52 protein-coding genes, 1 tRNA gene and 1 riboswitch (1 of these 54 running past the window's edge) are annotated in these 57,671 nt (G+C 53.9%); of the genes, 27 read left to right on the forward strand and 26 right to left on the reverse strand.

What is annotated here, in order from left to right; all coding sequences use genetic code 11:
- A partial coding sequence (locus IV433_RS19270; protein ID WP_195815656.1) for an RHS repeat-associated core domain-containing protein occupies positions 1-676 on the forward strand: 676 nt, incomplete at its 5' end.
- A gap of 386 nt (positions 677-1,062) precedes the next feature.
- The gene (locus IV433_RS26195; protein WP_229893554.1) at positions 1,063-1,461 is read left to right on the forward strand and encodes a type IV secretion protein Rhs; all 399 of its coding nucleotides are present in this window, start codon (positions 1,063-1,065) and stop codon (positions 1,459-1,461) included.
- 150 nt (positions 1,462-1,611) lie between these two features.
- On the opposite strand, the gene exbD is transcribed toward IV433_RS26195, so the two are convergent.
- Together exbD and exbB are read right to left on the reverse strand one after the other, a co-directional pair.
- Positions 1,612-2,043 carry a TonB system transport protein ExbD gene (gene exbD / locus IV433_RS19280; protein WP_104924428.1) on the reverse strand — a complete coding sequence of 144 codons (432 nt, stop codon included), beginning with the start codon at positions 2,041-2,043 and terminating at the stop codon, positions 1,612-1,614.
- A 9-nt stretch (positions 2,044-2,052) separates the two neighbouring features.
- Positions 2,053-2,979, reverse strand: coding sequence for a tol-pal system-associated acyl-CoA thioesterase (gene exbB / locus IV433_RS19285; RefSeq protein WP_229893571.1), 927 nt, complete (start codon positions 2,977-2,979; stop codon positions 2,053-2,055).
- Between the two features lie 524 nt (positions 2,980-3,503).
- Here exbB and IV433_RS19290 point away from each other — a divergent pair.
- The 5 genes from IV433_RS19290 (at position 3,504) to IV433_RS19310 (ending at position 8,592) form a co-directional block, all read left to right on the forward strand.
- Positions 3,504-4,481 (forward strand): TRAP transporter substrate-binding protein, encoded by a 978-nt coding sequence (locus IV433_RS19290; RefSeq protein WP_195815654.1) that lies wholly within the window; start codon positions 3,504-3,506, stop codon positions 4,479-4,481.
- Between the two features lie 57 nt (positions 4,482-4,538).
- Positions 4,539-5,051 carry a TRAP transporter small permease gene (locus tag IV433_RS19295; protein ID WP_195815653.1) on the forward strand — a complete coding sequence of 171 codons (513 nt, stop codon included), beginning with the start codon at positions 4,539-4,541 and terminating at the stop codon, positions 5,049-5,051.
- 13 nt (positions 5,052-5,064) lie between these two features.
- Positions 5,065-6,357 carry a TRAP transporter large permease gene (locus IV433_RS19300; protein ID WP_195815652.1) on the forward strand — a complete coding sequence of 431 codons (1,293 nt, stop codon included), beginning with the start codon at positions 5,065-5,067 and terminating at the stop codon, positions 6,355-6,357.
- A gap of 166 nt (positions 6,358-6,523) precedes the next feature.
- A complete protein-coding gene (gene metC / locus IV433_RS19305) occupies positions 6,524-7,717 on the forward strand; it encodes a cystathionine beta-lyase (protein ID WP_195815651.1) in 1,194 nt (397 codons plus the stop codon).
- 215 nt (positions 7,718-7,932) lie between these two features.
- Positions 7,933-8,592 carry a DedA family protein gene (locus IV433_RS19310; RefSeq protein WP_195815650.1) on the forward strand — a complete coding sequence of 220 codons (660 nt, stop codon included), beginning with the start codon at positions 7,933-7,935 and terminating at the stop codon, positions 8,590-8,592.
- 9 nt (positions 8,593-8,601) lie between these two features.
- On the opposite strand, the gene IV433_RS19315 is transcribed toward IV433_RS19310, so the two are convergent.
- Positions 8,602-9,537 carry an AraC family transcriptional regulator gene (locus IV433_RS19315; protein WP_152324040.1) on the reverse strand — a complete coding sequence of 312 codons (936 nt, stop codon included), beginning with the start codon at positions 9,535-9,537 and terminating at the stop codon, positions 8,602-8,604.
- A 294-nt stretch (positions 9,538-9,831) separates the two neighbouring features.
- Here IV433_RS19315 and ahr point away from each other — a divergent pair, with 294 nt between their 5' ends.
- Together ahr and dkgA are read left to right on the forward strand one after the other, a co-directional pair.
- Entirely contained in the window at positions 9,832-10,872 is a 1,041-nt protein-coding gene (gene ahr, locus IV433_RS19320; RefSeq protein ID WP_195815649.1) for an NADPH-dependent aldehyde reductase Ahr, read from the forward strand.
- A gap of 135 nt (positions 10,873-11,007) precedes the next feature.
- Positions 11,008-11,832, forward strand: coding sequence for a 2,5-didehydrogluconate reductase DkgA (gene dkgA, locus IV433_RS19325; protein ID WP_195815648.1), 825 nt, complete (start codon positions 11,008-11,010; stop codon positions 11,830-11,832).
- A gap of 69 nt (positions 11,833-11,901) precedes the next feature.
- Here the strand turns inward: dkgA and ftsP are convergent, their stop codons facing one another.
- From ftsP to parC, 3 genes are all read right to left on the reverse strand, one after another.
- A complete protein-coding gene (ftsP, locus tag IV433_RS19330; protein WP_152324043.1) occupies positions 11,902-13,317 on the reverse strand; it encodes a cell division protein FtsP in 1,416 nt (471 codons plus the stop codon).
- A gap of 145 nt (positions 13,318-13,462) precedes the next feature.
- The gene (locus IV433_RS19335; protein WP_195815647.1) at positions 13,463-14,200 is read right to left on the reverse strand and encodes a 1-acylglycerol-3-phosphate O-acyltransferase; all 738 of its coding nucleotides are present in this window, start codon (positions 14,198-14,200) and stop codon (positions 13,463-13,465) included.
- 218 nt (positions 14,201-14,418) lie between these two features.
- Positions 14,419-16,692, reverse strand: a complete 2,274-nt coding sequence (gene parC, locus IV433_RS19340) for a DNA topoisomerase IV subunit A (RefSeq protein ID WP_195815646.1) — start codon at positions 16,690-16,692, stop codon at positions 14,419-14,421.
- Between the two features lie 324 nt (positions 16,693-17,016).
- On the opposite strand from parC, the gene IV433_RS19345 reads away from it, so the two are divergent.
- Positions 17,017-17,604, forward strand: a complete 588-nt coding sequence (locus IV433_RS19345) for an NAD(P)H-dependent oxidoreductase (RefSeq protein WP_195815645.1) — start codon at positions 17,017-17,019, stop codon at positions 17,602-17,604.
- A gap of 30 nt (positions 17,605-17,634) precedes the next feature.
- Entirely contained in the window at positions 17,635-17,940 is a 306-nt protein-coding gene (locus IV433_RS19350) for a putative quinol monooxygenase (protein ID WP_101078426.1), read from the forward strand.
- Positions 17,941-18,016: 76 nt separating this feature from the next.
- Here the strand turns inward: IV433_RS19350 and parE are convergent, their stop codons facing one another.
- From parE to nudF, 5 genes are all read right to left on the reverse strand, one after another.
- Complete coding sequence (parE, locus tag IV433_RS19355) at positions 18,017-19,912, reverse strand: DNA topoisomerase IV subunit B (protein ID WP_195815644.1); 1,896 nt, start codon at positions 19,910-19,912, stop codon at positions 18,017-18,019.
- Positions 19,913-20,027: 115 nt separating this feature from the next.
- Positions 20,028-20,609 (reverse strand): esterase YqiA, encoded by a 582-nt coding sequence (yqiA, locus tag IV433_RS19360; RefSeq protein WP_195815643.1) that lies wholly within the window; start codon positions 20,607-20,609, stop codon positions 20,028-20,030.
- The gene (gene cpdA / locus IV433_RS19365; protein WP_195815642.1) at positions 20,606-21,436 is read right to left on the reverse strand and encodes a 3',5'-cyclic-AMP phosphodiesterase; all 831 of its coding nucleotides are present in this window, start codon (positions 21,434-21,436) and stop codon (positions 20,606-20,608) included. Before cpdA ends, yqiA begins: the two co-directional genes overlap by 4 nt.
- 27 nt (positions 21,437-21,463) lie before the next feature.
- Positions 21,464-21,889 (reverse strand): DUF1249 family protein, encoded by a 426-nt coding sequence (locus IV433_RS19370; RefSeq protein ID WP_095923552.1) that lies wholly within the window; start codon positions 21,887-21,889, stop codon positions 21,464-21,466.
- Complete coding sequence (gene nudF, locus IV433_RS19375; RefSeq protein WP_101078422.1) at positions 21,886-22,521, reverse strand: ADP-ribose diphosphatase; 636 nt, start codon at positions 22,519-22,521, stop codon at positions 21,886-21,888. The genes IV433_RS19370 and nudF overlap by 4 nt, the downstream gene beginning before the upstream one ends.
- A gap of 231 nt (positions 22,522-22,752) precedes the next feature.
- On the opposite strand from nudF, the gene tolC reads away from it, so the two are divergent.
- The 3 genes from tolC to IV433_RS19390 all read left to right on the forward strand — a co-directional run bounded on the left by tolC (position 22,753) and on the right by IV433_RS19390 (position 26,268).
- Positions 22,753-24,240 (forward strand): outer membrane channel protein TolC, encoded by a 1,488-nt coding sequence (gene tolC / locus IV433_RS19380; protein ID WP_195815641.1) that lies wholly within the window; start codon positions 22,753-22,755, stop codon positions 24,238-24,240.
- Positions 24,241-24,430: 190 nt separating this feature from the next.
- On the forward strand, positions 24,431-25,099 hold the full coding sequence (locus tag IV433_RS19385) for a DUF1190 family protein (RefSeq protein WP_165061489.1): 669 nt from the start codon (positions 24,431-24,433) through the stop codon (positions 25,097-25,099).
- An 8-nt stretch (positions 25,100-25,107) separates the two neighbouring features.
- Positions 25,108-26,268 carry a glutathionylspermidine synthase family protein gene (locus tag IV433_RS19390; protein WP_195815640.1) on the forward strand — a complete coding sequence of 387 codons (1,161 nt, stop codon included), beginning with the start codon at positions 25,108-25,110 and terminating at the stop codon, positions 26,266-26,268.
- 52 nt (positions 26,269-26,320) lie between these two features.
- On the opposite strand, the gene ygiD is transcribed toward IV433_RS19390, so the two are convergent.
- Together ygiD and ribB are read right to left on the reverse strand one after the other, a co-directional pair.
- Positions 26,321-27,109 carry a 4,5-DOPA-extradiol-dioxygenase gene (gene ygiD / locus IV433_RS19395; protein WP_195815639.1) on the reverse strand — a complete coding sequence of 263 codons (789 nt, stop codon included), beginning with the start codon at positions 27,107-27,109 and terminating at the stop codon, positions 26,321-26,323.
- Positions 27,110-27,348: 239 nt separating this feature from the next.
- On the reverse strand, positions 27,349-28,002 hold the full coding sequence (ribB, locus tag IV433_RS19400) for a 3,4-dihydroxy-2-butanone-4-phosphate synthase (protein ID WP_152324055.1): 654 nt from the start codon (positions 28,000-28,002) through the stop codon (positions 27,349-27,351).
- A 134-nt stretch (positions 28,003-28,136) separates the two neighbouring features.
- A riboswitch (FMN riboswitch) is annotated at positions 28,137-28,314 on the reverse strand.
- A 132-nt stretch (positions 28,315-28,446) separates the two neighbouring features.
- On the opposite strand from ribB, the gene ubiK reads away from it, so the two are divergent.
- Positions 28,447-28,719, forward strand: a complete 273-nt coding sequence (gene ubiK / locus IV433_RS19405; protein WP_015695854.1) for a ubiquinone biosynthesis accessory factor UbiK — start codon at positions 28,447-28,449, stop codon at positions 28,717-28,719.
- A gap of 76 nt (positions 28,720-28,795) precedes the next feature.
- Here ubiK and yjeH read toward each other — a convergent pair whose 3' ends face one another.
- The 4 genes from yjeH to IV433_RS19425 all read right to left on the reverse strand — a co-directional run bounded on the left by yjeH (position 28,796) and on the right by IV433_RS19425 (position 35,866).
- On the reverse strand, positions 28,796-30,046 hold the full coding sequence (gene yjeH, locus IV433_RS19410; RefSeq protein ID WP_195815638.1) for an L-methionine/branched-chain amino acid transporter: 1,251 nt from the start codon (positions 30,044-30,046) through the stop codon (positions 28,796-28,798).
- Between the two features lie 104 nt (positions 30,047-30,150).
- The gene (hldE, locus tag IV433_RS19415) at positions 30,151-31,578 is read right to left on the reverse strand and encodes a bifunctional D-glycero-beta-D-manno-heptose-7-phosphate kinase/D-glycero-beta-D-manno-heptose 1-phosphate adenylyltransferase HldE (RefSeq protein WP_195815637.1); all 1,428 of its coding nucleotides are present in this window, start codon (positions 31,576-31,578) and stop codon (positions 30,151-30,153) included.
- Between the two features lie 85 nt (positions 31,579-31,663).
- Positions 31,664-34,501, reverse strand: coding sequence for a bifunctional [glutamate--ammonia ligase]-adenylyl-L-tyrosine phosphorylase/[glutamate--ammonia-ligase] adenylyltransferase (gene glnE, locus IV433_RS19420; RefSeq protein ID WP_195815636.1), 2,838 nt, complete (start codon positions 34,499-34,501; stop codon positions 31,664-31,666).
- Between the two features lie 57 nt (positions 34,502-34,558).
- Positions 34,559-35,866 carry a CYTH domain-containing protein gene (locus IV433_RS19425; RefSeq protein WP_195815635.1) on the reverse strand — a complete coding sequence of 436 codons (1,308 nt, stop codon included), beginning with the start codon at positions 35,864-35,866 and terminating at the stop codon, positions 34,559-34,561.
- Positions 35,867-36,173: 307 nt separating this feature from the next.
- Between IV433_RS19425 and IV433_RS19430 the strand changes: the two genes are divergently transcribed.
- Complete coding sequence (locus IV433_RS19430; protein WP_152324061.1) at positions 36,174-36,794, forward strand: TIGR04211 family SH3 domain-containing protein; 621 nt, start codon at positions 36,174-36,176, stop codon at positions 36,792-36,794.
- 171 nt (positions 36,795-36,965) lie between these two features.
- Positions 36,966-38,201: a multifunctional CCA addition/repair protein gene (locus tag IV433_RS19435; RefSeq protein ID WP_195815634.1), complete on the forward strand. Its 1,236-nt coding sequence runs from the start codon at positions 36,966-36,968 to the stop codon at positions 38,199-38,201.
- Between the two features lie 92 nt (positions 38,202-38,293).
- On the opposite strand, the gene bacA is transcribed toward IV433_RS19435, so the two are convergent.
- Positions 38,294-39,118: an undecaprenyl-diphosphate phosphatase gene (gene bacA, locus IV433_RS19440; protein WP_195815662.1), complete on the reverse strand. Its 825-nt coding sequence runs from the start codon at positions 39,116-39,118 to the stop codon at positions 38,294-38,296.
- 185 nt (positions 39,119-39,303) lie between these two features.
- Positions 39,304-39,660: a bifunctional dihydroneopterin aldolase/7,8-dihydroneopterin epimerase gene (gene folB, locus IV433_RS19445; RefSeq protein ID WP_195815633.1), complete on the reverse strand. Its 357-nt coding sequence runs from the start codon at positions 39,658-39,660 to the stop codon at positions 39,304-39,306.
- A gap of 107 nt (positions 39,661-39,767) precedes the next feature.
- Here folB and plsY point away from each other — a divergent pair, with 107 nt between their 5' ends.
- Entirely contained in the window at positions 39,768-40,397 is a 630-nt protein-coding gene (gene plsY / locus IV433_RS19450; protein WP_195815632.1) for a glycerol-3-phosphate 1-O-acyltransferase PlsY, read from the forward strand.
- Positions 40,398-40,473: 76 nt separating this feature from the next.
- Here the strand turns inward: plsY and tsaD are convergent, their stop codons facing one another.
- Positions 40,474-41,487, reverse strand: a complete 1,014-nt coding sequence (gene tsaD / locus IV433_RS19455) for a tRNA (adenosine(37)-N6)-threonylcarbamoyltransferase complex transferase subunit TsaD (protein WP_195815631.1) — start codon at positions 41,485-41,487, stop codon at positions 40,474-40,476.
- A gap of 315 nt (positions 41,488-41,802) precedes the next feature.
- On the opposite strand from tsaD, the gene rpsU reads away from it, so the two are divergent.
- From rpsU to rpoD, 3 genes are all read left to right on the forward strand, one after another.
- Positions 41,803-42,018, forward strand: coding sequence for a 30S ribosomal protein S21 (rpsU, locus tag IV433_RS19460; protein ID WP_001144069.1), 216 nt, complete (start codon positions 41,803-41,805; stop codon positions 42,016-42,018).
- 135 nt (positions 42,019-42,153) lie between these two features.
- A complete protein-coding gene (dnaG, locus tag IV433_RS19465; RefSeq protein ID WP_195815630.1) occupies positions 42,154-43,902 on the forward strand; it encodes a DNA primase in 1,749 nt (582 codons plus the stop codon).
- Positions 43,903-44,097: 195 nt separating this feature from the next.
- Entirely contained in the window at positions 44,098-45,936 is a 1,839-nt protein-coding gene (gene rpoD / locus IV433_RS19470) for an RNA polymerase sigma factor RpoD (protein ID WP_095923569.1), read from the forward strand.
- 83 nt (positions 45,937-46,019) lie between these two features.
- Here rpoD and mug read toward each other — a convergent pair whose 3' ends face one another.
- Positions 46,020-46,517: a G/U mismatch-specific DNA glycosylase gene (gene mug, locus IV433_RS19475; protein ID WP_195815629.1), complete on the reverse strand. Its 498-nt coding sequence runs from the start codon at positions 46,515-46,517 to the stop codon at positions 46,020-46,022.
- 142 nt (positions 46,518-46,659) lie between these two features.
- Here mug and IV433_RS19480 point away from each other — a divergent pair.
- The 5 genes from IV433_RS19480 to IV433_RS19500 all read left to right on the forward strand — a co-directional run bounded on the left by IV433_RS19480 (position 46,660) and on the right by IV433_RS19500 (position 50,758).
- Positions 46,660-46,736, forward strand: a tRNA-Ile gene (locus tag IV433_RS19480).
- Between the two features lie 176 nt (positions 46,737-46,912).
- Entirely contained in the window at positions 46,913-47,881 is a 969-nt protein-coding gene (fepB, locus tag IV433_RS19485; RefSeq protein WP_195815661.1) for a Fe2+-enterobactin ABC transporter substrate-binding protein, read from the forward strand.
- A gap of 11 nt (positions 47,882-47,892) precedes the next feature.
- Positions 47,893-48,927 (forward strand): Fe(3+)-siderophore ABC transporter permease, encoded by a 1,035-nt coding sequence (gene fepD / locus IV433_RS19490; RefSeq protein ID WP_195815628.1) that lies wholly within the window; start codon positions 47,893-47,895, stop codon positions 48,925-48,927.
- A gap of 2 nt (positions 48,928-48,929) precedes the next feature.
- Entirely contained in the window at positions 48,930-49,958 is a 1,029-nt protein-coding gene (fepG, locus tag IV433_RS19495) for an iron-enterobactin ABC transporter permease (protein WP_195815627.1), read from the forward strand.
- Positions 49,955-50,758, forward strand: a complete 804-nt coding sequence (locus IV433_RS19500) for an ATP-binding cassette domain-containing protein (protein WP_195815626.1) — start codon at positions 49,955-49,957, stop codon at positions 50,756-50,758. The genes fepG and IV433_RS19500 overlap by 4 nt, the downstream gene beginning before the upstream one ends.
- On the opposite strand, the gene fes is transcribed toward IV433_RS19500, so the two are convergent.
- Positions 50,747-52,078: an enterochelin esterase gene (gene fes / locus IV433_RS19505; RefSeq protein ID WP_407692581.1), complete on the reverse strand. Its 1,332-nt coding sequence runs from the start codon at positions 52,076-52,078 to the stop codon at positions 50,747-50,749. The genes IV433_RS19500 and fes overlap by 12 nt on opposite strands.
- Before the next feature lie 233 nt (positions 52,079-52,311).
- Between fes and IV433_RS19510 the strand changes: the two genes are divergently transcribed.
- Positions 52,312-54,582, forward strand: coding sequence for a TonB-dependent siderophore receptor (locus IV433_RS19510; protein ID WP_195815624.1), 2,271 nt, complete (start codon positions 52,312-52,314; stop codon positions 54,580-54,582).
- 70 nt (positions 54,583-54,652) lie between these two features.
- Here IV433_RS19510 and gdhA read toward each other — a convergent pair whose 3' ends face one another.
- From gdhA to IV433_RS19530, 4 genes are all read right to left on the reverse strand, one after another.
- On the reverse strand, positions 54,653-55,996 hold the full coding sequence (gene gdhA / locus IV433_RS19515; protein WP_195815623.1) for an NADP-specific glutamate dehydrogenase: 1,344 nt from the start codon (positions 55,994-55,996) through the stop codon (positions 54,653-54,655).
- A 150-nt stretch (positions 55,997-56,146) separates the two neighbouring features.
- Positions 56,147-56,632, reverse strand: a complete 486-nt coding sequence (locus tag IV433_RS19520; RefSeq protein ID WP_195815622.1) for a methylated-DNA--[protein]-cysteine S-methyltransferase — start codon at positions 56,630-56,632, stop codon at positions 56,147-56,149.
- A gap of 175 nt (positions 56,633-56,807) precedes the next feature.
- Positions 56,808-57,506, reverse strand: coding sequence for an acid phosphatase (locus IV433_RS19525; RefSeq protein WP_152327267.1), 699 nt, complete (start codon positions 57,504-57,506; stop codon positions 56,808-56,810).
- Positions 57,507-57,573: 67 nt separating this feature from the next.
- A protein-coding gene (locus tag IV433_RS19530) for a DUF2000 domain-containing protein (RefSeq protein WP_195815621.1) crosses the window boundary here: on the reverse strand, positions 57,574-57,671 show its final stretch. The gene runs 340 nt beyond the window's last position; the window shows 98 of its 438 coding nt (coding positions 341-438); its start codon lies off the right edge, out of view; it ends in the stop codon at positions 57,574-57,576.

A 57,671-nucleotide genomic window follows, 5' to 3' on the forward strand; every position in this document is an offset into this window, starting at 1 on the left:
CAACCCGTATAAACTGCGCCAGCCCATAAGAATGCAGGGCCAGCATGTCGACGAAGAATCGGGGCTGCATTATAACCGCCACCGTTATTATGACCCGGCGCTGGGGCGGTATATTACGCAGGATCCAATTGGGTTGAGAGGGGGGTGGAATTTATACGCGTATGTTTATAGCAAGCCAGGGCGATACATCGACCCTCGAGGGCTGAATGGTGTGGGCTCGATGGTAAATATGCCAGGAATTAGCGAAAAGGGTTCGTTAGGTATATCAATGACACAAAATGGCGCATCTTCAGAAGATGTTACTACTGCGATGGCACCAGCTCCAACCAGCCCAATTGCAACTGGAGAATGTCGAGTTACTGGAACTGTTGCAGTGGGTACAGGTTTGTCAGCTACTGCGTCACTTAATGAAAAATCAGGTGCCTCTGCTTTATGGAGTGTACCAATAGCAGCTGTTGGCCTAAGAGCATCGGCAACATGTGGATTAAAGTTTAGAGACCCTGACGCTAAGGACTTAAAAGTAGGCGCTGGGTTTGCGCTGGGGTTGGGGGAATTTAGTATTGAAGCAGTGCAAACATCAACGTGGCCAGAAATATACATTGGTTTTGGTGCTGGCGCTGGCCCTGAAATAAATATCCCATATACACCAAGTGTATCGGGACCGATAAATTATTGAGGTTTATATGTGCGAAGGTATAAAGATACTCAGAATTTCTTTTTTCTTTTTTGCAGTGGCAATTATCTCGATAGCCATTTTTTCAGGATGGAGATTTTGCAAAAAAAACAACATAAATTTCAATTCTGTAGATGGTATGTTTGAAATGTATGGATATGTATTTTCTTTTAAAGATAAAGCATTTTCCATCTTAATGCTACTTTGCATATATGGGGGCGCGTTGTTGGGGCTTATTGTTATTGGTATTAGCTTCTGGGCTGAAAGCAAAGGGTGCACATTCCCCAAAAGGTATATTTAACAGTGAGAGAAACTAGAATAAATCTCTTTGGAGACACACTAATATGCGGTACTGCACAAATATATGTTGTTAACTAACTGGCGAATTTATGCGTTTTATTTATATTGTAATAGTTGCAATGATACTCTGCGCCTGCAGTCCGATTGATATAGATGCAGCACAAAATAATGTTGATACTTTTCATCAGATGTATCAAGAAAACAAATACTCAAATATATACGTAGACTCATCAGAAATTCTGAGGAAGTCTATTTCAGAAGAAGGATTTATTAAATTATTAACAGAGGCTAAGGATAAAGACTTAGGTGTTTTCAAAAAAAACACACTCATCTCTAAAAAGAAAATTTATCATCTAATAGCTGATAACGAAGTGCTATTGATTTATACCTCTGAGTTTTCGAAGAGAAACGTAAATGAAACATTTTTGTTCATTATAGTAGATGGTGAATTGAAACTAAAAGGATATAACTACACCTCCATCAATTAGGCTAATTTTCAGATGATGCTGGGGCTACAGCGACTCTTGCCCTTGCCGTATTCAACCCGGCACCGGTGACCTGAGTTTTAGGGTTTCGGGAAAGCAAAAGGCCAGCATATGCTGGCCTTTTCTGTTTTCGTGCGTCTGCTGCGTCAGGATTTATTTCGCCGCAGCACCGGTCTGTTCTGCACCGACCAGACCGACTTTCAGGTAACCGGCTTTACGCAGGTTATCCATTACGCTCATCAGTGTTTCATAATCCACCGTCTTATCCGCACGGAAGAAAATCGTACTCTGCTTGTTGCCCTGCGTGCGCTGGTCGAGCATCGCCGTCAGGTTGTCGCTGTTTACCGGGTTATCACCGAGGAACAGCTGCTTGTCAGATTTCACCGTCAGGAAGATCGGCTTCTCAGGGCGCGGCTGCGCTTTTGCCGTCGAGGCCGGTAAGTCTACCCGCACATCGACGGTGGCCAGCGGCGCTGCCACCATGAAGATAATCAGTAACACCAGCATGACGTCGATAAAAGGCGTGACGTTGATGTCATGCATTTCACCGCTTTCGTCGATATCGTCGTTTAACCGAATAGCCATAATCTGTTCTTACCCTACGCGTAACTGACCCGTCTGACCGCGTGGCGCATCGCCTTCGCTGGCAGCCAGGTCCAGATCACGGCCCTGTAACAGGATAATCTGCGCCGCCACATCGCCTACCTGATGACGGTAAGAGGTAATGGTACGGGCGAAAATGTTGTAGATAACCACGGCGGGGATCGCAGCAATCAGGCCGACAGCCGTTGCCAGCAAGGCTTCAGCGATACCCGGTGCGACGACTGCAAGGTTGGTGGTCTGCGTCTGCGCGATGCCGATGAAACTGTTCATGATGCCCCAGACAGTCCCGAACAGGCCGACGAACGGGGAGATGGCCCCGATGGTCGCGAGTATGCCGTTGCCACGGCCCATATAACGGCCAGCGGCACCGACGCGGCGCTCAAGGCGGAAACCGGTACGTTCTTTGATGCCGTTGTTGTCAGCTGAACCGGCGGAAAGCTCGAGTTCGTTCTGCGCATCGCGGATCATCTGCGCGCTGATGCTGCTGGCGGCAAAGCTTTCAGCCTGCTCAGCGGCTTCATCCAGCGTACGCACGGAAGACAGCGCATCAAATTCGCGACGCATGCGGCGTTTACCGCTGAAGACTTCAGCGCCTTTGCTAAACAACAGCGCCCAGGTGACGACGGAAGCCAGCAGCAGGCCAATCATCACAGTTTTCACCACCACGTCAGCGTGGTGATACATGCCTAATACAGACAAATCGGTAGGAATGACGGGCGCCGCTTCGGTCGGTGCAGGCTGCATTACCGGGGCAGGCGTCGCATCAGCCGAAGCCGGTGCCGGGGTGTCAGCCGTTGCAGGTTGAGTCGCCGCAGAAGTCACGGCTTGTGCCGCAGGCGTCGCAGGTGCTGCCATCGCGTTGCCGCTTAAGCCAGCAACCAACATTAACGACATCAGGAGTGAAGTCGCCTCTTTCATCTTATTGCGAGCCGTTTTCACGCGTCGCCTCCAGCCAGAATCAGTGTGTAGAAGGAATGAATAACGCCGAATGATATCAAAGAAAAAGCCCTAATTGATAGTCGTTCTCATTATTATTTACATTGTCGCGCTTCACGACACGAGTGTCCTTGATGGATGACAAGGTTTTTCCCGTTTGAACACAGCGTGAACAATTTAACCCCCGTCACACTTCTCATAAAAATGTTGCAGTAAATCAATCAGCTAATCGCAATTATTAAAGTTAAAACAACATTTTAAATATTAAGTAACAGTATTTTACATCTGTTGCGAGATTGTGATAACGCTCAAATACCGCACAGTTATAAATAGGATAAGGTTCCTGCCACAGACGAAGACCCTGAAAGGGCACGGATGTTATCCGTTTCATTTACAAGGTGATTTGCCCTTTTTTAATAAAAAACAGGCGCGACTTCGTGCGTCAGTCCGGTTCACTTTTGCTGTCATTTTTCCATTCCCTTACCGAGTACCCTGGAGACAAACTGATGAAAATGCAGAAAGCACTTCTCAGCCTTTGCCTGAGTTCCGCCACCCTGTTATTTACGCCTGTTCTTGCCGCGCAAACGCTGAAAGCCGCCGATGTGCATCCGCAGGGCTATCCCAATGTCGTCGCCGTTCAGCACATGGGCGAAAAACTGCAACAACAAACCGACGGGCGCCTGGAAATCAAAACGTTCCCCGGCGGCGTGCTCGGCGATGAAAAACAGGAAATCGAGCAGGCGCAGCTGGGCGCGCTGGATATCATCCGCGTATCCATGACGCCGGTTGCCTCAATTCTCCCTGAAATCAACGTCTTCACCCTGCCGTATATTTTCCGCGATGAAGACCACATGCATAAGGTGCTGGACGGCCAGATTGGGAAATCCATCGGCGACAAGATCACCAGCAATCCCAACTCGCGTCTGGTGTTTCTCGGCTGGATGGACGGCGGAACGCGAAACCTGATCACCAAAGAGCCGGTGGTGAAACCGGAAGATTTGCACGGCATGAAAATCCGCGTTCAGGGCAGCCCGATTGCGCTGGCGACGCTGAAAGCCATGGGGGCAAACCCGGTGGCGATGGGCGTCAGTGAGGTGTTCAGCGGGATGCAAACCGGGGTTATCGACGGCACGGAAAACAACCCGCCAACGTTTGTCGCGCACAACTATCTGCCGGTGGTGAAAAACTACACCTACAGCCGCCACTTCATCATTCCGGAGCTGTTCCTGTATTCAAAGGTGAAGTGGGACAAGCTGAAACCCGAAGACCAGCAGCTGATCCTCAAACTGGCCAAAGAGGCGCAGGACGAGCAGCGCGAACTGTGGAAAGCCTATAACGAGAAAGCGCTGGCGACGATGAAAGCAGGCGGCGTGAAATTTCAGGATATCGATCCGGCCACCTACGTGAAAGCCACGCAATCCGTGCGCGATGAATTCGGTAAAGACCATCAGGAACTGATGCAGCAAATCGCTGACGTTCAGTAATTCGTTGAACCGGGCAGCGTCCGCTGCCTCATTCCCGACACTTCAGCGGAGGAACTTATGGTTTCCGGTTATCACACCCTGATGGACATCTTTTATCGTGGCGCAATGTGGCTGGCCGGGCTGGCTTTATTGCTGATGGTGGCGGTCATTCCCATCGGTATTTTCGCCCGCTACGTCCTGAACAGCGCCCTCTCCTGGCCTGAACCCATCGCCATTATGTGCATGGTGACATTCACCTTTATCGGTGCCGCCGTCAGCTACCGCGCGGGTTCGCATATTGTGGTGGCGATGGTCACGGACCGCCTGCCGCCTGCCCTGCAAAAGTTTTCTGCCCTGCTTTCTGACCTGATGATGCTGGCTATCAGCGTTTTTATTTTCTGGTACAGCCTGCAACTGTGCAGCGAACTCTGGCAGCAACCCGTGGCGGAATTCCCGCTGCTGACCGCCGGGCAAACCTACCTTCCCCTGCCGGTGGGTTCGGCGCTGACCCTCTTATTTATTATTGAGCAGATTATCTCAGGCCCGCAGCACAAGCGGCCGGTGGTGATGCTGGGCAATTCTGAAGCCTGAGCCGGAGCCTTTTATGGATGCATTAATTTTACTGTTAACGCTCGGCGTCATGCTGGCTGTCGGCGTGCCGGTGGCGTACGCCGTCGGGCTGAGCGCGCTGGCCGGTGCCTGGTGGATTGACCTGCCGTTTGAAGCGCTCATGATTCAGCTGACCAACGGCGTGAACAAGTTTTCGCTGCTGGCGATCCCGTTCTTTATTCTGGCGGGCGCGATTATGGCCGAAGGCGGCATTGCCCGCAGGCTGGTGAGTTTTGCGTATATCTTTGTCGGATTTATCCGCGGTGGCCTGTCGCTGGTGAACATCGTGGCATCAACATTTTTCGGGGCGATTTCCGGTTCTTCGGTGGCGGATACCGCATCGATTGGTTCGGTGATGATCCCGGAGATGGAGAAAAAGGGCTATCCGCGCGATTTCGCCGCCGCCGTCACCGCCAGCGGTTCGGTGCAGGCGATCCTGACGCCGCCGAGCCATAACTCGGTGATCTACTCGCTGGCCACCGGCGGCACGGTTTCAATTGCGGCGCTGTTTATCGCCGGTATTCTGCCCGGTTTGCTGCTCAGCCTGACGCTGATGGTGATGTGTGTGGTGTTTGCACATAAACGCGGTTATCCGAAAGGCGAACGGGTGCCGTTCCGTCAGGCGCTGAAGATTTTCATCGACACGCTGTGGGGGCTGATGACGGTGGTCATCATCATGGGCGGGATCCTCAGCGGGATTTTCACCGCCACAGAATCCGCCGCCATCGCCTGCCTGTGGTCATTCTTCGTGACGATGTTCATCTACCGCGACTACAAATGGAGCGAACTGCCAAAACTGATGTACCGCACGGTGAAAACCGTCAGCATCGTGATGATCCTGATTGGCTTCGCCGCCAGCTTTGGCGCGGTCATGACGTACATGCAGCTGCCGATGCGGATCACCGAATTCTTCACGTCGATCTCAGATAATAAGTACGTGATCCTTATGTGGATCAACATCATGCTTCTGCTGATTGGCACGCTGATGGACATGGCACCGATCATTCTGATCCTCACGCCGGTGCTGCTGCCGGTAATTTTATCGCTCGGCATCGACCCGGTACATTTCGGGATGATCATGCTGGTGAACCTCGGGATCGGCCTGATCACGCCACCGGTCGGCTCCGTGCTGTTTGTTGCCAGCGCCGTGAGTAAGCAGAGCATCGAAAAAGTCGTGAAAGCCATGCTGCCGTTTTACTGCGTGTTGTTTATGGTGCTGATGGTGGTGACGTACATTCCGTCGATTTCGCTGTTCCTGCCCAAGCTGTTCGGCGTTTACACCGGATAACCGCTCCTTTCAGCCCGTCTTTCGCGACGGGCTTTTGTTTTGGCTGAAATTTTCTCATCCAACCGGCAAAAACCTGACCCGTCAAATTCATCATGTTAAGTTAATTGCATATCACCCGCTGCCACAGAGCGCGGGTCTACAAGGCTAAACAGGTGAAATGCGGATTATGTCGTCTAAAAAAATCGAAACCGCGCTGGTCAGCGCCGGACGGGACAAAAAGTACACACAAGGTTCAGTGAATGCCGTGATCCAGCGTGCTTCATCGCTGGTGTTTGAAACCGTGGCCGATAAAAAGCACGCCACCGCCAACCGCGCCAACGGTGAGCTGTTCTACGGACGCCGCGGCACCCTGACGCATTTTTCCCTGCAACAGGCCATGGTTGAGCTTGAAGGTGGCGCGGGTTGCGCGCTTTATCCCTGCGGGGCGGCGGCGGTCAGTAATGCGGTGTTGTCGTTTGTCGGCACTGGCGACCACATTCTGGTGGCCGGTTCCGCTTACGAACCCACCCAAGATTTCTGCGAAAAAGTGCTGAAAAAACTCGGCGTCTCTACCACATATTTCCGCGCTGACATTGGCGCAGAGTTAGGTTCGCTGATGCAGCCCAACACCAAAGTCGTTTTCCTCGAATCACCGGGCTCCATCACGATGGAAGTGCCGGATATCCCGGCGATGGTGAAAGCCGTGCGCGCCGTGTCTCCGGACGTGGTGATCATGATCGACAACACCTGGGCGGCAGGCATTCTGTTCAAAGCACTGGAATTTGATATCGATATTTCCATTCAGGCCGGGACCAAATATATCGTCGGCCATTCCGACGCCATGATTGGTACGGCGGTATCCAACGAACGTTGCTGGGAACAGTTGCGCGAGCACTCTTATCTGATGGGGCAAATGGTTGACGCCGACACCGCGTACGTCGCCAGCCGCGGGCTGCGGACGATGGGCGTGCGGCTGAAACAGCATGAAGAAAGCAGCATTCGTATCGCGAAATGGCTGGCGGAACGCCCGGAAGTGGAAACCGTGAATCATCCGGCGTTACCGGGCAGTAAAGGCCACGAATTCTGGAAGCGCGATTTCACCGGCAGCTGTGGTTTGTTCTCGTTCATCCTCAAGCAGCGCCTGAGCAAACAGCAGCTTTCCGACTATCTCGATCACTTCGAACATTTCAGCATGGCGTATTCCTGGGGTGGTTTTGAATCGCTGGTTCTGGCCAATCAGCCGGAAGAAATTCAGGCGATCCGTCCGGCAGAAACCGTTGATTTTGCCGGTACGCTGGTGCGTCTTCACATCGGGCTGGAAAATAGCGATGACCTGATCGCCGACCTTTCTGCCGCATTTGAAAGAATTGCGGCAGCCTGAGCGGGAGAGATTGCGACACACCGCGCAGATCGGTAAGGTATCTGTCGGATTTTCATTCGCAAAATGAGAATAATCTGTAAGCTCTACCTATAGCTCCGGTGAACTATCGCCGGAGTGTTCTGTCTTTTTACAGCCGCCTCAGATCAACATACGGACAAGGGATCCTTGGTACACTGGCAAGTGACAGTTTTTAATGATTAGCAACAGGACAGAATATGGCAGTTATTTGCGACATTTTTCATGCACTCTGGCGGCATGATTTCAGTATGCTCGCCGACCCGAATCTTCTCTGGGTTATCTACGCTGTACTGTTCACGACGCTGTTTCTTGAAAACGGACTTCTTCCCGCTTCTTTCCTGCCGGGCGACAGCCTTCTGCTGCTGACCGGTGCGCTCATCGCCAAAGGCGTGATGAGCTTCATTCCAACGATGATTATTCTGGTGACCGCCGCCAGTCTCGGCTGCTGGCTGAGCTACATTCAGGGGCGCTGGCTCGGACACACCAAGATGGTCAAAGGCTGGCTGCTACAGCTTCCCGCACATTATCATCAGCGCGCGCACCAGATGTTCACCCGTCACGGGCTGATGGCGCTGCTCGCTGGCCGTTTTCTGGCGTTTGTCCGCACGCTGTTACCGACCATTGCCGGTATCTCCGGCCTGAACAATGCGCGCTTCCAGTTCTTTAACTGGCTTAGCGCGATTTTGTGGGTGGGCGTGGTGATTTCGCTGGGCTTTGCACTGAGCCATATTCCGGTCGTGAAGCGCCATGAGGATCAGGTCATGGCGGGTCTGATGATTTTACCGGTTCTGCTGCTGGTTATCGGGCTTGCCGGTGGATTGCTGGTGGTGTGGAAGAAACGTAAATGCCGTTTCTGAACACGCAAATCACGCTTTAAAGGCCACATCCGCCAGCGCTAAAACGCCCGAACTGCCTTCGCGCAGGCGGGCCATTTCATCGCTCGGCGTCACCCCAAAATAGCGCTTAAACTCGCGGCTGAACTGCGATGCGCTTTCATATCCCACCTGCAACGCCGCCACGCTGGCTTTCACGCCGTCATAAATCATCAGCATTCGCGCTTTGTGCAACCGGTAGGTTTTCAGATACTGTAGAGGTGACGTGCTGGTCACCGCTTTGAAGTTGTGGTGAAACGCCGAAATACTCATGTTCACTTCGCTCGCCAGCGCTTCCACGCTGAGGTTATCCGCATACTGCGCTTCGATGCGGCGCAGGGATTTGGCAATCTGGCTAAAATGCGTGTGGCGGTTAACCAGCGCCTGAAGTGCGCCGCCGTTTTCACTGGTCAGGATAAAGAACAGGATTTCGCGGATGATCTTCGGCCCCAGCACGCGGGCATGAAGCGGTTTATCCAGAACGCTCAGCAGGCGTTCGGTCGCACATAAAATATCATCGTCCAGCACGCCTGAATTGATACCGGTTGAAGAATCTTTCTGACGCGCCACGGTTTCATCCCCCATGTCCATCAGCAAATCCTGCAACATCAGCGTATCAATGCTGATCTGGATCCCGGCCATCGGTTCTTCGGGGCTGCTGAAGGTTTCACATTCGAACGGCAGCGGAACGGTCAGCATCAGATAATTATGCGGATCGTAGGAGAAGGTTTTCTTGCCCAGATAGCCGACTTTTCGGCCCTGAAAGAGGATCACCACGCCAGGATTGTACAAAACCGGCTGGCGCGGATGGTAACGTGTGGTGTGCATCAGCGTAACCTGTGGCACCGCCGACGGACTGAGGTTTTTATTCCCGCTTAGATGCGCCACTCTTGCCGCCAGACGGGCGCACAAGCTGTCCACATTTTCCATTATTCCTGCTCCGGATAGACGATAAACTGGCATCGATTTTGCCACAGGCATTTCATTTTCTACAGAGACTTGCAGGATCAGGCAAGACTCTGGCAGAAATGTGCATCTTCCTTGCGGCGATTTTCTCTTACAGTTAATCCCTCTTTCCGCAGGCGCATCTTCCTGCACAAATGCAGTGAACTGCTAGTCTGTATGAACGCACCTTTCATACGCTGTTCGTGACAAACGTTTTGTCACCGGCCTGATTTCTCAATAACTCCCTAATTTTCAAAAACTCAATGTCAGGAGAGAATTATGTCTGCACCTACCGCTGCCGAAAATACGTTTAACGCCTGGGCCGCCGCCGGTCCGAATCAGCCTCTTGAAGCTTTTCAGTTCGACGCCGGTCCGATCGGTGACGAAGAAATTGAAGTCGCCATTGATTACTGCGGCGTCTGCCACTCCGATCTCTCGATGCTCAATAACGACTGGGGCATCACCCAATATCCGTTTGTGCCGGGCCATGAAGTGGTCGGTAAAATTGTCAAAATCGGCGACCATGCGCGCAACAAAGGGCTGAAAGTCGGCCAGATTGTGGGCGTGGGCTGGAACCGTGGCAGCTGTATGCACTGCCACCCTTGTATGTCCGGCGACCAGCATCTTTGCCACGATGTTGAAGCCACGATTATCGGTCATCACGGCGGCTTCGCGGATCGTATCCGCAGTCACTGGGCGTGGGCGATCCCGCTTCCGGAAGGCGTGGACGTCACCAGCGCAGGCCCGTTGTTCTGCGGCGGCATCACCGTGTTTAACCCGCTGTTGCAGTTTGGCGTTCTGCCAACGCACCGCGTGGGCGTCGTCGGTATCGGCGGTTTAGGCCACATGGCGCTGCGCTTCCTGAATGCGTGGGGCTGTGAAGTCACGGCGTTTACCTCGTCTCTGGCAAAACGTGATGAAGCTCTGTCACTCGGCGCGCACCGCGTGGTCGCCACCCGCGACAGCGATGAACTGAAGAAAATCGCCGGTGAACTGGATTTCATCATGGTGACGGCGAACGCCTCACTGGACTGGGATGCCTTTATCGGCACGCTGGCACCGAAAGGCCGCCTGCACTTTGTAGGCGTCGTACCGGAAGCCGTACCGCTGCACGTTATGGCGTTAATCAGCAAACAGGCTGAAGTTTCCGGCTCACCGACCGGCGCGCCTTCCCGTCTGGCAGATATGCTGGCGTTCTGCGCCCGTCACCAGATAACGCCACAGGTTGAGCACTTCCCGCTGAGCAAAATTAACGATGCGGTTGAACATCTGCACGAAGGAAAAGCGCGTTACCGCGTCGTTCTGGATATGAACGCATAACAAGCGTTCGCAATAAAATAAGTAGCCTGCTCAGCAAGATGACGTTTCGTTAACTAGACTTAACGTCAGGCTGAAGCCTTCACTACTCTGTGCCCGTGCTTTGCGGCGGGCACTCTGCCCTGAAAGGAGAACCTCATGGCAACGCAACCCATCATTAAACTTCACGATGGCAACCTGATGCCTCAGTTAGGGCTTGGCGTATGGAAAGCCAGTAATCAGGAAGCCACCAGCGCGGTGAAAACGGCCATTGAAACCGGCTATCGTCATATCGATACGGCCGCTATCTACAAAAACGAGGAAGGCGTCGGCGAAGCGATTGCCGCCAATCTCGTTCCCCGCGAAGAGCTGTTTATTACCACCAAATTGTGGAATGACGATCAACTGAATGCGCCAAAAGCGCTTGAAACCAGCCTTAAAAAGCTGAGAACTGATTACGTCGATTTGTATCTGATCCACTGGCCGCAGCCAGCGCAGGGCCATTATGTCGATGCGTGGAAAGCGCTGCTGAAACTGAAAGAACAAGGGCTGGCGAAAAGCGTCGGCGTCTGTAATTTTCCGCTGGAACATTTGCAGAAACTGAAAGATGAAACCGGCATTTTTCCGGTGGTGAATCAGATTGAGCTGCACCCGCTGATGCAACAGCGCCAGCTGCACGCCTGGAACGCCACGCACACTATCGCTACCGAATCCTGGAGCCCGCTGGCACAGGGCGGTGAAGGTGTGTTTGATCAGCCACTGATTCAGAAACTGGCTGAGAAATACAACAAAACGCCGGCGCAGATTGTCATCCGCTGGCATCTGGACAACGGGCTGATTGTTATCCCGAAATCCGTGACGCCAAAACGCATCCGCGAAAACTTCGAAGTGTTTGATTTCAGGCTGGAGAAAGAAGAACTGGCGGAAGTCACCAAGCTGGATAAAGAACAGCGTCTGGGGCCGGATCCGGCAAAAGACCTGTAATTTTCCCGCTGCTGTAAACAAAAAACCCGCCACTGGCGGGTTTTCTTTTGGTGCGAAGGCGTTCTGCCATTACATCGACGGCTGAACCAGCATGTTCCCTGCGGAACCGCGATCGGCCAGTTCCAGCGTTCCGCTGCGGTAGGTGAACGGGAAATGGTCATATGAAGGCTGATTGAAAAACACCAGCAATTCCACGTCGCCATCAACCCAGACGGTGTCTTTGAATCCGGCATCTTCCACCAGCGGTGCCGCACCGTTCACGCTTTTCACCAGGAAAGACACGCCTTCGACATGGAAGGTCTGCGGCATATCCGCATGCACGGTCCAGCGTTCCCACGTGCCTTGCTGCGCGGTCAGGTCAAGACGGTTGATGTCCCACATCGCGCCATTAATGCCCGGCTGGCTGTCGCCAAGACGCAGGTCGCGGCTGCGAACCACATTGCCGGTCATGATTTGATCGGCCAGTAAACGCATCGGTAAATTATCGGTGACCAGCGGCAACAGACCGGTAGGTTTGAGCGTCAGGACGATAGTAGAAACCAGAATGCTCGAGGGCTCAAACAGGCCACGCAGTCTGTCCATAACACCTGCCGCATCGCCCGCAGTAATCGACACTTCTTCGCCCTGCGACATATCCACCAGCACTTCGCGGCGTTCACCCGGCCCGAGCGACAGACGTTTCACCGTCAGCGGCGCAGGCAGGAAACCGAGATCGGAAGCCACGACGTGGAACGCACGGTTGTCGGTCATGCTCAGTTCATAACGGCGTGCATTCGACGCATTCAGCAAACGTAAACGTACCCAGCCGCGGGACACTTCGACATACGGGCTTTGTACGCCGTTGACCAGCATGGTATCGCCAAAGAAACCGCCGGAAGCCGGGGTGTCATATTGCGGCACGCCAAAACCATCCAGCCGTTTGTCCTGAATGATCAGCGGGAAATCATCAACGCCGTAATGGTTGGGTAACGGGAGATTCTTACTGACTTCATCCTCAACAATCCACATCCCCGCCAGCCCGTTATAGACGTGCGGCGCCATGCGGTTGGGCGTATTGGCGTGATACCAGCAGGTGGCGGCAGCCTGACGGATGGGCAATACCGGCGACCAGTCAACGCCAGGCTGCATCATGCGCGCCGCGCCGCCGGTCAGCGTTCCCGGCTCCATCAATCCGCTGATGGTCATCGAAACGGGTTCAGCCAGGCGGTTGCTGTAGATAAGTTTTACGTCATCACCGTTATGCACTTTGACCGTCGGGCCAAGATACATGCCATTGATGCCCCACACCGGCGCTTTAGCGCCACCAAGGAATGACCAGTGGGCCGCCTGTAACGTCAGAAACAGCGGTTGTCCACGGCGGGATTCCAGCAGCGGGGGAACGGGTAATGCCGGTTGCGAACCACTCGCTTCTGCTTTGAATGGCAGAGCACCTGCGGCAAGAGCCACGCCGGAGGCTTGCAGGAACGAGCGACGACTGAGTGACATATCTTCTCCATGAAAACAAAATCAAGAGCTGTGTTAATAACCATCGCCATCAATGGCAACAGAATTTCTGCTCTGACGCCGCCGGGCCGCAGGGATATTAAAAACCTGCAACCCGTCATCATCAGGGCGTAAATAAAAAACGCTATTATTTTTTTGCTGCGGCTTCGCGCTGTGCGACTTCGGCGTCCAGCTCGGCGATTTTATCCGCCATGATCTGACGGCAGTGTTCGGACAGTTCGCGCAGACGATCTTTGGTGTAACCGGTGGTATCGATAGGTGGCAGCATTTCCACAATCACCAGTCCGTTAGACCAGCGGTTGAGCTTCACCTTGTTACTGGTGTTCGATACGCAAATCGGCACGATCGGCACACCGGCGGCGATAGCGGCGTGGAATGCCCCTGTTTTAAACGGCATCAGGCCACGACCCCGGCTGCGGGTACCTTCCGGGAACATCCAGATCGACAGGTTCTTTTTCTTAATCTGCGCCACGACCTGAGCGATAGTCCCGTGCGCTTTGGCGCGGTTATCACGGTCAATCAGCAGGTTACCGGTCAGCCAGTACAACTGGCCAAAGAACGGGATCCACGCCAGACTTTTTTTGCCGACGGTCACCGTACCCGGCATCACAACAGATGACGCGGTCACCATGTCGTAGTTGTTCTGATGGTTGGCAATGTAGATGCATTTGCCATTTGTTGCCGCTTCAGCCGGAATACGCTTTTCTACGGTCAGACCAAAGACCGGCGCCAGACGACCAAACAGTTTACCAAACGTCGCCACATGCTTCGGGTTACGCGGGCTGAAAAGACAATAAATACAACCAAAAACACAGACCAGAATCGAGTAAACCACCACGATAATCAGACGCAAAATAAATAACATAACATCCTCTTAAAACTACAGCCGAAGCCGGTAAGAAACCTGTGCAGTTTCGCTCCCTGTGCGGAGAACTATTCTCAAGCCTCAATCAACGCCGCACAACGGTTTTATTAATACAAATGTAAAATCTTTGCACTGCACAACAGTCTCAGGCCACTGCATTCCCTTAAAAAGAGTTCAGGGCACAAATGTGCCCTGACTGGATAAGGTCAACAGCCGTTTTATTCTTCGCTGTCACCGCCGGAAGCACGGACAGGCGCGTCGACTTCAACGCGATCAACCCGTTGCAGGCCGCGTGGCAGAAGCGTTCCTTTGCGACCGCGTTCTGCACGGAATTTCTGTAACTCTTCCGGACGGATCACCAGTTTGCGTTTACCAACGTGCAGCGTGATGGACGTTTGCGGCGGCAGAACCAGCAGCCATGCCAGTTTGTCTTCGCCACTCGCTGCCTGCGCCGAAGGAATGGAAACAATTTTGTTACCTTTACCTTTCGACAATTGCGGCAAATCAGCCACCGGGAACAGCAGCATACGGCCTGCAGCGGTGAGCGACAGCAGCATGTCATCGTTGCCGTTAATTTCAATCGGCGCGAACGCTTTGGCGTTTTCCGGCAGAGTAATCATGGCTTTACCGGCACGGTTACGCGCCACTAAATCACTGAAGGTACACACGAAACCGTAACCGGCATCGGAGGCCATCAGCAGTTTCTGATCGTCGGACGCCATCAGAACGTGTTCGATAGTCGCACCCGGCGGCGGCGTGAGTTTGCCGGTCAGCGGCTCGCCCTGCCCGCGTGCCGAAGGCAGCGTCGTCGGGTCAAGCGCGTAACTGCGTCCGGTGGAATCCATAAACACCACCGGCTGATTGCTCTTACCTTTCGCGGCGGCGCGGAAACTGTCACCCGCTTTGTAGCTCAGGCCGGACGCATCAATATCGTGGCCTTTAGCACTGCGCACCCAGCCAGATTCGGAAAGCACAATGGTCACCGGCTCAGACGGCACAAAGTCGTGCTCGCTCATGGCTTTCGCTTCTTCACGCTCGGTGATTGGCGAACGACGCTCGTCACCAAAGGCTTCGGCATCGGCCTGAATTTCTTTGCGGATCAGCGTGCTGAGTTTGCGTTCGGACGCCAGCAGCGCCTGAAGCTGATCGCGCTCTTTCGCCAGTTCATCCTGCTCGCCGCGAATTTTGGTTTCTTCGAGTTTTGCCAAATGGCGTAATTTCAACTCAAGGATGGCTTCCGCCTGCGTATCCGATAATTCGAAACGCTGCATCAGCACCGGTTTCGGCTCATCTTCGGTACGGATGATGTGGATCACTTCGTCGATATTGAGGAAAGCGACCAGCAAACCTTCGAGAATGTGCAGGCGTTTCAGCACTTTATCGAGACGGAAATTCAGACGGCGACGGACGGTATCACGACGATACGCCAGCCATTCGGTCAGGATTTCCACCAGCCCTTTCACCTGCGGACGGTGATCCAGGCCGATCATGTTCATGTTGATACGGTAGCTGCGTTCCAGATCGGTGGTCGCGAACAGATGGTTCATGACCTGATCAAGATCGATACGGTTGGAACGCGGTACTACGACCAGACGCGTCGGGTTTTCGTGATCCGATTCGTCGCGCAGATCTTCCACCATCGGCAGTTTCTTGGCACGCATCTGGCTGGCGATTTGCTCGAGCACTTTTGCGCCGGAAACCTGATGCGGCAATGCGGTGATGACCGCGCTGCCGTCTTCTTTATGCCAGACCGCGCGCATGCGCACCGAGCCTTTGCCCGATTCGTACATTTTGCGGATTTCGCTGCGCGGCGTGATGATTTCAGCTTCGGTCGGGAAGTCCGGCCCCTGAACAAATTCCAGCAAATCTTCGAGAGAACTGCCCGGTTTTTCCAGCAGTGCGACCGCCGCAGCGGCGACTTCGCGGATGTTGTGCGGCGGAATATCTGTCGCCATACCCACGGCAATACCGGTGGTGCCATTAAGCAGAATGTTCGGCAGACGCGCAGGCAGCATTTTCGGCTCCTGCATGGTGCCGTCAAAGTTCGGGACGTAGTCGACCGTTCCCTGACCTAATTCGCGTAACAGAACTTCCGCATATTTGGACAGGCGCGATTCGGTATAACGCATCGCGGCGAAGGATTTCGGGTCATCCGGCGCACCCCAGTTCCCCTGTCCGTCAACCAGCGGATAACGGTAAGAGAACGGCTGCGCCATCAGCACCATCGCTTCGTAGCAGGCGCTGTCGCCGTGCGGATGATATTTACCCAGCACGTCACCGACGGTACGTGCTGATTTTTTGAATTTGGCGTTATTGCTCAGGCCCAGCTCGGACATCGCATAAATAATGCGGCGCTGTACCGGCTTCAGTCCGTCGCCGATAAACGGCAGCGCGCGGTCCATGATGACGTACATGGAATAGTTGAGATAGGCGTTCTCGGTAAACGTGTGCAGTGCTAAACGCTCTGTTCCGTCATGAGTCATTTCGCTCATTGATGTTTAATCCTCAGACCCGTGGCGTTATCGTTTTGGAAATTAAGGAAGCTTGCATCCGCGGGCGCGCAAAGGCAGCTACCGCAGGGCAATGATGTTCGCGATAGTACATCATCTGCCGCATGGCTGTCACAGTTGCTGTGTTTGTGCGGGATTTTTAAGCGGTTTTCAGAACGCCAGATGGCGAAATACAACGTCTTTTCTTGTCATTATTGCATCTGAGTCAATAGTCTTGTGCGCAATATCACATTTTTCCGCCCTGCGGAGTTGGGTACACTACGTGATAACAGCCTGACAGCCAGAATTCAATTTAAGGAAAAGACCATGAGCAATATCCTGATTATCAATGCCGGCAAGACTTTTGCCCATTCAAAAGGCGCCCTGAACAACAGCCTGACCGACGTCGCCAGCAGCTTCCTGCGTGACGCCGGCCACGACGTGCGTGTGACCGTTCTTGAAGAGGGTTATGACGTACAGACCGAAATCGAAAGTTATCTGTGGGCCGACGCCATCATTTATCAGCAGCCAGGCTGGTGGATGGGCATGCCGTGGACGCTGAAAAAATACGTCGATGAAGTCTTCACCGAAGGCCACGGCAAACTGTACGCCAGCGATGGCCGTACCCGTTCTGATGATTCAAAAAAATACGGCTCCGGTGGCCTGTTGCAGGGTAAAAGCTACATGCTTTCTGTCACCTGGAATGCCCCGCTGGAAGCGTTCGAAGATAAAGAGCAGTTCTTCCACGGCGTTGGCGTTGATGGCGTTTATCTGGCGCAGCACAAGGCTAACCAGTTCATCGGCCTGGATACCCTGCCAACCTTCATGTGCAATGACGTGATCAAACAACCTGATGTTGAGCGTGATTTCGCCAACTACCGCGCTCACCTTGAAAATGTGTTCGGTCAGGCCTAAGGTAAAAAGCCACCCGGGAAAGAGGTATTTATGATTACCGTTATTGCTGAAATCAAAGTAAAACCAGGCCGTCGCGATTCGGTTATGGAAAAAATCACAGCGCTGCTGCCAAGCGTTCTCGCCGAGAAAGGCTGCCATCGCTATGAACCTTACGTTGATTTTAACGGTCAGGTTCCGTGGCGTAAAACCGCTCCGGATTCCATTTTCATGCTGGAAGACTGGGAAAGCCTGGCGCACCTCGAAGCGCATCAGCAGGCCGATCATATGGACAAGCATCGCGAAAACATCAAAGCCGATGTGCAGGATGTGGTGATCCATATTATTGAGAAAGCCTGAACGTCTGACGGGCTTGACTAAAAAAAATGCCGGAGCTGCAAAGCGTCCGGCATTTTTTATGCGGCAATCTGAAGGATCAGACGTCCAGTTCGGCGGTGTCGCCTTTTTCCTGCAACCAGTTACGGCGATCTTCAGAGCGTTTCTTCGCCAGCAACATATCCATCATGCGCAGCGTCTGATCGATATCGTCTTCGTCGATGGTCAGCTGCACCAGACGACGGGTATTCGGATCGAGCGTGGTTTCGCGCAGTTGCAGCGGGTTCATTTCACCCAGACCTTTAAAGCGCTGAACGTTCGGCTTGCCTTTCTTGCGTTTCAGCTGATCCAGCACGCCTTCTTTTTCCTGCTCGTCCAGCGCATAGAACACTTCTTTGCCCAGATCGATACGGTATAAAGGCGGCATCGCAACATACACGTGACCACCGCGAACCAGCGAACGGAAGTGACGGACAAACAGCGCACACAGCAAGGTGGCGATGTGCAAACCGTCGGAGTCCGCATCCGCAAGGATGCAGATTTTGCCGTAACGCAGCTGGCTCAGATCTTCGCTGTCCGGATCAATACCGATCGCCACGGAAATATCGTGAACTTCCTGAGAGGCCAGCACTTCATCAGAAGAGACTTCCCACGTGTTCAGGATCTTCCCTTTCAGCGGCATGATCGCCTGATATTCACGGTCACGCGCTTGCTTGGCAGAACCGCCTGCGGAATCCCCTTCCACCAGGAACAGTTCGGTCATGTTCAGATCTTGCGACGTACAGTCCGCCAGTTTGCCCGGCAGCGCCGGGCCGCTGGTCAGTTTCTTACGCACCACTTTTTTCGCGGCACGCAGACGTCGCTGAGCGCTGGAAATACACAGCTCGGCCAGCTGTTCTGCGGCCTGTACGTTCTGATTCAGCCACAGGCTGAACGCATCTTTCACCACGCCGGAAACAAAAGCGGCGCACTGGCGTGAAGACAGGCGTTCTTTGGTCTGGCCGGCGAATTGCGGATCCTGCATTTTCACCGAAAGCACATACGCGCAGCGCTCCCAGATATCTTCCGCCGACAATTTCACACCGCGCGGCAGGATATTGCGGAATTCGCAGAATTCGCGCATGGCGTCCAGCAGACCCTGACGCAGACCGTTGACGTGCGTACCGCCCTGCATGGTCGGGATCAGGTTGACGTAGCTTTCCGTCAGCAGTTCACCGCCTTCCGGCAGCCACAACAGCGCCCAGTCAACCGCTTCGGTGTCACCGGCAAATGTGCCGACGAATGCTTTTTCAGGCAGCGTGATCAGGCCGTTCACCGCTTCCATCAGGTAGTCGGTCAGGCCGTCTTCATAACACCAGCGTTGCTCGGTGTTATTCACTTTGTCTTTGAAAATGATTTCAGCGCCAGGGCACAGGACGGCTTTTGCTTTCAGCAAATGGCTGAGGCGGCTGACCGAAAAACGCGGGCTGTCGAAGAAACTGCCGTCAGGCCAGAAATGTACGCTGGTACCGGTAGTGCGTTTACCGCAGGTGCCGGTGACGTGCAAATCTTCAACTTTGTCGCCGTTTTCAAATGCCATTTCATACACTTCGCCGCCGCGTTTTACCGCCACTTCGACACGTTTGGATAAGGCATTCACCACCGAAATCCCCACGCCGTGCAGGCCGCCGGAGAACTGGTAGTTTTTATTGGAGAATTTACCGCCTGCGTGCAGACGGCAGAAAATCAGCTCAACGGCAGGCACGCCTTCTTCCGGGTGGATATCCACCGGCATACCGCGGCCATCATCAATGACTTCGAGAGACTGATCTTCGTGGAGGATCACTTCGATACGCTTTGCGTGACCGGCTAATGCCTCATCGACGCTGTTATCTATGACTTCCTGGCCGAGGTGATTTGGCCGGGTGGTATCGGTATACATGCCCGGACGGCGGCGCACCGGTTCGAGTCCGCTGAGGACCTCTATGGAATCCGCGTTATAAGTTGATTGGCTCATCGTTGATTATTCGTGGCTCATAGGTTTGTGGGCTAACGATACAGTATTTGGGCGGGCGGAAGCACTGGCAGCAAGCAGACGCGAAACATGCGGGGAAAACGTCACCCTGACGATGTTAGTCTGCCGCGAGCTCAAGAAAATCTACAATCGGCGAAAAATAGCGTTCAAAGCCGACAAATGCATGATTTCCTTCAGGTTCGACCGTCTGGCGACAGGCAGTGTAATACGCCACAGCCTGACGGTAATCGAGGATTTCATCGCCCGTTTGTTGCAGTAACCAGAGTAAATCCGGCGACTCCAGCGGTTCAATCTGCATGACTTTCAGATCGTAAACGTGGCGTGACTCTAACACATATTGCTGGCCGGTGTAGGGGTTCTCGTTTTGCCCGAGGAAGTCGATCAGCAGTTCATACGGTTTCACGGCGGGGTTAACCACCACCGCGGGTACGGCGAAACATTGTGACAACCAGGTGGCGTAATACCCGCCCAGCGAGGAACCGACAATGCCCAGTTTTTTACCTGCATGACGGATAACTAAGTTTTCCAGCTGCTCAGCTGCATCCACCGGATACGGCGGTAATTGCGGAACCACCATGTCGATTTCAGGATGGTTCTGCGCCAGCCAGTTTTTGAGCGACGTGGCTTTAGCCGAGTTCGGTGAACTGTTGAAACCGTGCAGGTAAAGTAAGGTATTCATTCGTACCCGTCCGACTCGGTGTCAGGATGAAACTCGCTGGTTTCCAGACGGAAGACCTGGGTTTCGACACGGCCATCAGGATACAAATCGAGATAACGCCAGCCTGGTGCGACGGTATCAATCGTGAAATTGGTGCAATGTGGTTTGAACTGAACGCAGGTAGACGGCGTGGCGTACAGGCGACGTCCGTACCAGTCGAGATCCAGCTCCTGATGAATGTGGCCGCACAAAAGCGTGTTCACTTTCGGGTAATTCACCAGAACATTCGCCAGCATGTGCGCGTTACGCAGGCTGTGCTGATCGAGCCAGGTACAGCCAGAAGGCAGCGGATGGTGATGAAGCATCAGCAGGGTAAAGCGATCGGGATACGCGTTCAGGCAACGCTCCATCCATTCCAGCTGATACTCGCTCAGCTCTCCGTGCGGCACGCCGAAAACCTGCGTATCGAGCAGGATTATCTGCCAGTCTTCACCGAGGAGGACATGTTTGGAGGGGCTGATCCCGGCATCCTGCAAAGCATTCACCATTGCAGGCTGGAAATCGTGGTTACCGGGCAACCAGACACAGGGTGCCGCCAGTTCGCTGATGCCACGGGCAAACTGATGGTAGGCTTCCACCGACTGATCCTGAGCCAGGTCACCTGTTGCCGCGATGATATCGACTTCGCGCTGCTGTGCTTTTATAGCGTCCAGCACCGCGCGATAGCTGTTAAACGTATTCACGCCCAGCAGTGTCTCATCTTCACCGGCAAAAAGATGGGTATCTGTAATCTGTAGAATTCTGACTTTGGCCCCATTCACCAAAGGCAGTTTAAACAGGCTTTCCAAATCGTTTCCTTTGTTGTTGAAGTCTGTCTAACACACCGGAATTGCCATCGCTCCGTGCGCAAGGCAATAACGCAGCCAGTCCGCCAGGAACTGGTTAATTTGATGCTTTTCATCACGCTGATGCAACTTTTTATTAGGGTAATCATAGCGTGCTTTGAAGCGAAAGATCTGCTGACTCGCACACACTTCGGCCACCATGGCATCGTGATACAGGCGAACCGTCAGCGAAGGCAGGCTCCAGTAACTGACGGCCGGTGCGGTCTGTTTGATTTCCACCAGCGACGTATAGCGCGTCGATTCGAGGATCGTCAGGCAATATGTGGCGCTACTCACCTGATATGTCACTGTTTCACCGGGCTCATCGGTGCGCGGCATCAAACGGCGCAATTGTGCGAAATTGGTTTCGCACAATCTCATCATTTCAGGGAAATCAGGGGTATAGCGCTTAATCATTCGTTGGCCCACTCTTTTCTCAGGGATTCATGGTGTAGCTGCAGCCATTGCAGGGCAATCACTGACGCCGCATTATCTATCGCTCCCTCTTCCACCCAGCGGTAAGCCTGTTCGCGGCTGACCACATGCACCCGGATGTCTTCATTTTCTGCTTTCAGACCGTGAATTCCTTCTGCCGTTGTCGCATCGACTTCGCCGACCATAATAGAAAGACGCTCGCTGGTTCCGCCCGGGCTGGCCAGGTAATTCAGAGCCGGTTTACAGCGTTTTACCACAATGTTCGCTTCTTCGAGTGCTTCGCGGCGGGCGACATCTTCGACTGTCTCGCCCTCTTCAATGATACCGGCGACCATCTCCAGAAGCCATGGGGTATCACTGGAATCAATACATGGGATGCGGATCTGTTCAATCAGCACGACTTCATCGCGTTGCGGATCATAAGGCAGCAGCACCGCCGCATGGCCCCTTTCGAAAACTTCACGCACAACTTCGCCGCTCATTTCCCCATTAAACAGCCGATGACGAAACCGATATGCAATAATAGAAAAAAAACCTTTATATCGCGTCTCACGTGCAATAATTTCTACATCATCTTTACCGAAACTAACCGGTGAACTTTTGAATGCACACATGGATTGTTTTCCTCTTCCCTCATAAAGGCAATTTATCGTCCTTTGAGGTCAGTTTGATGAAAATGCGTTAATAATAATCAAGGTTGTTTGTGATAGATTTAGGCACATCCAGCGGGGAAGGCACGTTAAGCCAACCTCCCCGCTAGCCTGACTCTGCTAGAATCCGCGTCTATTGGTTTATTTGACTGCGCCACCATACATAACAACATTGCTGCACAACAAGGAATGCAAATGAAGAAACTGCTCCCCCTTCTCATCGGACTCAGCCTGGGCGGCTTCAGTACGATAAGCCAGGCCGAAAACCTGATGCAGGTCTATCAGCAAGCCAGGACGAGTAACCCGGACCTGCGCAAATCCGCTGCTGACCGGGATGCCGCATTCGAAAAAATCAACGAAAGCCGCAGTCCTTTATTACCGCAACTCGGTTTGGGTGCGGATTATGGTTATACCAATGGATACCGCGATGCGAATGGCGTTAATAGTGATGTCGGCAGCGCCAGCCTGCAATTAACGCAGACCCTTTTTGATATGTCAAAATGGCGCGCCCTGACCTTGCAGGAAAAAACTGCCGGTATTCAGGATGTGTCTTACCAGACTGACCAGCAATCTTTAATCCTGAATTCTGCGACGGCTTATTTCAACGTATTGAGTGCTATTGATTCACTCTCCTATACCGAAGCGCAGAAACAGGCAATTTACCGTCAGTTAGATCAAACCACGCAGCGTTTTAATGTCGGCCTGGTTGCCATCACCGACGTGCAAAACGCCCGTTCACAATACGACACCGTATTAGCGAACGAAGTGACCGCTCGTAATAATCTGGATAACGCGCTCGAAGCATTGCGTCAGGTTACCGGCGTTTACTATCCGCAGCTGTCGTCCCTGAACGTGGATAACTTCAACACCACGCGTCCGCAACCGGTCGCCACGCTGTTGAAAGAAGCAGAAAGCCGCAACCTGAGCTTGCTGTCTGCGCGTCTGTCACAAGATCTGGCTCGTGAGCAAATCCGTTATGCGGAAACCGGCCACATGCCAACGGTTGATCTGACCGCGTCTACTGGTATCAGCAACACCAAATATCACGGCGATAAAACCGGCGGTTCGTCCAGCTATCAGGACGCCGATGCGGGCCAGAACAAAGTCGGTCTGAGCTTCTCCCTGCCACTGTACAGCGGCGGTTCCGTGACGTCTCAGGTGAAACAGGCTCAGTACAACTTTGTTGGCGCCAGCGAGCAGCTTGAAAGCGCGCACCGCAGCGTTGTTCAGACCGTACGTTCTTCCTTCAACAACATCTCTGCCTCTATCAGCAGCATCAACGCGTATAAACAAGCCGTTGTTTCTGCACAGAGTTCTCTGGATGCGATGGAAGCCGGTTACCAGGTCGGTACCCGTACAATCGTTGATGTTCTGGATGCGACCACCACGCTGTATAACGCCAAACAACAGCTTTCCAGCGCCCGTTACACGTACCTGATCAACCAGCTGAACATCAAGTCAGCACTGGGTACACTGAACGAAAGCGATCTGCTGGCACTGAACGGTGCTCTGGGTAAACCTGTGCCAACGGCACCGGATCAGGTTGCACCTGAAACCCCGCAGCAGGACGCCACGGCGGACGGTTATGGCAACAGCACGGCGGCTGCACCGCGTACTGAAAAAGCCAGCGCAACCACCCAAACGCGTACAACGAAGAAAAGCGGCAACCCTTTCCAGAACTAAATCTGGCAGGTTTCTTTTTTCATCGGAAAGACCAGGGCAGCCTGAAAAGGCTGCTTTTTTTTGCCTCCGTCACGCCCCTCTGTAAAGTCTCGTAACAATTGCCTTCGCTGCTTTAACAATCACCCACTTTCCCCTATTCTTAGGCCCTACTGGGAAAGGGCAAAAAAGCCCTACACATGGGATAAGAACGATGAAACGGACACAACACGTTAACCTGGCTACCTTCCGTAAATCATGGCGTAGCTCTCGGATCACACCTGTCGCACTGGCGGTCAGCGCCGTCTTTATGTTGTCTGCCTGTGAGAAAACCGACGAAACGGTTTCCTTGTATCAGAATGCTGACGACTGTACGAAAGCCAATCCGTCCGGCAGCACGCAGTGCGTCGATGCCTACAACGCCGCCAAAACTGAAGCGGCAAAAACGGCACCTAAATACGCCAGCCGTGAAGACTGTATTGCTGAGTTCGGCGAAGGCCAGTGTACTCAGGCTCCCGCGCAGGCTGGTGTCGCTTCAGCCGAAGGCCAGAGCAGCGGCAGCATGTGGATGCCTTTGATGGCAGGCTACATGATGGGCCGGATGATGAGCGGCGGCGCTTACGCGCAGCAACCTCTCTTCAGCTCTAAAAACCCGGCCAGCCCGGCAAACGGCAAATTCGTTGATGCCACCGGCAAAAACTATGGCCCGGCAACCGCAGGCGGCCGCACCATGAACGTGCCGAAAACCGCCATGGCACCGAAACCGGCTGTCACAAACACCATTACACGCGGTGGCTTTGGCGACAGCGTAGCCAAACAAACCTCAATGCAACGCAGCTCCTCTGCGGCACCTCGCAGCCCTGGCCGCAGCATGGGTGGCTAAGAGATAAAATGAAACGTTTAGCGATTAATGAGCGCCCGGACTGGCGCGAGAAAGCCACGGAGTTTGGCTTCAATTTTCACACTATGTATGGCGAACCCTACTGGTGTGAAGATGCTTATTATCAGTTCACGCTGGCGCAGATTGAAGAGATTGAAGACGCCACTGCCGACATCCATCGGATGTGCTTAAAAGTGGTTGAGCGCGTGGTGAATGACGACAAACTGATGGCGAAATTCCAGATCCCGAAACATGTCTGGGAATTTGTCCGCAGTTCATGGCGCACGCAGCAACCGTCGCTGTATTCCCGTTTGGATCTGGCCTATGACGGAATTAATCCGCCTAAGCTTCTGGAAAATAACGCGGATACACCGACCTCGCTTTACGAAGCGGCTTTCTTCCAGTGGCTCTGGCTCGAAGATCAAATCGCTGCGGGGAACTTGCCGCCGGATGCCGATCAGTACAACAGTCTGCAGGAAAAGCTGATCGAGCGTTTCAGCGAGCTGAAGAACGAACACGGTTTTTCGTTGCTGCACATCGCCTGTTGTCAGGACACTGAAGAAGATCGCGGCACCGTTCAGTATTTACAGGACTGCGCGCTGGAAGCTGAACTGGCCAGCGAATTCCTGTTTATCGAAGAAATCGGCCTGGGCGAACGCGGACAGTTTACCGATACGCAGGATCAGGTGATATCCAACCTGTTCAAACTGTATCCGTGGGAATTTATGTTCCGCGAAGTGTTCGCCACCAAGCTGGAAGACGCCGGTGTTCGCTGGCTGGAACCGGCATGGAAAGCTATTTTGTCGAACAAAGCCCTGCTGCCGTTACTGTGGGAAATGTTCCCGGATCACCCGAATCTGTTACCGGCGTATTTCGCTGAAGATGCACATCCGGAACTGGAACATTACGTGGTGAAACCGCTGTTCTCCCGCGAAGGCGCAAACATCAAAGTCATCGAAAAAGGCCAGGAAGTGGCCCGTGTTGACGGCCCGTATGGTGCAGAAGGCATGATCGTGCAACAGTTCCATCCGTTGCCGGTATTCGAAGGCAGCTACACGCTGATCGGCAGCTGGCTGGTCAACGATCAGCCTTGCGGGATTGGCATCCGCGAAGACAAAGCGCTGATCACGCAGGATCTGTCGCGTTTCTATCCGCATACCATCGTCGGTTAAAAATGCATAAAAAAGGATAATGAAGACATTCATTATCCTTTTATCTTTCTGATCACCCCACCTGAACGGACAGCATTGAAAGCGATCCCATGACGATCCCGTCGGTCGGTTCAGTGATCGGTTCTGCACCATCCCACGCGCCCAATACATACAGCAACGGCAGGTAGTGATCCGGAGACGGATTCGATAACGCGCCGCCTTCATGTTCCATGAAATTGACCAGCGGGTGATCTTTCGCTTCTCCCTTCCACGCCAGATTATCTTTCACGAACGTTTCGAAAGAGGTCGCCCACGGATACGGCTCCCCTTTACCGTCCCACTTCACCATCCGCAGGTTATGCACCACGTTACCGCTGGCGACAATCATCACGCCTTCGTCACGCAGCGTGGCCAGCTTTTTGCCCAGTTCATAGTGATATTCCGGTGGCTGCGTGCCGTCGATGCTCAGCTGGATCACCGGAATATCGGCGTCCGGATACATCTTGATCAATACGCCCCAGGTGCCGTGGTCAAAACCCCATTCGCTGGTATCGGAAATCACGTTGACCGGGCTAAGTAATTCCTGCACGCGTTTTGCCAGTGCCGGTGAACCCGGTGCCGGATAACGTTTATCAAACAGCGCCTGCGGGAAACCACCAAAATCATGGATGGTGCGCGGGTTTTCCATCGCCGTCACCGCCGTGCCGCGGGTAAACCAGTGGGCAGATACAGCCAGAATCGCTTTTGGACGTGGCAAAGATTCGCCCAGCGCATGCCAGGCACGGGTATAAACGTTATCTTCCAGCACATTCATCGGGCTGCCGTGGCCTAAGAAGAGTGCGGGCATACGTTGAGTCGTCATCATAAATTCCTTACCGCAGACTGAAAAAGAGCGGAGCGGCGAAGCGCCTTCCGCGTGATGAAAATACGGTACTCTTTTTCAGTGGCGGTTACAGCCGGATAACCATGAAGGAGATGTTCAATAAATTTGAAGAGGCAAATCAAAGGCAATGAGCGGGAATTTTCGGTTCTGACAAAATGCAGGAATAGATAGCAAAAAGGCCGCATAAGCGGCCTTTCTTAATGCGCACAACCGGCCAGTCAGCTTGCCTGACGGGTTTGCGCCTGGCGGTAAGCCACCAGATCGGCAATCGTCACCACGGGCATATTGTGCGCGCGGGCAAAGACGATGACTTCCGGCGCATGTGCCATGCTACCGTCGTCGTTGGTCAGTTCGCACAGCACGCCGAACGGCTTAAGCCCGGCAAGCGTGGCCAGATCTACTGACGCTTCGGTGTGACCACCGCGGGTCAGCACGCCGCCTGCCTGTGCGCGCAGCGGGAAGATATGCCCCGGGCGGTTCAGGTCAGAAGGTTTCGCGCCATCTTTGATGGCTGCACGAATGGTAGTAATGCGGTCAGCCGCAGAAACACCGGTCGTCACGCCTTCAACCGCTTCGATAGTCACGGTGAAAGGTGTCTGGAACGGGCTGGAGTTGTTCTCAACCATCATCGGCAAATCGAGCTTTTTACGGCTGTCTTCGTTCATGGTCAGGCAGACGATGCCGCTGCCGTGGCGAATAGTCAGCGCCATTTGTTCAACGGTCATGTTTTCGGCGGCAAAGATTAAATCGCCTTCGTTTTCACGATCTTCGTCATCCAGTACCAACACACCCACACCATTACGCATCGCGTCGAGAGCACGTTCAACACGTTCAGTGGATGTACCGAATTCGGAAAGTAGGGTCTGATTCATGGTAAAAATAACCTCATGTTCTGTATGTGGATTACCAGAATCAGGGCGTCTTGAGGAGGCTAGCTGCGGCAGCCGGAAGGCGTGCTACAGTTATAAAAAATAACGCAGCGGGCAAAATTTTGCCCGGCTTGAATCGTTACTCTCTCCCATCCGGACTTTAACCGTCGGCCCCGGAATTACACCGGATCTGCTGACCTCTAACCCCGAAGGATTGAGCGCTCGCGGGCTTCCACGTGGAAGGGATTATGATCACCTTCCGGTATTCTGTGGTTTACCGCCGGTGGGGACTTTCACCCCGCCCTGAGAATAAGCAAAGTAACTATAACGCCAATAAATGAGCAGAGCAATCCTGTGGTTTGGCCATTTAGTGCCTCTGAAGGTTTATAGAAACAGCGTCAGCGATTACACTAAGGAAAAGCACCTCCTTCGAGAAAAGGAAATAACATGATTGACCCGAAAAAAATTGAACAAATTGCCCGCCAGGTTCACGAATCGATGCCGAAAGGGATCCGTGAGTTTGGTGAAGATGCCGAGAAGAAAATCCGTCAGGTATTGCAGGCGCAGTTCAGCCGTATGGATTTAGTCAATCGCGAAGAGTTTGACGTGCAGACCCAGGTTTTGCTGCGTACCCGCGAAAAACTGGCCGTGCTGGAGCAACGTCTGGCGGCGCTGGAAGGCAAACTGACCGAAGCGGAAAAACCGCAAGATCCTGCCTGATTTTCCGGAAACATAATTCCGCCGGAAACAGAAAAGGCCTGCTAAACAGGCCTTTTTCATATGTTTTTCTCAGGTTTTATTGCGAGCGAAGCACCGTTTTTACCCGTGGCAGCAACCCCCATAGCGCCGCAAACACCACCAGCGCATACAGCGATTTCCAGCCGACCATTGCCAGCAGCCCGCAGCACAAAATTGCCCCAAGCGTTGCCATCCATTTTGACCGGCCCGTCAGGATTTTTGCTCCGGAAATCATGCACAACAGATAGATCAGAATGAAAATCCCGTTGGCGTAGGTAATCAGCGCGCCGAGCGGCAAATGCAGCCAGTAAATCAGTAACGTGAATAACATACAGCAGCCGACCACCAGATTAAGCGCCGCGACCGGCACCTGCTGGGCAGAAAGTTGTGCCAGTTTGCTTTCGGGTTTCAGCTGCGCCTGCGACCACACCAGCCGGGCGAAGCTTTGCGTGTAAATATTCACGCTGGCAAAGCAGGCCAGGTAACCAATAATGCAGGCCACCCACAGCGCTTTTTGTCCGAACAACTGCACCACAATTCCCGGTAATGACACGCCCGCTTCCCGCCCTTCGCCCCACGCATGGAATTTCAATACCGCGACCGTACAGCCCCAGTACACCGCGCCCGCCACCAGCATACCAATCAGCAGCGCGCGCGGAAAATCACGTTCCGGATTACGAAATTCTGTCGCCAGATGCGCAAACGCCTCCAGCCCGACAAAGCACCAGAACATCACGGCCAGCGCATCAAACAGACTGGAGGGCGAAACATCACGCACCGCAGGCAGCGGGATTTCCGAAAACGTAATATCGCCTTTCCACCAGATTGCCACAACCAGGGCGACGACCAAAAGCGCGATCAGCGTCTGGATATTCGCACTGGATCCCGCACTGCGCGTGCCCAGAAACCAGATAACGAACAGCGTTCCCAGCTGAACCAGCAGCAGATTTTCGCTGCTCCAGCCAAAAGCCGCCTGCCAGAAACCGGCAGCAATATGCAGCGCTGCGGGCAATCCGACCGGAATAACGGACAAAAACAGCCAGCCGGTCACGCGCGCCATGTGCGGCCCGAACGCTTTTCCCACGAAATGCGCGGCACCGCCTGCACTCGGGAAATGACGGCCCAGCGCGGCAAAGCCAATCGCAATCGGGAACACCAGCAGGATCAGCACCGGCCATGCCCACAGACTGTCGTTTTGCGCCAGCTGCGCGGCCAGCGCAGGCACCGCGAAAACGCCGGTTCCCAATAACGAAGTGGAGAGCAATCCGACGCCCTGCGCCAGACTTAATTCCTGTTTTAATCCGCTCACAACAAAGTCACGTCCGTTTGGTTTTTTTGAGTGAAAAATCAAAAAGAAAAGGGCTTATCAGATAAGCCCTTCGGTGCGAACATCAGAAATTCAATTGCAGAAAATCAGTCCTGCGCTTTGATCTGATTGATGATTTTGGTGGTAGATAAACCATCTTCAAAATTCAGCACGCGCACTTCGCCGCCGTTCGCCCAGACTTCAACACTACCGGCAATTTGCTCCGGTTTGTAGTCGCCGCCTTTCACCAGCAAATCTGGCAAGATCCCGGCGATCAGACGCTGTGGCGTATCTTCTTCAAACGACACAACCCAGTCCACCGCGCCGAGCGCACCCAGCACGATCATGCGATTTTGCAACGCATTCACCGGGCGGGTTTCGCCTTTCAGACGTTTGGTAGAAGCATCGCTGTTCACCGCGACAATCAGACGATCGCCGAGCTTACGGGCATTCGCCAGATAAGACACATGGCCTGCATGCAGGATGTCAAAAATGCCGTTGGTCATGACGACTTTCTCGCCGCGCTGACGCGCCATTGCGACCGCTTCTTTCAGCTGTTCTTCGGTCATCACGCCAAAGCCCACGTCTGAGCGCCCGCCGATGGCATTTTCCAGCTCGACCGGAGAAACGGTCGATGTCCCGAGTTTCCCGACCACAACACCCGCCGCAGCGTTTGCCAGGAAGCAGGATTCTTCCAGCGTATTCCCGGCAGCCAGCGCCGCGGCCAGTGTACCGATCACCGTGTCACCAGCACCGGTCACGTCATACACTTCCTGCGCCTGCGTTGGCATATGGAAAGGTGCTTTGCCCGGCTGCAACAAGGTCATACCGTTTTCTGAACGGGTCACCAGCAGCGCAGAAAGCTCGAAGTTTTCAATCAGCTGCATGCCGCGAACGACGATTTCGTCTTCGTTTTTACAGCGACCCACCACCGCTTCAAACTCGGAAAGATTCGGTGTCAGCAACGTCGCGCCACGGTAGCGTTCAAAGTCAGAACCTTTAGGATCCACCAGCACCGGCACACCGGCCTTTCTCGCCAGCTGGATCATTTTCTGCACTTCGGTCAGCGCGCCTTTGGCGTAATCCGACAGCACCAGCGCTCCGCTTTGCGGTAACGCCTGTTCAATTTTTGTCAGCATCGGTTGCAGATCAACGCCTTCAAAACCCTCTTCGAAGTCGAGGCGGATCAGCTGCTGGTTGCGGGAAAGAATACGCAATTTAGTGATGGTCGGGTGAGAAGGCAGCGCCACAAAATCGCAGTTTACCTTCACTTCCGCCAGACGCTCGCTCAGCGCGCGCGCCGCATCGTCCACACCGGTCAGGCCGATCAGACGGGAAGAGGCACCGAGGGACGAAATGTTCATCGCCACGTTAGCCGCGCCGCCAGGGCGTTCTTCGATGGTATTCACCTTCACGACCGGTACCGGAGCTTCCGGTGAAATACGGTTGGTCGGGCCATACCAGTAGCGGTCTAACATTACGTCACCGACCACCAGCACACCCGCGCGGTGAAAATCAGGCAAAGTCACTTTCATCCCAAGACTCCAAAACAGGCAAAACTCAACATAGAAATAGTGCGCCGGATAATATCACAAGCGCCTGTCCCCCGAATAAAAACCCTCAGTTCAGCCATTTTTCCCAGCTGGCACGGATTTGCGCACGTTCGCTGGCAAAACTGTCAGCGGCAACTTTTCCGCTGTGCTCCTGTAACGCCAGATGATGAATTTCATCGCGCAGCGTCACGTAAGCATGGGTCAGATTACGGGCCTCGTCTTCCGGCATGATGTCGTATTGCGCCATCAGCTCAAAAATTCTGACGTTATCAGACCAGCGCGTCAGCTTTGGCTGATCGTGGGCGAAACGTAAGACCAGATATTGTGCAATGAATTCAATATCCGTGATGCCGCCGGGATCGGCTTTCAGATCAAACTCACCGGCTTTTTTACTGCCGAGATGCTGGTACATTTTCTCACGCATTTCGCGGACTTCTTTGCGCAGCTCCGCATCGTCACGCTGACGGCAGAGTATGTCGCGCCGCGTGGCATCAAACTGTTGCGTGAGAATCGGGTCGCCGTAGACGACGCGCGCGCGCACCAGCGCCTGATGTTCCCACGTCCAGGCCTCGTTGGCCTGATAATCAGCAAATGCTTCGATGGTGCTGACCAGCATGCCGGAAGCGCCGGAAGGCCGCAGACGCGGATCCACTTCATACAAAATGCCCGACGACGTGCGCGTGCTGAAGAGGTGCATAATTCGCTGCGCCAGACGCAGATAGAACTGACGCCCGTCGATCACGCGTTCGCCGTCAGTCATCACCTCCGGCGCGCAATCAAGCAGGAAAACCAGATCCAGATCTGAACTGTAACCCAGCTCCCATCCGCCTAATTTTCCATAACCGATAACCGCAAATCCACGCCCTTCACGGTGCTGAAGATGCGCTGGCTGACCGTATTTTACGACCATCTGATCCCACGCCTGCTGCACAACGACTTCAAGAATCGCTTCGGCCAGATAGGTCAAATGGTCGCTGACTTTCATGACCGGCAGCGCACCGGAAATATCTCCGGCGGCAATGCGCAAATGCTGCGCCTGCTTGAACTGGCGCACGGCTTCCAGTTGCTGTTCTTCGTCTTCCGTCGGCACGCGCATCAGATACTGCCGCAACTCATCACGGTAAGCGCCCAGCTCAACCGGCTGATAAAGCGTGCGCGGGTCGAGCAGTTCGTCGAGCAATAAAGGATGGCGTGCCAGCTGATTCGCGACCATCGGCGAGGCCGCACACAGGCGAATCAGTTGCTTGAGCGCACCGGGGTATTCCACCAGCAACTCGATGTAGGTCGTGCGGGTGACGATGTTGAGCAGCAACTGCATCAGGCGTTGCAGGGTGACGTCGGCATTTTTATAGGTGCAAACCTGCGCCAGTAAACGCGGCATCAGCAAATCCAGCTGATCGCGACCGCGCGGCCCGATGGTGCGTTTATCCACATCACGGCGGAATTCCGCAATCTGTTGCAGGATATGGCGCTGGGCATTTTCCTCAAGCTGAGGCACAAGCGGCGCGAGTTCGGAAGGCTCAAGCGCATCAATCCACAAACTGCTGAACTGCGAATGCTGCTGATCGTCTTCGGCGTCCGGCGTGTCGTCGCCTATCAGATCGTTAAACACCGAACGCACGGCCTGCATGTGGGCATTCAGCGTATCAAGAAGCGACGGCCAGCCGTCAAAATTCATTCCCCACGCCAGACGCGCCTGATTGAGTTCATCGGAAGGCAGCGTCTGCGTCTGTTCGTCGGCGATGGCTTGCAGAAGATTTTCCAGACGGCGCAGGAACAGGTAGCTGGTGCGCAATTGCAGAACCTGTTCAACCGGCAATAAGCCCAGATTTTCCAGCGCCTGCAAGGTCGGTAACAGTGCCCGTTGCTGCAATGCCGGTTCGCGGCCGCCGCGGATCAGCTGGAAAACCTGCACGATAAATTCAATTTCGCGGATACCGCCCGCGCCCAGTTTGATGTTGTCTTTCAGGCCCCGGCGCCGTACTTCGCGGGCAATCATCCCTTTCATATTGCGCAAGGACTGAATCACGCTGAAATCGATATACCGGCGAAATACAAACGGCATCAGCATCTTGCGCAGTTCCTGACTGCTGGTGTCATCCGCACCGCCCATCAGCCGGGCTTTGACCATCGCGTAACGCTCCCAGTCGCGGCCCTGTTCCTGATAATAATCCTCCAGCGCCGGGAAGCTCATGACCAGCGGACCGCTGTCGCCAAACGGACGCAAACGCATATCCACGCGATAGACAAATCCGTCGATCGTCGGCTGATCCAGCGCTCTAATCAGCCGCTGCCCGAGGCGGGTGAAGAACTGCGCGTTATCCAGCTGACGGCGGCCTCCCTGCGTCTGGCCGTTTTCCGGATAGGCAAAAATCAGGTCGATATCGGAAGAGAAATTCAGCTCGCCGCCGCCCAGTTTCCCCATCCCGAGGATCAGCATTCTTTGCGCTTCGCCCGCCGCATTCACCGGTGTACCAAATTCGCGGCAGCAGGCGTCATACAACCAGTCGCGGGCGCTGACAATCAGCAATTCCGCCAGTTCACTCAGCTGTTGCAGGGTATCTTTGGCTTCGCTGGTTTGCGCCGACTGTGACCAGGCAATGCGGGTCAGAATGCGGCGGCGGAACAGACGCAGCGCCTTCATTAACCCGTTTTCGTCAGTCACCTGCGCCAGCGATTCATCGAGCCACTGCCGGTAAAACTGCCACTCCTGTGCCTGAGGCGGGTTTTGCTCGATTTCATGCCACCACTGCGGAAACGCCAGCAAACTGTCCGTCACGAATTCGCTGCTCGTCAGTACCGCAAGCGAGGCGTCATCGGGAAGAGAAGGCTTTTCGGGATGTTCACGCCAGCGCTCAAGGACATTCCGGGCGTGGTCGTGTAAAACAGAAGAGAGTGGCAGCATGAAATCGGGTTCCTTGCAAAAAAAAGCCCGGGCTTTTTGCCCAGGCTTATCAGTCAATTAACGAGGTTGTCCATTTAACCAGAAGGCATCCATCATCACCGCGTGAGAACGGGCTGAATCCTCCCACGCATGTTGTTGCTGAACGATGGCCTGCTGCAACTCCACCCAACCGGCAATATACGCGGCAACGTCTTTGTCCGGGTACGCGCCGGCCAGCAGATGGAAAGTAATAATCTGGCGCTTCAGGCGGGACAGCTGGTCGCGATACCCTTCTTCGGTCAGCGGCTGCGCGAACGCCTCTTTCAGATCTGCTGCGGTACGGCCCAGCATAATATCTGCGAAACGTTTAAAGGAACCTTCCAGCTTTTTAGCCGATTTATCATCGATAAACGGCGTCCAGCCGGAAGTTGCCAGCCAGGAAGTGAGCACTAACTTACATTTCAGGTAATTCGCGCTGTAGCAAATGTCCTGCGCATCGGCAGATTTCTGTTCCAGCACTGGCACCAGATCGGTGAGCAGCGTGCGCAGTTCGGAAGACGCTTTACGCGGCACCAGCCCGCCGAACAGAACCAGAACCTGGCGCACGGTTTCCACCGCCTGCAATACGGTCAGGCGCGCCGTTTTATCACCGCGCACCCAGAGTTCTTCATGATACTGCCAGTGATCCAGCGCCAGTTCGAACATCGCCGACATCGCCTGTTCAACGGTGGCTTTAGGTTTAGCTTTGAAGACCGGCAGCGGTTTAATTTCACGCGCAGGATTGCCTTTCGCCAGATGATAACCGCGAGCCGCTTTGCTGAAACCGCCCTGACGTAAACCGCCGTGCGCACCAATTTCTGCCGCCAGTTTCAGTAAATCCGCGGTATTGCCTTTTTTCAGCTCAAGCTCAATTTCGTCCAGCGCCTCAGACAACTCACCGGCGATGACTTCGCCCTGATCCAGACCCAGCTCTATCTCGCTTTCGCCGTAAGTGATCACCCACTTCTCGCGGGTGAAATCTGTGCGGAACAGCGGTGCCAGTTCTTTTTGCAGCGCGGCAGGCTTACACCCTTCCGGCCAGATATCTTTCGGGAACGCACTGAGTTTCAGCACCGGCTTTTTCAGTTCAACATTATATTCCGGGCGCTGGTGCAGCCCGCCCACCACTTTTCCGCCGGTTTTGATGGTCATTTCATACTGATCGTCAAAGCCACGGATACGCAGACCAATATCATGCGAACGTAAATAGTTATCCGCGGTCTCAAAATAGATGTTGGTCAGTTTCGATGGCGCGGTGTGCTCAGCGTTGAAAACCGCGAGCTGCGAAGGAAGTTCGGCTATTGCGGCCGGGGTGGCGATAAATTTTAATTCTATTTCTACGGTCATAGGAGTCTTCACACCGATTCTTTGCTGCCAATAAGGGATTAACGCGTCGCTCCAATTCTACCATAAGCACAGCGCGCAAGCCGCATGTTGCGGGATTGTAAGATAGTTCTCATTCCGGTTTATACATTGCGTCGTCACACTGTTGCCCTTAATATCGGTTTCCAAAGTTTCGCAATAACCAAACTTTTATTGCACTGACCGGATAATTTGCCGCAATGGCCTGAAAATGGCGGTTGCCAGAAGACGTATCCCGATAAAACGGATCCGCACTTCACGTTCCCTAAATTCACAAAGAAACGATGAAATAATGCAGAAATTACGCCTAATTGGTTTCGCTTTGCTTGGTTTAAGCATCACATGGACTGCCCACGCCGACGAGAAGCGCTATATCTCAGATGACCTGATCACCTATATCCACAGTGGTCCGGGCAACCAGTATCGTATCGTTGGAACCCTGAATGCCGGTGATGAAGTCACCCTGCGCAGCGTCAACGACAGTACTAAATACGGCGAAATCGTTGACTCGAAAGGGAAAACCGCGTGGATCCCTCTCGACCAGTTAAGTAATGTCCCAAGCCTGCGTACCCGCGTTCCGGATCTGGAACAACAGGTTAAAACACTGACCGACAAGCTGACGAATATTGATTCCAGCTGGAACCAGCGTACCGCGGAAATGCAGACGAAAGTCGGCTCCAGCGACAGCATCATCAACAACCTGAAGAAAGAAAATCAGGATCTGAAAAATCAGCTGATCGTTGCGCAGAAGAAAGTGGATGCGGTGAATGTTCAGCTCGACGACAAGCAACGTACTATTATTTTACAATGGTTTATGTACGGCGGTGGGGTTGCCGGTGTCGGTCTGGTGCTGGGCCTGGTATTGCCGCATCTGGTTCCGCGTCGCAGGAAAAAAGATCGCTGGATGAGCTGATCGCTTAACCCGCTCCAACTTTTCGTTCAACGTGAAGGCACTCCGGTGCCTTTTCGTGTTTGCATCAATCCGCAAATCAACCACACAACTTTGCTATGATAAAAGCAGAGCGCCCTGCTCGGCTTTCAGCAGCATAATGCGTTGAAATTGACTTATTTCAGGAGTTATCGCGTGGAGATTTACCTGGTCGGCGGCGCAGTCCGAGACAGTTTATTAAACCTGCCTGTGTCTGAACACGATTGGGTGGTGGTCGGCGCAACGCCTGAATATATGCTGGAAAACGGTTATCAGCAGGTCGGCAAAGATTTCCCGGTGTTCCTGCATCCCAAAACTCATGATGAATACGCGCTGGCGCGGACGGAAAGAAAATCGGGTTCAGGCTATAACGGTTTTACCTGTTATGCCGCGCCGGATGTCACGCTCGAACAGGATCTGATGCGGCGTGACCTGACTATTAACGCCATCGCCAAAAGTGACAGCGGTGAACTTTTCGACCCTTATCACGGCCAGCGTGATATCGAATTACGACTGCTACGCCACGTTTCCGATGCGTTCGGGGAAGATCCGTTACGCGTTCTGCGCGTAGCCCGTTTCGCGGCGCGGTTTGCCCATTTAGGTTTTACCGTTGCCCCTGAAACACAGGCGCTGATGCTGCAGATGGCCGAAAGCGGTGAGCTGGAAGCCCTGACGGCAGAACGCGTGTGGAAAGAAACCGAAAAGGCGCTGCAAACGCAGGATCCGCAGGTGTATTTCCAGGTGCTTCGGGATTGCGGCGCGCTGAAAGTGTTATTCCCTGAAATCGATGCGTTGTTTGGCGTGCCCGCGCCGGAGAAATGGCATCCGGAAATTGATACCGGCATTCATACGCTGATGACTCTGAAAATTGCCAGCACACTGACGCCTGACGTCGACGTGCGTTTTTCTGCACTGTGCCACGATTTGGGGAAAGGCCTGACGCCACCGCAATACTGGCCACATCATCACGGTCACGGCCCGGCGGGTGTAAAACTGGTGGAGAATATTTGCCAGCGACTGAAAGTGCCGACACATATCCGTGATCTGGCAAAACTGGTGGCCGAGTTCCATGACCTCATCCACACAGTGAATAAGCTGCGCCCGGAAACCTTTCTGAAACTGTTCGATACCATCGACGTCTGGCGTAAACCGCAGCGTTTGGAACAGATGATCATGACCAGCGAAGCTGACGCGCGCGGGCGTACAACGTTCGAAAATAACCCTTATCCGCAGGGCGATTACTTGCGTGAGGCCTTCAGGGTGGCGAACAGCATTTCCAATAAAGAAGTGCTGGATGCCGGTTTTCAGGGAATGGCGATCCGCGATGAACTGAAAAAACGGCGTACGCAGGCACTGGCTGACTGGAAGCAAACGCAGGAAACCGCGGTTTAATTTTCTGCGCCTGAGAGCGTTGAAAAACACAAAAAATAAAGCCCCGCACGGCAAAACCGGCGGGGCTTTTTCTTGCATGATCCAATGAAAAATCAGGCAATAAAGACGAAGTACACCGCAAGAGCGACGAAGAAGCGATAAATCGCAAACGGGATAAACGAAATGCGTTTAATCACCGCCAGGAAGGTTTTAATCGCAATCAGCGCCACAACGAAAGCGGCAATGAAACCGGTCGCAAACATCGGCAAATCGGCCAGGGTCAGGAAGCTGTAACTCTTGTACAAATCCAGAGCCGTCGCGCCCATCATCATCGGAACTGCCAGCAGGAACGAGAATTCAGACGCCGCAAAACGGCTGATCCCCATTAACATCCCCCCGCTAATGGTCGCCCCGGAGCGGGAAAATCCCGGCCAAAGCGCCAGACACTGGAAGACGCCAATCATAAACGCCTGCACGTAGGTAATGTCATCCAGCCCTTCCGCGCGCGGTTTTTTGGGTTTTAGCAATTCAGCAGCAATCAATAAAACACCGCCGACAACCAGCGAGTACATGACGTATTTCGGCTCAAAAAGGGATTTAATCTGTGAATGCAGAAGCAGACCCAATACGGTCGCCGGGATCATCCCCAAAATAATATGCCCGAGGTTCAGACGGCGCGTCCCCGTGCCTTCATGAACCGGTGGTTTGCCAAAATGCAGGCCAATCATGCCAAACAAACGACGCCAGAACATCACAACCACAGCCAGAATCGACCCCAGCTGGATAACCACCTCAAAGGACTTCGACGTATCTCCCGTAAAGCCAAGGAGATTACCCACAATAATCAGGTGACCGGTCGAGGAGACAGGCAGGAATTCCGTCAGCCCTTCAACAACACCTAAAATAGCCGCTACAAGCAATGAATGACTTTCAGCAATCATTATCAACCCAACCCTATTAAGTATCCGCTAACCGGAAAAACAACTAAAACAACAAACAATAAAAAAGCGGCATCATCTGAGCCGCTTCTGCAAAGGGAGACCCGTTACTCCGAGTGCTCTTTTAACGCGTTTTTATGACAATTAAAATACGGCCGGGTTCTGATTTTTGTTAAGGACAGGGGTTAACCGCGTTTTCCGCGCTCAATCACTACGCCAACGTTCGCCGCCTGCGCGACCGCGCCGGGTTTGCTGAGCTTAATGCGAACCCACGGTGAGTTAAACCGCGCCAGCAGCAGTGCCGCCACTTCTTCGGCAACGCGTTCAACCAGCGCAAAATTCTGTGAGGAGACATGTTCTATGACTGCGTCACTGACATCGGCGTAGCTTAAACAGTCATTAACATCGTCACTGGCGGCGGATTTTCGGTTGTCCCACGCCATTTCGATATCGAACACCAGTTTCTGTTTAATGGTCTGTTCCCAGTCGTAAGCGCCAATAGTGGTGATTACATTTAGTTGCTCAATAAATACGATATCCATCACGCGATTCTCTGTTTTTGGCCCAGCCGGATACCACTTCCAGCAGAAAATGCGTATTATCCATGGATGTTGCGATTAAAACGACCCTTATTAGACGGAACGGCTTTATGAGTGCTACCGCGCTTGGAATGATTATTTTCGCCTACCTTTGCGGCTCGATTTCGAGTGCGATTCTGGTCTGCCGGGTCGCCTGCTTACCGGATCCGCGCACGGCAGGTTCTGGCAATCCCGGTGCTACGAACGTTTTGCGCCTGGGTGGACGTGTGGCCGCAGCGGCCGTTCTGATTTTCGATGTCCTTAAAGGCATGCTGCCCGTCTGGCTGGCGTACCGTCTGAACATTCCTCCAATGTATCTCGGTCTGACCGCCATTGCGGCATGCGTCGGCCATATCTACCCGGTTTTCTTCCGCTTTAAAGGCGGCAAAGGCGTGGCCACCGCTTTCGGTGCCATTGCACCTATCGGCTGGGACTTAACCGGCCTGATGACTGGCACGTGGCTTCTGACCGTGCTGCTCAGCGGATACTCTTCGCTGGGCGCGATTGTCAGTGCGCTCATCGCGCCTTTCTATGTCTGGTGGTTCAAACCTGAATTCACATTCCCGGTCGCCATGCTTTCCTGCCTGATTTTATTACGTCACCACGACAATATTCAGCGCCTGTGGCGCGGTCAGGAAGGGAAAATCTGGGATAAGCTGAAGAAAAAACGTAAAGCAGCTAAAGACGAAAAAGCAGAATAACGTCAGATTTCAGACATAAAAAACGACCTCATTGAAGGTCGTTTTTTTTTGCACTTAATTAACAACGCAGCCCCGATCAGACTGGTGGAAGTTCGGCCAGAGGCCAGCGCGGGCGAACTGTCACACCTAAATCCGGCGTTGCACCCGTTTTCAGGCGCACCATACCCGCATAAGCGATCATCGCACCGTTATCGGTACAAAACTCAGGACGCGCGTAGAATACTTCGCCCCCACGTTTGGTCATCATTTCTGCTAACTTCGCGCGCAAGGTACGGTTTGCGCTGACGCCACCAGCCATGACCAGGCGTTTAAAACCTGTCTGATCCAGCGCGCGTTTGCACTTGATTGCCAGCGTATCCACCACGGCATCTTCGAATGCACGGGCAATATCGGCATGGGTTTGCGCATCGCTGTCATTGCCACGGATCGTGTTAGCAGCGAATGTTTTCAGGCCGGAAAAACTGAAATCTAGCCCCGGACGATCGGTCATCGGGCGCGGGAACGTAAAGCGCCCGGCAACACCCTGCGCTGCCATTTTTGACAGCAACGGGCCACCCGGATAATCCAGCCCTAATAATTTGGCTGTTTTATCAAACGCTTCACCTGCGGCGTCGTCGATAGACTCTCCGAGCAGGGTATATTCACCGATGCCGGTCACGCTGATTAACTGCGTGTGGCCGCCAGAAACCAGTAAGGCAACAAACGGAAAATCAGGCGGATTATCTTCCAGCATCGGGGCCAGCAAATGGCCTTCCATGTGATGAACAGGCACCGCCGGCACATTCCAGGCAAACGCCAGAGAACGCCCGATGGTTGCGCCGACCAGCAACGCACCGACAAGCCCCGGACCGGCGGTATACGCCACGCCATCGATATCCTGAGCGGTCAGCCCGGCCTCTTTCAGCGCAGCCTGAATAAGCGGTACTGTTTTACGTACATGGTCACGCGAGGCCAGTTCAGGCACAACACCGCCGTAATCTGCATGCAGTTTTACCTGACTATACAGTTGGTTGGCTAACAGACCGGCTTCGCTGTCATAAACTGCAATTCCGGTTTCATCGCAGGACGTTTCTATACCCAGTACTCGCATCACTCTTTCCGTCATAGTTTCGCGCTAACTCGCGGCGCGCAGTTTAGCACACAAGCCCCGACCAGTGCTGCACTGGTGAAGGAATTCCTCACGCGGCCGGCAATTAATGTCGAGCAATTTGGATTGATTGGTATATAATCGCCGCCCGACGCAAAAGCGAGCGCACTATGTTGCAGAAGGGTTGCAAAAGGCGCCCGCTTCAATTTGCCGTTGTGCTTTACAAGACGACGCGAATTGGAGTAAAATTCCGCACCATTTTGAAATGTGCTGGTACAACATCAGCAAACAAACCGATTTTATCGAGGTGAGAGGCACATGCCTGTAATTAAAGTACGTGAAAACGAGCCGTTCGACGTAGCTCTGCGTCGCTTCAAGCGTTCCTGCGAAAAAGCAGGTGTTCTGGCAGAAGTTCGTCGTCGTGAATTCTATGAAAAACCGACTACCGAACGTAAACGCGCTAAAGCATCTGCAGTAAAACGCCACGCCAAGAAACTGGCTCGCGAAAACGCACGCCGCACTCGTCTGTATTAATCTTCGGGGGCAACCCCAAATCGCGTGATTTGCAATATTAAGAACGCGCAGACTGCGTAGTAGCATACGAAGGCCGTGCTTTCCGAAAGGAATGCGCGGCTTGTTCTCGTTTATAGGCTAGTGAGTAAGGGGCTTATGGCTGGGAGAATTCCGCGCGTATTTATCAATGACTTGCTGGCTCGTATCGATATCGTCGATTTGATCGACGCTCGTGTAAAGCTCAAGAAACAGGGTAAAAATTATCACGCGTGCTGCCCTTTCCACCATGAGAAAACACCCTCATTTACCGTAAATGGCGATAAGCAGTTTTATCACTGTTTCGGCTGTGGTGCCCACGGCAATGCCGTCGATTTCCTGATGAACTATGACAGACTTGAGTTTGTCGAAAGCATTGAGGAACTGGCGACAATGCAGGGTTTGGAAGTGCCGTACGAAGCAGGCACTGGCCCGACTCAGATGGAGCGTCATCAGCGTCAAAGCCTCTACCAGTTGATGGCACCGCTTAGCGAGTTTTATCAGCAATCACTTAAACAACCCGCAGGTGCACCGGCCAGAGACTATCTTACCCGGCGCGGTTTAAGTGAAGATGTCATCAATCATTTTGCCATTGGTTTCGCCCCACCGGGCTGGGACAACGTGTTAAAGCGTTTCGGTAAGAATGCCGATGATAAAGCGTCTCTGATCGACGCCGGTATGTTGGTCACCAATGACAACGGACGCAGCTATGATCGTTTTCGTGAACGGGTGATGTTCCCGATACGCGACAAACGTGGCCGTGTGATTGCATTTGGTGGCAGGGTTTTGGGCAACGATACGCCGAAATACCTGAACTCACCGGAAACCGAGATTTTCCATAAAGGCCGCCAGTTGTACGGCCTGTATGAAGCACAGCTGAAAGCCCCTTCCCCGGCGCGTTTGCTGGTCGTAGAAGGGTATATGGACGTCGTTGCACTGGCGCAGTTCGGCATCGATTATGCCGTTGCGTCGCTGGGAACCTCCACGACGGCGGACCACATTCAGCTGATGTTCCGCAGCACGGATAATATCGTTTGTTGTTATGACGGTGACCGCGCGGGGCGTGAAGCCGCGTGGCGCGCACTGGAAACGGCATTGCCGTATCTTAACGATGGCCGTCAGCTGCGTTTTATGTTTTTACCCGACGGCGAAGATCCGGACACGCTGGTGCGTAAAGAAGGCAAAGAAGCGTTCGAACAAAGGATGGAGCAGGCTATGCCGCTTTCCACTTTCCTGTTTGATTCGCTGATGCCGCAGGTTGACTTGAGCAGCCCTGACGGGCGGACCAAATTGAGCATGCTGGCATTGCCGCTGATCCGCCAGGTTCCCGGTGAAACGTTACGGATGTATTTGCGTCAGCAGTTAGGGAATAAGCTCGGTATTTTAGATGACAGCCAGTTAGAAAAGCTGATGCCTAAACAGGCAGAAGGGAGCAATGTCTACCAGGCTCCCCAGCTAAAACGCACAACCATGCGTATACTTATAGGGTTACTGGTACAAAACCCACAACTGGCTACACTTATACCCTCGCTGCAAGGTTTGGAGCAAGCGAAGCAACCAGGATTGGATCTGTTCAGCGAGTTAGTTACCACTTGCTTAGCCCAGCCGGGGCTGACAACAGGCCAATTACTGGAACTGTATCGTGACAATAAGTTCTACCAGCAACTTGAAACTCTGGCGACATGGAACCACATGATCGTAGAGGAGATGGTCGAAGAGGAATTTCGTGCCACGCTGGCCAGCCTGTATGACTCTATTTTAGAGCAGCGGCTTGAAACCCTGATAGCAAAAGCCAGGACGCATGGCCTGAGCCCAGAGGAACGCACAGAAGTCAGTTCCCTGAACCAGGTACTCGCGAGGAAGTCTTAAAAAATAAGAACATTAATGATAGCGCGTGAAGCGTTATCACAGAAAACACGGCTTAAGTGCCGATATATAGCGGGGCATGGCCCTGCGCAGAGCCGCCCTGGTGGGCCGCGGCACAATAAACGCCCCTAACGTTATTGTTGGCGATGTTACCCGACCGACACCAACCCAAATACTCTGAAGTGTGGATACCGTCTTATGGAGCAAAACCCGCAGTCACAGCTTAAGCTACTTGTCACCCGTGGTAAGGAGCAAGGCTATCTGACCTATGCTGAGGTCAATGACCATCTGCCGGAAGATATCGTCGATTCCGACCAGATCGAAGACATCATCCAGATGATTAACGACATGGGCATTCAGGTTCTTGAAGAAGCACCTGACGCCGATGATTTGATGCTGGCCGAAAACCGCCCTGATACCGACGAAGACGCTGCAGAAGCGGCGGCGCAGGTACTTTCCAGCGTTGAATCTGAAATTGGCCGTACCACCGACCCTGTGCGTATGTATATGCGCGAGATGGGTACCGTTGAACTTCTGACCCGTGAAGGCGAAATCGACATCGCCAAACGTATCGAAGACGGTATCAATCAGGTCCAGTGCTCCGTTGCTGAATATCCTGAAGCTATCACTTATTTGTTAGAGCAATATGACCGTGTTGAAGCAGGCGAAGTTCGTCTGTCTGACCTGATCACTGGTTTTGTTGACCCTAACGCCGAAGAAGAAATCGCGCCAACTGCAACTCACGTGGGTTCTGAACTGACCACTGAAGAGCAGAATGATGACGACGAAGACGAAGATGAAGACGACGACGCTGAAGACGACAACAGCATCGACCCGGAACTGGCTCGCCAGAAGTTCACCGAACTGCGTGAACAGCATGAAGCGACGCGTCTGGTCATCAAGAAAAACGGCCGTAGTCACAAGAGCGCAGCAGAAGAAATCCTGAAACTGTCTGACGTTTTCAAACAGTTCCGTCTGGTGCCAAAACAGTTCGATTTCCTGGTTAACAGCATGCGTTCCATGATGGATCGCGTTCGTGCTCAGGAACGTCTGATCATGAAAGTGTGCGTTGAACAGTGCAAAATGCCGAAGAAAAACTTCGTCAACCTATTCGCCGGTAACGAAACCAGCGATACCTGGTTTGATGCCGCTCTTGCCATGGGTAAACCGTGGTCTGAGAAGCTGAAAGAAGTCACTGAAGACGTACAGCGCGGCCTGATGAAACTGCGTCAGATCGAAGAAGAAACTGGCCTGACTATCGAGCAGGTTAAAGATATCAACCGTCGCATGTCGATCGGCGAAGCGAAAGCCCGTCGCGCGAAGAAAGAGATGGTTGAAGCAAACTTACGTCTGGTTATTTCTATCGCGAAGAAATACACCAACCGTGGTCTGCAGTTCCTCGACCTGATCCAGGAAGGTAACATCGGCCTGATGAAAGCCGTTGATAAGTTTGAATATCGCCGTGGTTATAAGTTCTCAACTTATGCGACCTGGTGGATCCGTCAGGCTATCACCCGCTCCATCGCCGACCAGGCGCGTACCATCCGTATCCCGGTACATATGATTGAGACGATTAACAAACTCAACCGTATTTCCCGTCAGATGCTGCAAGAGATGGGCCGCGAACCTACGCCGGAAGAGCTGGCTGAGCGTATGCTGATGCCGGAAGACAAAATCCGTAAAGTGCTGAAAATCGCGAAAGAGCCAATCTCCATGGAAACGCCAATCGGCGACGATGAAGATTCGCATCTGGGTGATTTCATCGAGGATACAACCCTCGAGCTGCCACTGGATTCTGCAACGTCTGAAAGCCTGCGTTCTGCAACGCACGACGTTCTGGCTGGCCTGACCGCACGTGAAGCGAAAGTTCTGCGTATGCGTTTCGGTATCGACATGAACACTGACCACACTCTGGAAGAAGTGGGCAAACAGTTCGACGTTACCCGTGAACGTATCCGTCAGATCGAAGCGAAAGCGTTGCGTAAACTGCGCCACCCAAGCCGCTCCGAAGTGCTGCGCAGCTTCCTGGACGATTAATCACCCTCAGGCTGTCAGCCATTAAAAAGCCCCGCCTTTCTCTGGAAATGGCGGGGCTTTTTTTATCAGGGTTCGCCAGAAATTCAGGGATTCAGCGACGTATACAGCTCACGATATGAAGCAACCAGCTCATCGAGCGTCGCGCGGTTCAGCCCGCTGGGATTCGGCAAAACCCAGACATCTGTCCGGCCAATTTTCAGCGCCTGATGCCCCCAGTTCACTTTGCTGATGCCAAACGCCTTACTGAAGGCCTGCTTACCCAGAATGGCTAACGCACGCGGCTGATAACGCAAGATTTTCTCTTTGAGCATCTCACCGCCATCGCGCAATTCATCACTCTTCAGCTCACTGGCTGCAACCGTCGGCCGGCCTACAAGCGCCGTGATACCACAACCGAAATCCTGCAACTGCTGCCACTCTTCCGGCGCTAACTGACGCCCGGTAAATCCCGCCTGATGAATGACTTTCCAGAAACGGTTACTGCTATTAGCAAAAGGATAACCTTTGTGAGCAGAAGAAAGACCGGGATTAATGCCGCAGAACACAACCTGAAGATCCTCCACGAGGATATCTGTAAGCATAATGTTTTCCTGAGACGTATTTGCTCGAGTTATGGGTAAAAAAGTCTGCGAACACAACATACTAGAACTGTGCACAAAACGCGCATACAAACCGAACACATGTAGACCTGTAAGCAAGGTTTACCGTATAATCCCGCACCTCGGCCCTTTAGCTCAGTTGGTTAGAGCACGCGACTCATAATCGCTTGGTCGCTGGTTCAAGTCCAGCAAGGGCCACCAAATTTTAGTTTCAGATTCAGACGATTAAGCCACTTCGCAAGAAGTGGCTTTTTTGTTTCCATAACCCCCTCCTTAACCAGACCTTTACCCTTATTCTCCCCTACCCGCGATTGACCCCGCCTCGTTCAAATATAATAATGAGAACCATTAACATTAAAGATTAGGGAATGGATCCAATGACTAGCGCTGGTTTTCGCATTTTTGCAGGGATCGCCGGGCTGTTTTTATCACTGATTTTCACCACTCACGCCTTTGCGGAAGGCTGGCCTCGCGAGATAAAAACTTCTCATGGCATCCTCACATTGCAGCAACCTCCGCAGCGAATAGTGTCCACCAGCGTGACGGTCACAGGGACATTACTGGCCATCAACGCTCCTGTGATTGCCAGCGGGGCTTCCGGGCCAAACAGCCGATTTGCCGATCAGCAGGGCTTCTTCCGCCAGTGGGGAGATGTCGCGAAACAGCGCGGAGTTGAACGTCTGTACGTCGGTGAACCGAATGCCGAAGCCATTGCCGGTCAGGCTCCAGACTTAATTATTATTGCGGCCACCGGTGGTGATTCCGCCCTGAAGCTTTATGATCAGCTTTCCGCGATTGCGCCGGTCATGGTGGTTAATTATGACGACAAAAGCTGGCAAGATCTGGCGAAGGAATTAGGTCAGGCAACCGGCAAGGAAGCCGATGCTGCTGCCGTTATTGCCCGGTTTGAGGCGCGCGAAAACGCATTGAAAAAAGTCATGAAACTACCGCCACAGCCTGTTTCTGCACTGGTTTACAGCGCCGATGGCAAAACAGCAAATCTCTGGACCCCCGCCTCACCGCAGGGACAGTTGCTGCAAGAGTTGGGGTTTAAACTGGCCCTGGTGCCTTTGAATATTGCCGCCAGCCTGAGTCAGGGCAAACGTCATGACATCATTCAGCTTTCCGGCGAGAAAATGCCGGACGCGCTGAACGGCCAGACCCTGCTGCTGTTCTCCGCCAGTCAAAGCGACTCGGAGCGCCTGCTGAGCAATCCGTTCCTCGCGAAATTATCTGCCGTAGAAGGCAGGCACGTTTATGCGATGGGTGATGACACTTTCAGGCTGGATTATTACAGCGCCAGCAATATGCTGACGCAGCTTGAAACCCTGTTCGCCGCCCGCTGATGCCTCGTCTTATGCACGCAATTCCTGCGCCCCGCGTTTCATCGCCGGGGCAGTTTTCGCGACAGGCCACCGGAATACTGATTGCCGTGCTGCTTCTCCTCCTGATGATGGCGCTAAGTCTGTTTCTGGGCGCGAAATCTCTTCCATTCAGCACCGTGATTTCAGCACTCAACGGGCACTGCGCCAGCGCTGACTGCGTGATCGTAACCGACGCCCGTCTGCCGAGAACGCTGGCAGGTTTACTGGCAGGAATGGCACTCGGATTATCGGGCGCGCTGATGCAAATCCTGACCCGTAATCCGCTGGCTGACCCCGGTATTCTTGGCGTTAACGCCGGTGCCGGGTTTGCGGTCGTTCTTGGGATTGCCTTCTTTGGTGCCACAGATGTCAGCGGTTATCTGTGGTTCTCGTTTGCAGGAGCCTTATCAGCGACGCTGCTGGTCGCCATGATTGGCGCACTCGGGCGCGGAAGGCTGGATCCCGTTCGTCTCACGCTGGCGGGCGTTGCGCTGGCGGCCGTTCTGGAAGGGTTCTCCTCGGGAATTTCCCTGCTGAATCCGCAGGTTTACGATCAGCTGCGCTTCTGGCAGGCCGGTTCGCTGGATATCCGCAATATGGCGGTGATCCGCACCGTCACACCGCCGATCCTTTTCGCCATTTTCCTCAGTTTGCTGATGACCCGTTCCCTGAATAATCTGACGATGGGCAGTGAACTGGCGACCGCGCTGGGCACTAAAATCATCACGACCCAGCTGCTGGGATTACTGGCCATCACGCTGTTATGCGGCAGCGCGACAGCGGCCGTCGGCCCCGTCGCATTTGTGGGCCTGATGGTGCCGCATATGGCACGCTGGATTTGTCGTGCGGATCCCCGCTGGCTGTTGCCGTGGACGCTGATTCTCACGCCGACGCTGTTGCTTGCGGCGGATATCGCCGGGCGGGTTCTGGTCACCGGTGAGCTGCGGGTTTCTGTCGTCGTCGCCTTTATCGGCGCGCCGGTGCTTATTTTTCTGGTTCGCCGCCCCGGCGGCTTGCGCAGAGGTTAGCCATGAGCCAGAGAGAATCTGAATCCCGCACGCTGAAAAGAAACACGCTAATTTCGCGGCCATTTCTGACGGCGCTGGTGTTAGCTTTATGCGCACTCTTACTGGCGATATTTGCGCTGGGCAGCGGCGCGCTGGCGCTGAAACCGGCTCAGGTCGTCAGCGCCCTGCTCGGCGATGGCCCGAAAAATCTGCACATCATTGTGACGCAGTGGCGTCTGCCGCGCGTGGTGATGGCGCTGATCATCGGCGCGGCGCTGGGCGTCAGCGGTGCTATTTTCCAGTCGCTGCTGCGCAATCCGCTGGGCAGCCCGGACGTCATCGGTTTTAACACCGGCGCCTACAGCGGCGTTTTACTGGCCATCGTGTTATTCAACGCCAGCGCGGGTGAAACCATGATCGGTGCCATGGCCGGAGGCATTGTCAGTGTGCTGCTGGTTTATGCGCTGGCATGGCGTCAGGGCGTCGAAACCTTCCGCCTGATTATTGTCGGTATCGGCGTGCGGGCGCTGCTGATTGCGGGCAATACCTGGCTGATTATCAACGCGTCGCTGGAATCTGCGCTCACCGCCGGGTTATGGCATGCGGGTTCGCTCAACGGGATTACGTGGGAGAAAAGCCTGCCGGTGATCGCCCTGATTGCCGCGGCACTGTTCCTCGCCCGGCTGCTGTCCTCGCGAATGCGTTTGCTGGAAATGGGTGACGATACCGCGAGCGCGCTGGGTGTCCCGGTGGAACGTTCGCGTCTGCTGCTGATGCTGGCGGGCGTGGCATTAACCGCCGCTGCGACGGCGCTGGCCGGGCCCATTTCCTTTATCGCGCTGGTGGCACCGCAGATTTCCCGCCGCCTGTGCGCCAGCCAGCAGCACGCGTTATTTTTTGCCGCACTGACCGGCGCACTGCTGCTGCTCGCCGCAGACGTCGCGGCGCAGCGTCTCTTCCTGCCTTATCAACTGCCCGTCGGCGTGCTCACCGTCAGTCTCGGCGGTATTTATCTGATTGGTTTGCTCATCCGGGAGTCCCGCCGCTCATGAAGACTGAACATTTTTCACCGCTATATGCCCAGAACCTGACGCTCGGTTACGACAAAAAAGTCATCGCACAAAATTTATCGGTGTCGATTCCGGAAGGAAAACTGACGGTGATTATCGGGCCTAACGCCTGCGGAAAATCGACGTTATTACGTACGCTGAGCCGCCTGATGCAGCCGCAGTCCGGCACGGTTTTTCTCGACGGAAAACTGATTGGCGATTACGGCACGAAAGACGTGGCAAAAAGGCTGGGCTTATTACCGCAAAGTTCGACCGCGCCAGGTGATATCACGGTGGCCGATCTGGTCGGTCGCGGGCGCTATCCGCACCAGAATCTGTTTAGCCGCTGGAATGCGCAGGACACGCAGGCTGTCGATGACGCGATGCGGGCAACCGGTGTTTATGAACTGGCGGAAAGCACGGTGAATTCGCTGTCCGGCGGACAGCGGCAGCGGGTGTGGATTGCCATGGTGCTGGCGCAGCAAACGCCGCTGCTGCTTTTGGACGAGCCGACTACCTGGCTGGATATCGCGCATCAGATTGATTTGATGGAGCTGATGTGTCGCCTGAATCAGGAAAATGGCCGGACGCTGGTCGTCGTGCTGCACGATCTGAATCAGGCCTGCCGCTACGCCGGGCATCTTATCGCCATGCGCGACGGAAAAATCCTCGCAGAAGGCGCGCCTGCCGATATCGTGACGCCGGAACTGATTGAGCAGGTTTTCGGATTGCGTTGCTCAATCATCGACTGCCCGGTGTCACATACGCCGTTAATTATTCCGCTCGGCAATTTAGCCGTCTGACGGAGGATCTCCGGCGGCCCACTGCGTCTCATCCCACAGACTGCACAGGCCGTCGAGCAAACCACCGCGCCACCACAGCGCGTCGTGCCCGCCTTCCAGCACGCGGTAATGCACCTGATTGGGGGTCGGTTTCAGCAGCGCCTCCATCTGATTATTCACGTCATAAATCAGCTTTTCGTTTCTGCCGGCTTCCATAAAGATTTTCAAATGACTGAGTTCCCCCAGCCCTTTTTCAACCTGCGACAGGATGCTTTCCGCTTCTTGCTGATCATCACTGGCTTGCTGACGATGGCGGCGCGGCCACCAGAAAGACCCCGACTGACTCAGCACGCAGCCGAAACGTTCGGGCCAGTGCAAACCGGCGTAAAGCGAAGAAAGGCCCCCAAAACTCTGCCCCGCGACCACCGTTTTTTGCGCGTTATCGCTGTGCGCGGCCAGTTTTCTTACCTGCGGCAATAACTCGTCCTGCACCGTCAGCCAGAACTCCGGATTACAGGTCAGCTCGCGGCTGCGGGTTTGAATATCAATAACATCGATCAGCACGTAGACCGCGTCGGGCAGCGCCCTTTCGCGCGTGAGCTGCGTCAGTGGCTGCCAGACGGGCATCTGTTTCGCCCAAAACTGGCCGTCGAGCAGGATCGCCAGCGGGCGCGAGGCAGGCTCCTGGCTTTCGCCGGGGGTAAACACCCAGACGTTTCGCATATTCCCCAGACGCGCACTTTTCCAGCGGAATGTTTGTAACGCCGCCGGAGCTTGCGGCGCTTTCGGGCCATCAAGATCAAACTTTTCCCAGGCGGGCTGTGGCAACGCTTCCGGCATATGCAGGCCGGACAACGCATGGGATTTCGCACCTGGCCACGGCCGATGCGGATTCAGCGGATCGTGCGTCGCGTGGCGGAAGAGGTTTTTCCACCATTCACGCGCGGCCAGCATGCTCTGATAATCATCGTTATTTTGCGGAAATTCAGCGCCGGATTCGGTACGTGGGATCAGGCTGTAGCTTCCGCGCCAGTCCGCACGCAATTCGGTCTGCCAGTGCCAGACATCCGTTCCGGCCAGCCGCTGCAAACTTTGCGGCGGCGACGACTGATGGTGATCGGTGATGCCGTTGATGTTGATCCAGACACGCCGGGTTTCCGACGTCGTTTCGTCGCCCTGCGGATCCCGCCAGAAGAACGTCACACGACAAAAGCCCTCGCGCGAAGGTTCCGTCCACGGCGTTCCCCGCGTAGCAATTTCATTCCACCACGCGGCACTTCCGGCCAGAGGTTCCAACAACATGGCCTGAGCCGCAGGTTTTTGCGGATGCTGATATTTCATCATTTTTTACGCTTTACAGCCTTCTGGCAGACAAGAAAAAACATTCCCGGTATGGCGCTTTACACTTTCCCTACAAATTAGGAATGGGAATCTAATTGATAATTGTTTTTATTTGCAATAGTGTGTTACCGCCCGTAACGCGGGTCAATAAAAACTACACACACAACAGGCCATCCTCCTGTTCAATCTCGCTATTTTTCAGGAAAGGATGGAATTTCAGGGCAGAATCCGACATGAAAAGCAGGCTACCACACTATTCGCTGGCAACCTTAATCGGGCTGGGATCAGCGCTTACTTTACCCGTCAGCGCAGCAGAAACCTCCGCAACAACCGCAACAGAAACCGGAACTACGGCCGCAGAAACGCCGAAAAAAACCGAAGACACTCTGGTCGTCACCGCTGCACAGCAAAACCTTCAGGCTCCGGGTGTTTCCACCATTACGTCTGATGAAATCCAAAAACGTCCACCGGCACGCGACATCAACGAACTGATCCGCACCATGCCCGGCGTAAACCTGACCGGCAACTCCACCAGCGGCCAGCGCGGCAACAACCGCCAGATTGATATCCGTGGCATGGGCCCGGAAAACACCCTGATCCTGATCGACGGTTTACCGGTGAACAGCCGCAACTCCGTGCGTCAGGGCTGGCGCGGCGAGCGTGATACCCGCGGCGATACCAGCTGGGTTCCGCCAGATATGATTGACCGCATCGAAGTGATCCGCGGCCCGGCGGCGGCGCGTTATGGCAACGGTGCGGCAGGCGGCGTGGTGAATATCATTACCAAAAAAGACACCAGCGAATGGCACGGTTCATGGAATACCTACATGAACGCGCCTCAGCATAAAGAAGAAGGCTCAACGAAACGCACCGATTTCAGCCTGTCCGGCCCGCTCAGCGACCAGTTCAGTTTCCGTCTGTTTGGCGGCTACAGCAAAACGCAGGCTGATTCGCAGTATATCAACGACGGCCATCAGTCCGAACGCACCGGCACCTATGCCGACACCGTTCCGGCCGGTCGCGAAGGCGTCATCAATAAAAATATCGATGCCATGCTGCACTGGGATTTCGCCCGCATGCAGTCACTGGAGTTTGAGGTGTCCAACAGCCGTCAGGGCAACCTGTACGCCGGTGACACGCAAAACACCAATACCAGTGCGCTGGTTAAAAGTATGTACGGTAAAGAGACCAACCGTATTTACCGCCAGTCCTACGCCCTGACGTACAAAGGCGCATGGGACAACGGTGTTTCCACCACCAACTATGTGCAGTACGAAAAAACCCGTAACTCACGCATGAATGAAGGTCTGGCGGGCGGCACCGAAGGGATTTTCTCTGACGACAGCTTCAACACCATCGCGCTGGGCGACATTCTTGCGCACAGCGAAGTCAGCATTCCGTTTGATTTAGGCGTGCCGCAAACCGCCACGTTAGGCACTGAATGGAACCAGCAGAAGATGAAAGACCCGTCTTCCAACGTTCAGTCTATGCTCGGCGGTGCCATTGACGGTATCGACAGCACCGGCCGCAGCCCGTATTCGCAGGCGGAAATCTTCTCGCTGTTTGCGGAAGACAACATCGAACTGACCGACAGCACAATGCTGGTTCCGGGCCTGCGTTTCGATCATCATTCTATTGTCGGCAATAACTGGAGCCCTTCCCTGAACCTGTCTCAGGAACTGGGCGATGATTTCACGCTGAAAATGGGGATCGCGCGTGCCTACAAAGCGCCAAGCCTGTATCAGACCAACCCGAACTATGTGCTTTACAGTAAAGGCCAGGGTTGTGCAGCCAGCGGCGGTGGCTGTTATCTGGTGGGGAATAAAGATCTCGACGCAGAAACCAGCATCAACAAAGAGATCGGACTTGAGTTCCACCGCAACGGCTATCAGGCGGGCGTAACGTATTTCCGTAATGACTACCGCAACAAAATTGAAGCGGGCTATCTGCCAACCGGCACATCAACGACGGGCACCACTGACGTTTATAAATGGCAAAATGTTCCTAAAGCCGTCGTTCAGGGGCTGGAAGGGACGTTGAATATTCCGGTCACCAGCACCATTTCCTGGAATAACAACGGGACTTACATGATTGAAAGTAAAAACAAAGAGACCGGCGATTATCTGTCGATCATCCCTGAATTTACGATCAACTCCACGCTGAGCTGGCAGGCAACGGAAGATTTCTCCGTGCAGTCCACCCTGACCTGGTATGGCCGTCAGAAGCCGAAAAAATACAACTACAAGGGTGAAGCCGTAACCGGAAGTGAGAAGAATGAAGTCAGCCCGTATTCAGTGGTTGGCCTGAGTGGCACCTACGTGGCGACTAAAAATGTCAGCGTAACCGCCGGTATTGATAACGTGTTCGACAAGCGTCAGTTCCGCGCGGGCAATGCCCAGACCGTGGGTAACGCCACCACCAACGCCTACATGTACGGCGCGGGTGCAGCAACCTACAACGAACCGGGCCGGACTTTCTACATGAGCCTGAACACGCACTTCTAAGCTCAGCCTCTGACCTGTAAAAAAGCCACCTGCAAAGGTGGCTATATTATTTCTGCAACGGACATTCAGGTTACAGCACGCCCTGCGCCTGCATGGCATCCGCGACTTTCACGAAACCGGCGATATTGGCACCGCGCACATACTGCGTTTGTTTGCCTTCACCGCCGTACTCCACGCATGAATGATGAATATCGAGCATGATGTGGCGTAAACGGGCATCCACTTCTTCGGCTTTCCAGCTCAGACGCGCAGCGTTCTGCGCCATCTCCAGCCCGGACGTCGCTACACCACCGGCATTGGCCGCTTTGCCCGGCGCGAACAGCACGCCCGCTTCAACGAACAGGTCGGTGGCTTCAATGGTCGTCGGCATATTTGCACCTTCTGCCACGGCTTTTACGCCGTTGGCGATCAGCACCCGTGCCGCTTCCACGCCCAGCTCATTTTGGGTAGCGCACGGCAGCGCGATGTCTGCAGGCACGTTCCACGGCTGCTGGCCTTCGAGATACGTCAGCCCCAGTTTTTGCGCGTAATCAGATACGCGGCCGTCGCGGCTGGCTTTGATTTCTGTCAGCAATGCCAGTTTTTCCGGCGTGAAACCGGCTTCATCAACCACGGTGCCGTTTGAATCCGACGCCGTAATCACACGCGCGCCCAGCGACATGGCTTTTTCGATGGCGTATTGCGCCACGTTACCCGAGCCGGACACCGCCACGCGCATGCCTTCGAAATCCAGCCCGTGACGGCGCAGCATGGATTGCGTGAAGTAAATCAGGCCATAACCGGTGGCTTCCGGGCGGATCAGGCTGCCGCCAAACGACAGGCCTTTACCGGTAAACACGCTCGCGGTGTTATTGGAGAGTTTTTTCATCATCCCCGCCATATAACCGACTTCACGCCCGCCGACGCCGATATCGCCCGCCGGTACGTCCGTGTCCGGGCCCAGATGACGGTAAAGTTCCAGCATCAGCGCCTGACAGAAGCGCATGATTTCGCCTTCGCTTTTGCCTTTCGGATTGAAATCACTCCCGCCCTTCCCGCCGCCCATTGGCAGCGTGGTCAGCGCGTTTTTAAACGTCTGTTCAAAACCGAGGAATTTCAGAATTGATAAATTGACCGACGGGTGGAAACGCATGCCGCCTTTATACGGGCCGATGGCCGAGCTGAACTGCACGCGCCAGCCGCGGTTTACCTGTACCTGATTTTTGTCATCCACCCACGCAATGCGGAACTGAATCACGCGCTCCGGCTCCACCAGGCGTTCTAATAAAGAGGAACGGCGGTATTGCGGGTTTTGTTCGAGGAACGGCCAGAGCGTGGTCATGACTTCACGAACGGCCTGAGAAAATTCGACCTGATGCGGGTCGCGTTGCTGGACTGAGGATAAGAACTGTTCGAGGGATTGAATTTGATCCATGAGGGTAAAACTCCGTTTCGTAAGTAATGTTGTCTTTGTTATTTGCTGCTTAATTATTTACTGCTTATTTTTTGACTATGCATCGACTTACGAACGGACATCAAGCAATTTCTCGCCCTTTATGCTCAGTGAAAAACAGCAAAAATCCCCTCAGGATTTACGGCCTTCCAGTTTGAGCAGCAGCGCTTTATTGTCCAGCCCGCCAGCAAAACCGGTGAGTTTTCCGGACGCACCAATCACGCGATGGCACGGCGCGACAATGGAAATCGGGTTGCGGCCATTGGCGGCCCCCACGGCGCGGACGGCTTTCGGGCGACCAATTCGTCGGGCGATATCGCCGTAGCTACGCGTTTCACCAAACGGAATTTCCAGCAGCGCCGCCCAGACTTCTTTCTGAAACTCGGTGCCGGTGAAATCAAGATCCAGCTCAAAGCGCGTGCGCTTGCCCGCAAAATATTCATTCAGCTGTTGTTCGGTTTTTAGCAAAATGGGAAACGTCGGGTCTTCCATCATTTCGCCCAGTTTCACCCGGCCATCGATTTCGCATTCCCACAAAATAGCCGTCAGCTTGTCGCCTTTTGCCGCCAGTGTGAGTAATCCGACCGGTGATTCTACCCGCTTAAATCTGTATTCCATTTGTGCTTTCCTCAGCCTGTTATGCGCTGACCACTTTACCGGAAAGGCGCGAAACAGACCAAGAGGCAAAACAGGGATTTGCGGGATGTCTTCCAGAGAATCTTCGAAAAATGAAAGCGTTACATTGTTGAATGTAACGCTTCAGGGGTAGATATATTGCAGGGGAGAAAAGCGGTTATTTCAGGCCCATCTGTGCGCGCAGCTCGGCTTTTGCGGCGTCAAATTCAGCCTTGAATTCAGGCTCTTCAGAAATTCTCTGCGCAATCAGCGCGGCACCGGTACGGCTCATCACGGTATCAGAACGGTAATGGAAACCGGCCACCAGGCGATTTTCAGCATAACCGGCGGCGCGGGTGAACAGCGCATTACGTTTTTCCGGCACCATTTCGCCCAGCACGGTCGCCATCAGGTAACCGATGGTGGAGTGCCCGGAAGGCCATGAACCGGATTTGGATTTTTTCAGCAGCGGATGAATCTGCTCATCCAGCATGTACGGGCGCGGGCGGTTAAATGCTTTCTTGGCGTGATCGTCCACCACGTCTTCCGTCGCGACCACGCGGTCAAACAGCGCGGCAGTTTTCGGCAATTTTTCAGCTGTAAAATCCGGGCCCATCACATCGGCATAACGCCAGACGTTTTCTTCGGCATCGGCAATCGCCGCTTTTTCCTGTTCCGGCGTACGGGTCGCCTGAATTTCCAGTAATTCTTTCAGCTCGGCTTTGGTCTGAGCGGAATCATCAGCTGGTGGCGCAGGCAAATATTTGGTCAGATCAAGCTGTTCAGAAGTGATGAACGGCTTCGCTTCGTCAGCGGCCTGAACAACAAACGTCGAACCCAGAGTGAAAAGCAGTAAAGCGACAAGTGACTTACGCACGGTGAAACTCCTGATATTTTTGAATATCAGGAGAATAGAGAAGGAATATGACGGTTAAATGACAAATTCAGCCCAGCAGGCCGAGTTTTCCGGTCAGCTTTCTGACGACTTTCTTTTTCCCCGCCAGCGCAATGCCCAGCAGGGCTAAGTTACCGGTTGGCACGA

The organism is Rahnella laticis (genome assembly GCF_015644585.1).
Classification (GTDB): Bacteria; Pseudomonadota; Gammaproteobacteria; order Enterobacterales; family Enterobacteriaceae; genus Rahnella; species Rahnella laticis.

Excerpts from the sequence above, each read along its gene's own strand:
- IV433_RS26195 (WP_229893554.1), top strand. The coding sequence starts at position 1,063 with ATGCGTTTTATTTATATTGTAATAGTTGCAATGATACTCTGCGCCTGC.
- exbD (WP_104924428.1), bottom strand. The coding sequence starts at position 2,043 with ATGGCTATTCGGTTAAACGACGATATCGACGAAAGCGGTGAAATGCAT.
- exbB (WP_229893571.1), bottom strand. The coding sequence starts at position 2,979 with ATGAAAGAGGCGACTTCACTCCTGATGTCGTTAATGTTGGTTGCTGGC.
- IV433_RS19290 (WP_195815654.1), top strand. The coding sequence starts at position 3,504 with ATGAAAATGCAGAAAGCACTTCTCAGCCTTTGCCTGAGTTCCGCCACC.
- IV433_RS19295 (WP_195815653.1), top strand. The coding sequence starts at position 4,539 with ATGGTTTCCGGTTATCACACCCTGATGGACATCTTTTATCGTGGCGCA.
- IV433_RS19300 (WP_195815652.1), top strand. The coding sequence starts at position 5,065 with ATGGATGCATTAATTTTACTGTTAACGCTCGGCGTCATGCTGGCTGTC.
- metC (WP_195815651.1), top strand. The coding sequence starts at position 6,524 with ATGTCGTCTAAAAAAATCGAAACCGCGCTGGTCAGCGCCGGACGGGAC.
- IV433_RS19310 (WP_195815650.1), top strand. The coding sequence starts at position 7,933 with ATGGCAGTTATTTGCGACATTTTTCATGCACTCTGGCGGCATGATTTC.
- IV433_RS19315 (WP_152324040.1), bottom strand. The coding sequence starts at position 9,537 with ATGGAAAATGTGGACAGCTTGTGCGCCCGTCTGGCGGCAAGAGTGGCG.
- ahr (WP_195815649.1), top strand. The coding sequence starts at position 9,832 with ATGTCTGCACCTACCGCTGCCGAAAATACGTTTAACGCCTGGGCCGCC.
- dkgA (WP_195815648.1), top strand. The coding sequence starts at position 11,008 with ATGGCAACGCAACCCATCATTAAACTTCACGATGGCAACCTGATGCCT.
- ftsP (WP_152324043.1), bottom strand. The coding sequence starts at position 13,317 with ATGTCACTCAGTCGTCGCTCGTTCCTGCAAGCCTCCGGCGTGGCTCTT.
- IV433_RS19335 (WP_195815647.1), bottom strand. The coding sequence starts at position 14,200 with ATGTTATTTATTTTGCGTCTGATTATCGTGGTGGTTTACTCGATTCTG.
- parC (WP_195815646.1), bottom strand. The coding sequence starts at position 16,692 with ATGAGCGAAATGACTCATGACGGAACAGAGCGTTTAGCACTGCACACG.
- IV433_RS19345 (WP_195815645.1), top strand. The coding sequence starts at position 17,017 with ATGAGCAATATCCTGATTATCAATGCCGGCAAGACTTTTGCCCATTCA.
- IV433_RS19350 (WP_101078426.1), top strand. The coding sequence starts at position 17,635 with ATGATTACCGTTATTGCTGAAATCAAAGTAAAACCAGGCCGTCGCGAT.
- parE (WP_195815644.1), bottom strand. The coding sequence starts at position 19,912 with ATGAGCCAATCAACTTATAACGCGGATTCCATAGAGGTCCTCAGCGGA.
- yqiA (WP_195815643.1), bottom strand. The coding sequence starts at position 20,609 with ATGAATACCTTACTTTACCTGCACGGTTTCAACAGTTCACCGAACTCG.
- IV433_RS19370 (WP_095923552.1), bottom strand. The coding sequence starts at position 21,889 with ATGATTAAGCGCTATACCCCTGATTTCCCTGAAATGATGAGATTGTGC.
- nudF (WP_101078422.1), bottom strand. The coding sequence starts at position 22,521 with ATGTGTGCATTCAAAAGTTCACCGGTTAGTTTCGGTAAAGATGATGTA.
- tolC (WP_195815641.1), top strand. The coding sequence starts at position 22,753 with ATGAAGAAACTGCTCCCCCTTCTCATCGGACTCAGCCTGGGCGGCTTC.
- IV433_RS19385 (WP_165061489.1), top strand. The coding sequence starts at position 24,431 with ATGAAACGGACACAACACGTTAACCTGGCTACCTTCCGTAAATCATGG.
- IV433_RS19390 (WP_195815640.1), top strand. The coding sequence starts at position 25,108 with ATGAAACGTTTAGCGATTAATGAGCGCCCGGACTGGCGCGAGAAAGCC.
- ygiD (WP_195815639.1), bottom strand. The coding sequence starts at position 27,109 with ATGACGACTCAACGTATGCCCGCACTCTTCTTAGGCCACGGCAGCCCG.
- ribB (WP_152324055.1), bottom strand. The coding sequence starts at position 28,002 with ATGAATCAGACCCTACTTTCCGAATTCGGTACATCCACTGAACGTGTT.
- ubiK (WP_015695854.1), top strand. The coding sequence starts at position 28,447 with ATGATTGACCCGAAAAAAATTGAACAAATTGCCCGCCAGGTTCACGAA.
- hldE (WP_195815637.1), bottom strand. The coding sequence starts at position 31,578 with ATGAAAGTGACTTTGCCTGATTTTCACCGCGCGGGTGTGCTGGTGGTC.
- glnE (WP_195815636.1), bottom strand. The coding sequence starts at position 34,501 with ATGCTGCCACTCTCTTCTGTTTTACACGACCACGCCCGGAATGTCCTT.
- IV433_RS19425 (WP_195815635.1), bottom strand. The coding sequence starts at position 35,866 with ATGACCGTAGAAATAGAATTAAAATTTATCGCCACCCCGGCCGCAATA.
- IV433_RS19430 (WP_152324061.1), top strand. The coding sequence starts at position 36,174 with ATGCAGAAATTACGCCTAATTGGTTTCGCTTTGCTTGGTTTAAGCATC.
- folB (WP_195815633.1), bottom strand. The coding sequence starts at position 39,660 with ATGGATATCGTATTTATTGAGCAACTAAATGTAATCACCACTATTGGC.
- plsY (WP_195815632.1), top strand. The coding sequence starts at position 39,768 with ATGAGTGCTACCGCGCTTGGAATGATTATTTTCGCCTACCTTTGCGGC.
- tsaD (WP_195815631.1), bottom strand. The coding sequence starts at position 41,487 with ATGCGAGTACTGGGTATAGAAACGTCCTGCGATGAAACCGGAATTGCA.
- rpsU (WP_001144069.1), top strand. The coding sequence starts at position 41,803 with ATGCCTGTAATTAAAGTACGTGAAAACGAGCCGTTCGACGTAGCTCTG.
- dnaG (WP_195815630.1), top strand. The coding sequence starts at position 42,154 with ATGGCTGGGAGAATTCCGCGCGTATTTATCAATGACTTGCTGGCTCGT.
- rpoD (WP_095923569.1), top strand. The coding sequence starts at position 44,098 with ATGGAGCAAAACCCGCAGTCACAGCTTAAGCTACTTGTCACCCGTGGT.
- mug (WP_195815629.1), bottom strand. The coding sequence starts at position 46,517 with ATGCTTACAGATATCCTCGTGGAGGATCTTCAGGTTGTGTTCTGCGGC.
- fepB (WP_195815661.1), top strand. The coding sequence starts at position 46,913 with ATGACTAGCGCTGGTTTTCGCATTTTTGCAGGGATCGCCGGGCTGTTT.
- fepD (WP_195815628.1), top strand. The coding sequence starts at position 47,893 with ATGCACGCAATTCCTGCGCCCCGCGTTTCATCGCCGGGGCAGTTTTCG.
- fepG (WP_195815627.1), top strand. The coding sequence starts at position 48,930 with ATGAGCCAGAGAGAATCTGAATCCCGCACGCTGAAAAGAAACACGCTA.
- IV433_RS19500 (WP_195815626.1), top strand. The coding sequence starts at position 49,955 with ATGAAGACTGAACATTTTTCACCGCTATATGCCCAGAACCTGACGCTC.
- fes (WP_407692581.1), bottom strand. The coding sequence starts at position 52,078 with ATGAAATATCAGCATCCGCAAAAACCTGCGGCTCAGGCCATGTTGTTG.
- IV433_RS19510 (WP_195815624.1), top strand. The coding sequence starts at position 52,312 with ATGAAAAGCAGGCTACCACACTATTCGCTGGCAACCTTAATCGGGCTG.
- gdhA (WP_195815623.1), bottom strand. The coding sequence starts at position 55,996 with ATGGATCAAATTCAATCCCTCGAACAGTTCTTATCCTCAGTCCAGCAA.
- IV433_RS19520 (WP_195815622.1), bottom strand. The coding sequence starts at position 56,632 with ATGGAATACAGATTTAAGCGGGTAGAATCACCGGTCGGATTACTCACA.